The 51292-nt window shown below is 47.6% G+C and carries 38 protein-coding genes and 1 pseudogene; 18 read left to right on the top strand and 21 right to left on the bottom strand.

What is annotated here, in order from left to right; translation table 11 throughout:
* Positions 1–483 precede the first annotated feature (483 nt).
* On the top strand, positions 484–1791 hold the full coding sequence (gene paeA / locus HMPREF9439_RS06100; RefSeq protein WP_240141244.1) for a polyamine export protein PaeA: 1308 nt from the start codon (positions 484–486) through the stop codon (positions 1789–1791).
* A 44-nt stretch (positions 1792–1835) separates the two neighbouring features.
* Here the strand turns inward: paeA and HMPREF9439_RS06105 are convergent, their stop codons facing one another.
* Entirely contained in the window at positions 1836–2312 is a 477-nt protein-coding gene (locus tag HMPREF9439_RS06105) for a zinc ribbon domain-containing protein (RefSeq protein ID WP_008811418.1), read from the bottom strand.
* 218 nt (positions 2313–2530) lie between these two features.
* Between HMPREF9439_RS06105 and HMPREF9439_RS06110 the strand changes: the two genes are divergently transcribed.
* The 8 genes from HMPREF9439_RS06110 (at position 2531) to HMPREF9439_RS06145 (ending at position 12133) form a co-directional block, all read left to right on the top strand.
* Positions 2531–3298: a sulfite exporter TauE/SafE family protein gene (locus tag HMPREF9439_RS06110; RefSeq protein ID WP_008811417.1), complete on the top strand. Its 768-nt coding sequence runs from the start codon at positions 2531–2533 to the stop codon at positions 3296–3298.
* Between the two features lie 185 nt (positions 3299–3483).
* A complete protein-coding gene (locus tag HMPREF9439_RS06115) occupies positions 3484–4752 on the top strand; it encodes an MFS transporter (protein WP_008811416.1) in 1269 nt (422 codons plus the stop codon).
* A 144-nt stretch (positions 4753–4896) separates the two neighbouring features.
* A complete protein-coding gene (locus tag HMPREF9439_RS06120) occupies positions 4897–6660 on the top strand; it encodes a flavocytochrome c (RefSeq protein ID WP_008811415.1) in 1764 nt (587 codons plus the stop codon).
* Between the two features lie 99 nt (positions 6661–6759).
* On the top strand, positions 6760–8403 hold the full coding sequence (locus tag HMPREF9439_RS06125) for an HAL/PAL/TAL family ammonia-lyase (RefSeq protein WP_008864164.1): 1644 nt from the start codon (positions 6760–6762) through the stop codon (positions 8401–8403).
* Between the two features lie 242 nt (positions 8404–8645).
* Positions 8646–9275: a TetR/AcrR family transcriptional regulator gene (locus HMPREF9439_RS06130; RefSeq protein ID WP_021867700.1), complete on the top strand. Its 630-nt coding sequence runs from the start codon at positions 8646–8648 to the stop codon at positions 9273–9275.
* Positions 9276–9537: 262 nt separating this feature from the next.
* Positions 9538–10770 (top strand): sodium/glutamate symporter, encoded by a 1233-nt coding sequence (gene gltS / locus HMPREF9439_RS06135; protein WP_008811412.1) that lies wholly within the window; start codon positions 9538–9540, stop codon positions 10768–10770.
* A gap of 204 nt (positions 10771–10974) precedes the next feature.
* Positions 10975–11301, top strand: coding sequence for an FMN-binding protein (locus tag HMPREF9439_RS06140; protein WP_021867698.1), 327 nt, complete (start codon positions 10975–10977; stop codon positions 11299–11301).
* Positions 11302–11650: 349 nt separating this feature from the next.
* Positions 11651–12133: a response regulator gene (locus HMPREF9439_RS06145; protein ID WP_008864165.1), complete on the top strand. Its 483-nt coding sequence runs from the start codon at positions 11651–11653 to the stop codon at positions 12131–12133.
* Between the two features lie 47 nt (positions 12134–12180).
* Here HMPREF9439_RS06145 and HMPREF9439_RS06150 read toward each other — a convergent pair whose 3' ends face one another.
* The gene (locus HMPREF9439_RS06150; protein ID WP_008811409.1) at positions 12181–13185 is read right to left on the bottom strand and encodes a helix-turn-helix transcriptional regulator; all 1005 of its coding nucleotides are present in this window, start codon (positions 13183–13185) and stop codon (positions 12181–12183) included.
* A 124-nt stretch (positions 13186–13309) separates the two neighbouring features.
* Between HMPREF9439_RS06150 and HMPREF9439_RS06155 the strand changes: the two genes are divergently transcribed.
* The gene (locus HMPREF9439_RS06155; RefSeq protein ID WP_141555152.1) at positions 13310–15529 is read left to right on the top strand and encodes an AAA family ATPase; all 2220 of its coding nucleotides are present in this window, start codon (positions 13310–13312) and stop codon (positions 15527–15529) included.
* Positions 15530–15640: 111 nt separating this feature from the next.
* Here HMPREF9439_RS06155 and HMPREF9439_RS06160 read toward each other — a convergent pair whose 3' ends face one another.
* Together HMPREF9439_RS06160 and HMPREF9439_RS06165 are read right to left on the bottom strand one after the other, a co-directional pair.
* Positions 15641–15997 carry a cytochrome c3 family protein gene (locus HMPREF9439_RS06160; RefSeq protein WP_008811407.1) on the bottom strand — a complete coding sequence of 119 codons (357 nt, stop codon included), beginning with the start codon at positions 15995–15997 and terminating at the stop codon, positions 15641–15643.
* Positions 15998–16049: 52 nt separating this feature from the next.
* Positions 16050–17630: an FAD-dependent oxidoreductase gene (locus HMPREF9439_RS06165; RefSeq protein ID WP_008864167.1), complete on the bottom strand. Its 1581-nt coding sequence runs from the start codon at positions 17628–17630 to the stop codon at positions 16050–16052.
* 305 nt (positions 17631–17935) lie between these two features.
* On the opposite strand from HMPREF9439_RS06165, the gene HMPREF9439_RS06170 reads away from it, so the two are divergent.
* Positions 17936–18736, top strand: coding sequence for a LysR substrate-binding domain-containing protein (locus tag HMPREF9439_RS06170; RefSeq protein ID WP_240141247.1), 801 nt, complete (start codon positions 17936–17938; stop codon positions 18734–18736).
* Positions 18737–18778: 42 nt separating this feature from the next.
* On the opposite strand, the gene HMPREF9439_RS06175 is transcribed toward HMPREF9439_RS06170, so the two are convergent.
* The 5 genes from HMPREF9439_RS06175 to HMPREF9439_RS06195 form a co-directional block, all read right to left on the bottom strand.
* Positions 18779–19585, bottom strand: coding sequence for an enoyl-ACP reductase FabI (locus tag HMPREF9439_RS06175; RefSeq protein ID WP_008864168.1), 807 nt, complete (start codon positions 19583–19585; stop codon positions 18779–18781).
* A gap of 137 nt (positions 19586–19722) precedes the next feature.
* Positions 19723–20523, bottom strand: coding sequence for a peptidylprolyl isomerase (locus HMPREF9439_RS06180; protein WP_244862406.1), 801 nt, complete (start codon positions 20521–20523; stop codon positions 19723–19725).
* Positions 20524–20544: 21 nt separating this feature from the next.
* Complete coding sequence (locus HMPREF9439_RS06185; RefSeq protein ID WP_008811402.1) at positions 20545–20817, bottom strand: BolA family protein; 273 nt, start codon at positions 20815–20817, stop codon at positions 20545–20547.
* 2 nt (positions 20818–20819) lie between these two features.
* Positions 20820–21434 (bottom strand): septation protein A, encoded by a 615-nt coding sequence (locus HMPREF9439_RS06190; protein ID WP_008864170.1) that lies wholly within the window; start codon positions 21432–21434, stop codon positions 20820–20822.
* Positions 21435–21682: 248 nt separating this feature from the next.
* A complete protein-coding gene (locus HMPREF9439_RS06195) occupies positions 21683–22489 on the bottom strand; it encodes a peptidylprolyl isomerase (RefSeq protein ID WP_008864171.1) in 807 nt (268 codons plus the stop codon).
* A 487-nt stretch (positions 22490–22976) separates the two neighbouring features.
* On the opposite strand from HMPREF9439_RS06195, the gene HMPREF9439_RS06200 reads away from it, so the two are divergent.
* Together HMPREF9439_RS06200 and HMPREF9439_RS06205 are read left to right on the top strand one after the other, a co-directional pair.
* On the top strand, positions 22977–23471 hold the full coding sequence (locus HMPREF9439_RS06200) for a cupin domain-containing protein (protein ID WP_021867691.1): 495 nt from the start codon (positions 22977–22979) through the stop codon (positions 23469–23471).
* A 241-nt stretch (positions 23472–23712) separates the two neighbouring features.
* Positions 23713–26481, top strand: a complete 2769-nt coding sequence (locus HMPREF9439_RS06205; protein ID WP_008864173.1) for a M16 family metallopeptidase — start codon at positions 23713–23715, stop codon at positions 26479–26481.
* 245 nt (positions 26482–26726) lie between these two features.
* Here the strand turns inward: HMPREF9439_RS06205 and HMPREF9439_RS06210 are convergent, their stop codons facing one another.
* From HMPREF9439_RS06210 to HMPREF9439_RS06255, 12 genes and pseudogenes are all read right to left on the bottom strand, one after another.
* Positions 26727–28214 carry an FAD-dependent oxidoreductase gene (locus HMPREF9439_RS06210; protein WP_008864174.1) on the bottom strand — a complete coding sequence of 496 codons (1488 nt, stop codon included), beginning with the start codon at positions 28212–28214 and terminating at the stop codon, positions 26727–26729.
* A 161-nt stretch (positions 28215–28375) separates the two neighbouring features.
* Positions 28376–29746: an FAD-dependent oxidoreductase gene (locus HMPREF9439_RS06215; RefSeq protein WP_008864175.1), complete on the bottom strand. Its 1371-nt coding sequence runs from the start codon at positions 29744–29746 to the stop codon at positions 28376–28378.
* On the bottom strand, positions 29743–30363 hold the full coding sequence (locus HMPREF9439_RS06220) for a response regulator transcription factor (RefSeq protein ID WP_008811395.1): 621 nt from the start codon (positions 30361–30363) through the stop codon (positions 29743–29745). The genes HMPREF9439_RS06215 and HMPREF9439_RS06220 overlap by 4 nt, the downstream gene beginning before the upstream one ends.
* Positions 30364–30366: 3 nt before the next feature.
* Positions 30367–32112 carry a sensor histidine kinase gene (locus HMPREF9439_RS06225; protein WP_008864176.1) on the bottom strand — a complete coding sequence of 582 codons (1746 nt, stop codon included), beginning with the start codon at positions 32110–32112 and terminating at the stop codon, positions 30367–30369.
* A gap of 280 nt (positions 32113–32392) precedes the next feature.
* A complete protein-coding gene (locus tag HMPREF9439_RS13635; RefSeq protein WP_425311396.1) occupies positions 32393–32701 on the bottom strand; it encodes an autotransporter outer membrane beta-barrel domain-containing protein in 309 nt (102 codons plus the stop codon).
* 77 nt (positions 32702–32778) lie between these two features.
* A pseudogene (locus HMPREF9439_RS06230) lies at positions 32779–36108 on the bottom strand (autotransporter outer membrane beta-barrel domain-containing protein); the annotation flags it as partial.
* Between the two features lie 501 nt (positions 36109–36609).
* On the bottom strand, positions 36610–36933 hold the full coding sequence (locus HMPREF9439_RS06235; protein ID WP_040603478.1) for a hypothetical protein: 324 nt from the start codon (positions 36931–36933) through the stop codon (positions 36610–36612).
* 187 nt (positions 36934–37120) lie between these two features.
* Positions 37121–37825, bottom strand: a complete 705-nt coding sequence (locus HMPREF9439_RS13470; protein ID WP_244862409.1) for a reverse transcriptase domain-containing protein — start codon at positions 37823–37825, stop codon at positions 37121–37123.
* A gap of 202 nt (positions 37826–38027) precedes the next feature.
* Positions 38028–38183, bottom strand: a complete 156-nt coding sequence (locus HMPREF9439_RS13475) for a hypothetical protein (protein WP_244862407.1) — start codon at positions 38181–38183, stop codon at positions 38028–38030.
* Positions 38184–38803: 620 nt separating this feature from the next.
* On the bottom strand, positions 38804–39562 hold the full coding sequence (locus tag HMPREF9439_RS06245; RefSeq protein ID WP_008864181.1) for a cytochrome b/b6 domain-containing protein: 759 nt from the start codon (positions 39560–39562) through the stop codon (positions 38804–38806).
* A gap of 11 nt (positions 39563–39573) precedes the next feature.
* Entirely contained in the window at positions 39574–40494 is a 921-nt protein-coding gene (locus tag HMPREF9439_RS06250) for a 4Fe-4S dicluster domain-containing protein (protein WP_008811392.1), read from the bottom strand.
* A gap of 15 nt (positions 40495–40509) precedes the next feature.
* On the bottom strand, positions 40510–43641 hold the full coding sequence (locus HMPREF9439_RS06255) for a molybdopterin-dependent oxidoreductase (protein WP_008811391.1): 3132 nt from the start codon (positions 43639–43641) through the stop codon (positions 40510–40512).
* A gap of 937 nt (positions 43642–44578) precedes the next feature.
* On the opposite strand from HMPREF9439_RS06255, the gene HMPREF9439_RS06260 reads away from it, so the two are divergent.
* From HMPREF9439_RS06260 to HMPREF9439_RS06280, 5 genes are all read left to right on the top strand, one after another.
* Positions 44579–44842, top strand: coding sequence for a FeoA domain-containing protein (locus HMPREF9439_RS06260; RefSeq protein ID WP_008811390.1), 264 nt, complete (start codon positions 44579–44581; stop codon positions 44840–44842).
* On the top strand, positions 44843–45070 hold the full coding sequence (locus tag HMPREF9439_RS06265) for a FeoA family protein (protein WP_008811389.1): 228 nt from the start codon (positions 44843–44845) through the stop codon (positions 45068–45070).
* A gap of 11 nt (positions 45071–45081) precedes the next feature.
* Positions 45082–47409, top strand: coding sequence for a Fe(2+) transporter permease subunit FeoB (gene feoB, locus HMPREF9439_RS06270; protein ID WP_039896115.1), 2328 nt, complete (start codon positions 45082–45084; stop codon positions 47407–47409).
* Positions 47406–47657 (top strand): FeoC-like transcriptional regulator, encoded by a 252-nt coding sequence (locus tag HMPREF9439_RS06275; RefSeq protein ID WP_008811387.1) that lies wholly within the window; start codon positions 47406–47408, stop codon positions 47655–47657. The genes feoB and HMPREF9439_RS06275 overlap by 4 nt, the downstream gene beginning before the upstream one ends.
* Before the next feature lie 119 nt (positions 47658–47776).
* Positions 47777–51292 (top strand): DEAD/DEAH box helicase (locus HMPREF9439_RS06280; RefSeq protein WP_040603479.1); only part of this gene is annotated, 3516 nt, incomplete at its 3' end.

Below are 51292 nucleotides of genomic sequence, written 5' to 3' on the forward strand. Positions count from 1 at the left end.
TCGAGTTCCCCGCGTAAGCGGGGATGAACCGGCAAACATGGACGCACCTGAGATTGCACGTCTGAGTTCCCCGCGTAAGCGGGGATGAACCGCGTAATGTATATACGTTCAACTGTTTATTCAGGAGTTCCCCGCGCAAGCGGGGATGGTTCGGACTTACCCTGCATGAAGGTAATGCTGGAGAGTTCTCCGCTCGAGGAAAATGATTGTCAGAAGCTTAGAAATTACCTAGCTTTTCCTGTTCTGAAGAGAGGGTAAGGTCTTAGATTTTTTCCTTTTTAATTTGAAGCGATTCAATTGAACTTTTCAAAAGGTAAGGTTTCCTTGTGTACATTCAATTAGCAAACTAAGTAATTCTACTTTGGTTTTGGTTGGATCGCTTCGTTGTAAAATCTCAAAATAAATCAAATTCAACCCCTTGACAGCGTCCTTTGTATATATTGGAAAGATTGTATTGTTTCCTCGAGGGTTCGAGCCATGGAAATGGACCTAACAACTAGAATTATCGCCATTGTTGTTCTCATTCTTTTCAGCGGTTATTTCTCTATGGCAGAGATTTCGCTAGCCGCATCTCCTAAAGTTAAATTGCATCAAGCATTAGATGCGGGGGATAAACGAGCACAAAAAGTGCTGGATCTTCAAGTTAAACCAGGTCCGTTCTTCTCAGTGATTCAAATTGGCCTAAATGCCATTGCCATCTTGGGTGGTATTATCGGTGAGACGCTTTTTTCTCCGTTCTTTGAGGAGCTGTTCCTTTATTTCTGTTCTCCTGAACTGGCTTCTTCCTTAGGGTTCTTCTGCTCTTTCTTTACGATTACGATGGTTTTCGTGCTGTTTGCAGACTTGATTCCCAAACGTATCGGTTTAAATAAGCCTGTTTCTTTGGCCTTGATGCTCATCGGTTCGATGATGTTTTTAATTTGGCTCTTCAAACCGTTCGTTTGGCTGTTAACAGAGATGAGCAACGGCATCCTTAAACTCATGGGATTGCCGACAAAGAATGAAACCACGATTACCAGCGAGGATATTCTTGCTACTGTCGGTGCCGGAACAGAAGCCGGCCTTTTGGACAGCAGTGAGCAGGAAGCGATCGAAAACGTGATGTCTCTCGAAGATCGTTTAGTTACGAGCGCCATGACTCCTCGAGATTCGGTTACTTATTTCAAAATCAGCGATACCTTTGAGAAGATTCGCCCATTAATCGAAAGCAATCCGCATAGTAAATATCTGGTTTGCGATTCGACAATTGACCGAGTGTTAGGTTACGTTGACTCCAAGAACTTGCTTTGCAAAGCCCTGGAAAATGACAAATTTTCTTTGAAGGAAAAGGGTCTGGTTAAAACTATTCCGATGATTCCGGATTCTCTTTCTTTATCTGAAGCACTCGATACGTTTAAGAAGCAGGGCAGGGACTTTGCCGCGGTTGTCAATGAATATGCTTTAACGGTCGGCATCATTACGTTAGGCGACGTCATGAGTACAGTGATGGGTAGCCTCGTTCAAACAGAGGAGAACTCATACATTGTTCAGCGTGATGACGGTACGTGGCTGTTGGACGGTTCAACTCCGATTGAGGATGTGGAGCGGACCTTTGAAATAGAGAAGATGCCGGAAGAAGAGACCTATGAAACCATTGCCGGCTTCATGATGTATATGCTTCGCAAGATTCCGAAGTTAACGGATAAGGTGGAATACTCAGGCTATCGCTTCGAAGTGATCGACATGGAAATGAATCGAATCGACCAGATATTGGTGACCAAACTGCCGATCACCAAGGAGGATCCCGATTAGTTTTAGTTGAAAGCGGTTGAGTCGAAAGGTTCAGCCGCTTTGGTTTAGAAGTTAGGCTCAAAAATTCCGTAAACCACAATGCCGACAATCAGCGCGGCCAAAATGGCAATGAGCCATGTGAAGAACGTCGTCTTTGGCGGACGTTCAATCTTGTCCAGTTCGGCATTGCATTCGGGACAGTGCGTAGCGATGAGGCGGCCTTCTTTGAATTCAGCTTTAGGCAGGATTGGTTTTCCGCAGTGCGGACATTTCATGCGAAGATCAAGGCTGGCACTGCTGCTACTGGAATCGTGGAGGGCTTGGGAGCGATGAAACAGTCGAATAGCAAAAGGCTGATCCTCAATCAAATTAAACTCAACAACGTCTTTTAATACGGGTAGGTAGCCCGTTTTCAGCTGGTCGGATACAAAGGTGTAGATGTTGCCGTGTCCGCAGTTGATTTTCCCTGCGTTTCCGTTATCCAATACTTCCGTTACAACGCCCTTTAAAACAGGGGTTTTCGGATCAAGCTCATTTGTCATTTGTAATCTAAATCTCTTCGTTTATTTGAGCAAATTAAACTAAAAAGGAAGTCCAAAACGGACAAATCACTCAAACTGAGGAAAACTGAAGTCTATTACGCAACTTTGAATTACCCATGTTTTCTGCCTAGAAAGGCAAGTCGTAAAACGGATTAATCCGTCTTAACTCGGTTAAACTCATTCTCTCATCAATAAAAAATAACAATACGGCTGATCCCATGGAAATAACATTTGGCGTGTTGATATTTTGTATCGTTGCGTTCTTCGTTGCAGGATTTATTGACTCAATTGCAGGCGGCGCCGGATTTGTGACGGCTCCCTCGCTTCTGCTGATTGGGATGCCGCCGCACATGGCGCTCGGAACAGGAAAGCTAGCGACAAGTATCGGCTCCGTTGTGGCGCTTTGGACTTTTTGGCGAAGCAACCTAATTTTGAAGAAGATCGTTCCTGTCGGCGTGCTCTCCGCCATGGCGGGTGCTTCTTTCGGCGCGTTTTGTGCGCTTCAGATTGACGGCGCAACCATGGGCAAGGTCATTGTGATCATGCTGCCGCTCGGGATTCTGTTTACAGTTCTCACCGGCGGTTTCAAACTTACGGAAGGGGAACTGCCTAAAGATCACTTCTGGCTTCGCGTTGTTCTCATCGGTGTATTAATCGGTTTTTATGAAGGATTTTTTGGTCCGGGCGCCGGAACGTTCTTTTTGATTGCGCTGCATGTGTTTTTAAAGATCGGAATGGTTCAGTCGTCCGGCACTGCCAAGGCTTTTAATATCGCAGCCAACTTTGCTGCGTTTATGACTTTTGCTTCCGGTGCTGCCGTTTGTTATGAAATCGCCATCCCGTGCGCCATTGCCAGCATGCTGGGAAATCGAGTAGGGGCTTATTACGCGATTAAGATCGGCGGTAAATTCGTCCGAAACATTCTCTACATCGTTCTAATTATTTTGATGGTTTCGCTGGTCTACAAATTTTTTATTGCTTCCTAAATTCCAAGTATTAGGCAATAGGTAAAAATACTTCACGCTGCCGCGTCGCGTTTACGGAGCAACCACTAGTGACGAACTACTGATGGTGGGTTAAAGTGGAGAAATATAGTTGAATGACCAGTAAAGCAGGGCACAATCTCGTTGCGGCTCAACCCTTCCTGATAAATTTCCATCGTTAAGAAAAAATGCAGGTTATTGAGAATAAAGAGAATTTCAGCGGAAGTCGTCTTTGCGTTTCTGCGACAGGAGCCGCCTTCATGGACGGTTTTGTCCTGACGTCTCAAGGCTTCATTTTCCTTCTTGCCCAAAGCGTCTTTCAGTTTTCTGCACTTGAACTCGGACTTGTAGCAACAGCCTATGTATTGGGAAGCTTTATCGGCTCCATGGGATTTGGCAAAATCGCCGACGTTTACGGAAGGGCGGTTCTTTTCCGAACTGTTCCCTGGTTCGTTGCAGCTTTATCGATTGCCCAATTCGTTAATTTCAGTCCCTTAAGCTGGTTTATTTCAAGATTTTTGTTTGGTTTAGCGATTGGAGGGGATTCTCCGATCGCTCAAGCCATGCTGTCTGAGAACTCTCCCAAATCTCTTCGTGCGAAACGGTTGGTTCTCTTAATGACAGCTTGGTTTATCGGTGCGATAGCCGCGGCTGTTTGTGCCTATATGACGGTTAAAGCCGGTCTGCCCTGGGAGTTTTTTGCTGCGATTCCCTGCGTTATCGGACTGATCTTAGGAGTTGCTCGTTTTAATGCTCCGGAGTCCGTTCAGTGGTTAAAAAGCAAGGGCCGAATCAAGCAAGCGGAAGAGAGCCGTCTTCGTTTAGGTATTGAAGCTGAAGAAGCAAAACATGAAGTAAAGGCGGCTCATCAGGCAGCCTTGTTTAAGCCAATAAACCTAAAAAATCTTGCATACCTTTCTGTTTTTTGGATTTGCCAAGCGATTCCGGTAACGGTTCTTTTGATGTTTGGCCCGGTTCTTATCGGAGCATTAGGAACTTCGAACTTTGACACTGACGTCGGACAACTGGTCCTGACTGACTCATTCTTCCTTATCGGCAGCCTTGCCGCCATAAAAATTGTTCCGCATTTTGCACGCCGGCCCGTCATCTTGTGGACTTTCGGAATTATGGCTGTGTCCTTGGCTCTCTTGTCTCCGGGCCAAGTCCTAACAAATTTCGTTGTTTGTCTGTTGCTCTCGATCTACGCATTGAGCTATGGCGTCCAGAGCGTATTGGATTATGTTTATCCGGCTGAATTGTTTCCTACATCCATTCGGTCCACAGCACTCGGCATTCTCGGAAGTGTCTCCAGGGTCGGTGTTTTTGTTGTAACCCTCGGTTTCCCAATGGCTTTTGAGGGTTTGGGCGTCAGCAGTGTACTCTTGATCGGTGCGGCTATATCCATGTTCGGTTTCGTTATTTCATGGCTTTTTGCCCCGGAACCGTCCCATCATTAATGGGTTCGTTCTAAAAATATAAGGGAAAATACTTAGGATTGTTGCATTAATCAAACAGTCTAAACAGACTGTTTGATCCTATAATTCTCTCAACAGTCTAGTTAGACTGTTTTGATTAACGAACATTTCTCTTCGGTAAACACTATGTTCAAAACATCGATTCTTTTTACTGCATTACTTTCTGCGGCTGCTCTTACTTCTGTTTCTGCCGCTCCTGTTCAGACAGAGGGTACCGGCATCGGTAAACACGGCGATATTAAACTTGCCGTGACTTTTGACAACGGCAAAATCCAGGACATCAAAGTTCTGGAAGACCACGAAAACAAGGTCTTGGCCGCCAAGGTCTTCACAGATCTCAAAGATGCCGTTATCGCCAACAACTCCGTTAAGGTCGACGGTATTGCCGGCGCGACTTTCTCCTCTAAAGGTTTCTTAAACGCCGTCAGTGATGCAGCAAAGAAAGCCGGTGTCAAACTCTCCGACAAGGTCAAGAAAGATAAGAAAGCTGACGCAGCCATGCCTGCCGTTCAGAATTACGACGTAGTGGTTATCGGTGCAGGCGGTGCGGGTTTTGCTGCCGCAGTTGAAGCTAAGAGCAAAGGCGCTAACGTTGTTCTTATTGAAAAAATGCCGACCGTCGGCGGAAACTCTCTGATTTCCGGCGCTGAAATGAACGTTCCGAATTCTTGGGTTCAGAACAAACTCAATATTAAGGACGACACTCCTGCCAGAATGGCTGCCGATACGCTTAAGGGCGGCGACTTCCAGGGCGACCCTGAAATCGTCGGCGTTATGACAACGAACGCTCTTCCGACAGCTGAGTGGCTGAGAGACACGGTCGGTGTCAATTTTGAAAAAGACAACGTCTTCCAATTCGGCGGTCACTCCAGAAAAAGAGCCCTGATTCCGGAAGGCCATACCGGTACAGAAGTCATTACCAAGTTCTCCGCTCTTGCCGACAAGATGGGCATTCCGGTTATTACTAACATGAAGGCCGAAGAATTGGTCAAAGACAAAGACGGCCGCGTCGTTGCCGTGAAAGCTATTTCCGGCGGTAAGGAGTACACCTTCAACGCTAAAGGCGGTGTTGTTTTAGCTACCGGCGGTTTCGGCGCCAATGCTCAGATGGTTAAGAAGTACAACCCTGCTATTGACGAACGCTTTAAGACAACCGACGCCCCCGGAACCACCGGTGAAGCTCTGTACATGGCAGAGAAGGCCGGCGGTCAGCTCGTCAACATGGGCTACATCCAGACCTATCCGATCTGCGACCCGATCTCCGGCGTGATCGAACTGATTGCAGACGCACGTTTTGACGGCGCCATTTTGGTTAACCAGGAAGGCAAGCGTTTCGTTGAAGAACTCGAACGCCGCGACGTCATCTCCAACGCTATCCTGAAGCAGCCCGGTGCTTACTGCTATGTTCTGTGGAACGACAACATCGGTAAGATTTCGAACACCGTGAAGATTCACGACACGGAATATAAGACCTTCACGAAGCAGGGCATTATGCACACGTCCGACACACTGAAGGGTGCAGCAGACTACTTCCACATTCCTTACGCCAACCTCAAGGCCACGGTTGACCGCGTCAGCCAGATGGCTAAAGACGGCGGCAAAGACTTAGACTTCCATAACCGCGGCGGTCTGAAAGATCTGTCTACCGGCAAGTATTACATCATCAAAGCCGTTCCTTCTACACACCACACGATGGGCGGTTTGAAGATCAATACCAAGGCTGAAGTTTTGGATAAAAACGGCAAGCCGATTCCGGGCCTCTTTGCAGCCGGTGAAGTCACAGGTACGACCCACGGTACCAACCGTCTCGGCGGCAATGCTTATACAGACATCATGGTCTTCGGCCGTATCGCTGGCGACGGTGCCGCTGCTGAAGCAAAAGCCCGCTAATTCTCAGCTCTATTAAAAATCTCATATTTTGATCCTCCCGCCAAGCACGGGAGGACCGGGGGCTTTGCGCCCCCAATTTTCTACCCTTGGAAATTCAAAATGAAAACATTAAAGTTAAGTGCGTGTGTGATTGCTATCTTTGCAACTATGAACGCGAATGCCGTCGAACTCAACGGAAAAAATCTGACTCAGCAAGATGCTTGGGCCATCGCCGAGGGCGCTCCTGTCAGTATTGCCCCTGAAGCAATGAACCGCGTGCAGAAGTCTTACGACCTGGTTTTGGATGCCGCTAAAAACGGTCGAGAAATTTACGGTCTCACCGTCGGTGTCGGTCTCAACAAAGACCATAAAGTCCTTTCTGCCAACGGTGAATTAAGTGACGAAGTTAAAGCAGCCAGCCGCCGTTTCAACTACAGCACCTTGAGAAGTCACAGCGTTGCGGCCGGTCCGATTCTTGATCCGAAACTGGTTCGTTTGGCCATGGCCATTCGTTTGAACACACTGCTGAACGGCGGTTCCGGCGTCCAGCCGAGAGTTGCAGAACTTTATGCCGAATTCTTGAATAAAGGTGTCACACCGGTAATCCCGACAAAGGGCAGCTTAGGGGATGCTGACATTACTTTAGCTTCACACGTCGGTTCCGCCATGATCGGCGAATGGAAAGTTTTAGTGGACGGAAAAGAAGTTCCCGCTGCTGAAGCTTTGAAAGCTAAAAACATCAAACCTCTGATTCCGGAAGGCAAAGATGCTTTAGGCATTTTGTCCAACAGCTCCGTAGCTATGGCGCTTACGATGGATGCAGCTAAGGCCATGGGTCAGATTCTGAAAGTTTCTCCGATTGTCTACGGCATCAGCCTGGAAGGTTTGAACGGCAACGTTGCCCCGTTCCTTTCTCAGACAACAGCTTTCCATCCGTTCCCCGGACTGCAGGAAAAGGCTAAAGAATTGCGTGAAGTGCTCGCCGGTTCTTATCTCTGGAAGAAAGATCCGAGCAGAAGACTGCAGGATCCTCTGAGCTTCCGCACAACGGTTTACACATTGTCTGAAGCACAGAATGCACTTAATGACCTGAACAAAGTGATCGATGTTCAGATCAACTCTTCTGATGATAACCCCGGCGTGATGGTTAATGCCGACAAGGCTGATACTCAGTACGACCAGGTCGCTCAGTATTTCATTAAGACACCGAAAGCCGAAGGCGCCATTATCCCGACGGCTAACTTTGAAGTTCTGCCTGTCGCACTCGCCGTCCAGCGCGCAACCGTTGCTTTAGGTCATGTCGGACACAATGCCGTTCAGAGAACGATGCGTTTGGATGAACCGGCCTTTACCGACTTGTCTCGTTATCTGGCTGCTAAAGACAATTTAGGTCATGCCTTCGGTGCAACAGAAGACACTTTGGTTTCTATCTACGCTGAAAACATCGACTTAGCCAACCCGGTATCTCTGGACAGCTTCCCGGTTGAAGGCAACATCGAAGACTCTGCTTCGAATCTGCCGCGGGCCGCTCAGAGACTGAAACGCGCTACAGACAACACGTTCCTGGTTCTTTCCATGGAACTGCTTCACAACACTCAGGCAGCTGACTTGAGAAAGATGCAGAACAAGAACTTCAAGATGAGTCCTGCGACAGAAAAACTTTACAAGGCTTATCGAGTCAACAGCCCGTTCGTTGATCAGGACCGTATCTACACGATCGACCTCCAGAACGGAGACGAACTCCTGAAGAACTATCAGCCCTAATCATTAGAAGACAATTGAGCTGAGTTAATTTGAACGACCGGATCATTCGCCAAAGCGGCAGAATATCCGGTCGTTTTTTTTGATTGGCTGAATGCTTCGGAATACAAAAGAGAAAGTTGCGTAAGAGAGCTTGCGGACTCAGGTTTTACACTGATTGGCCGATGATACGGGAGGCTATTTCCTATTCGCGGAAGCTAAAATTAGGTCGAATAAAAGAAGGTGAGATTTATTCTCAAGAAAAAATGACGGAGACAACCTACAGACCCAGAGTAATGAGCGAGCGCGCGTTAAAGACACGCGCAAAAATTATGGATGCGACTCGTGCGTTTATTGTGCGGGAAGGGGTAGGACGTCTCTCAATCGATAAGATCGTTAAAGAATCCGGCACGAGCAAAGGTGCCTTTCTTTATCACTTTAAGAACCGTAAGGCGTTGTTTTGTGCATTGGTAGAAGAGTACGTCGACCATTTAAACGAGCGCATGAATTTTCACATGAGCAAGTACCAAGATGCCGAGGAACCTTTGATCCTCGGATATGCTTCTTGGTATGAAGACTTCGATAAAGATGATGGAGGTTTTGCGGTTCTGGGCGTTGCGCTGTTAGCGCTTCTTCTGCACGAGCCCGACGCGCTGAAACCTTTCCATGACTGGTACGCCAAGGTTTTTAAGATGGTTCAGGATTCTCCGATTAAGACGCCTCAGCTGCTCACTGCCATCATGGCCTTTGAAGGGTTCTTCTTTACGCACAAGATGGGATTTGACTCCTTAGATAAAGAGACGAAAGAAGCGACCTGGAAGTACATCATCGAGCAGGTTGCACCGCAGCCTAAAAGGAAAACGGTTGAGAGTTCTAAAGAAAAAATTTCCGCTTAATCGATCAATATCCGTAATTGGACAGAATCAGAGCCTTGGATTCATCCGCAGATGAGACAAGGCTCATTTCTTATGGACATTTCAGAGGAAGGGAAGCTCGGAAATCGCCTCTTTTTGCTGTCTGATAAGAGAGAAAAGAGGCTATATCCGGAAAATTTCTCCTCTTAGGTTCTCAAGACGGGAAACCTTATCCAAAGACAAGCAAAACACGGGCCATGAATGAAGATAATTGTTTCTAGTTGAAAATAAGGAAACATGAACAATGAACTCTTCAGACGGGATGTTGATTGTCAACGTGTCGGCAATCCAGGCAGTAGCGATTGCAGCGGTGACCTATTATTTCGGAGCTTGGCTGCGCAAAAAAGTTCCGTTTTTAGAAAAGTACTCCGTGCCGAGTCCGGTCGTGGGGGGTATGTTGGTTGCACTGGTACTTTCCTGCCTGGAATATTTCCATTTCATGAAAGTCAACTTTGACACCTCATTGCAGACGCTTTTAATGCTGGCTTTCTTTACGACAATCGGCCTGTCGGCCAGTCTGAAAATCGTTACGGAAGGCGGAAAGCTTTTAGTCTCGTTCTTATTTGTCATTACCATTCTTTGCGTTCTGCAGAACTTCTTGGGTATGGGCCTGGCAGAAATGATGGGATTGGATTTCCATTACGGTCTGCTGGCCGGTTCGGTTTCAATGATGGGCGGTCTAGGAACGTCTGCGGCTTTCGGTCCGTATTTTGAACAGACTTACGGCGTACAGGGCGGAACGGCAGTGGCCATTACGGCAGCCACTTTCGGCATGGTAGTGGCTTTGCTCATCGGTGCACCGTTTGCCGAGTGGCTCATTCGTAAGTACAAAGTCATTACTCCGAAAGAAGTTGATACGCCGGAGCCGGAACTGCATATTCCGGAAGATCTGGAAACGACAGTTGTTGAAGGAGAGAAAGATCCGACTTATACGCCGCAGCTGCTGAAGGCTGGAACGATCGTTGCCATCTGTATGGGTCTCGGTGCCGTTTTATCTCAGTACATGGGGCAGTACATCACGCTTCCGGCATATATTGGATCCATGATCGTGGCAGCAATCGTCAGAAACGTCGGAGATTTCTCCGGCAAATACACGGTCGAAGGCAAGGGAATGAACGCTATCGCCGAAATCAGCTTGGTGCTGTTCGTGACGATGGCCATTAATGGATTAAAGCTGCATGAACTTCTTAATCTTGCGCTTCCGCTCATGATCATTCTTGCCGGCCAAACCATCCTCATGGTGGTGTTTGCCTGGGCGATGTTCTTTATCTTCGGAAAAACCTACGACGCTGTGATGCTTTGCGCCGGCGGCATCGGTTTCTCCATGGGTTCGACGGCAAACGGCTTAGCCAATATGCAGGCTATTGCCGAGAAATACGGTTCGAGCCCGAGGGCGTGGCTCATCATTAGTTTGGTGGGAGCATTCCTCATCGACCTGATCAATGCGCTGTTAGTTACGTGGATGGGGGCTTGGTAAAAAGGCAGCTTTTTAGGCCCTGTTATCAAACGTAACAGGGCCGAATTTCAATTAATACGTAGTAACACTAATAATGCAAGTTAACGTCAAAATGAGCGTTGTTTTTCGTTTAGTGCCTTTCTTTTTCCATAGAATAAATACGTTCGTCAAGTTTTCTTGACGGTCTACTTAAAAATTATTTTATTTTTAATGGAGTTAAATCCGATGAAAAAACTCGTACTCTTGCTCGCCAGCTTCTGCTTGATGACCGCCGCTTCTGCTGCCTACAAAGACGGCACATACGAAGGTCAGGGCGATGGCAACCACGGTAAGATCGATGTTTCCGTCGTTATCAAAGGCGGCAAGATTGCCGATATTAAGGTCCTCAAACACACTGAAACCGACATGATCATTCAGGCTCCGATCGACAACATGATCCCTGAAATCATTAAGAAGAACGGCACTAAGGGTGTTGAAACTATCGCCGGAGCAACAAACTCCTCCAAGGGTATCCTTGCCGGTGTTAACGCTGCTCTTGCCAAAGCTCAGTAATTTCTGCTGAACAGTCTTTCTTCGAAAGAAGAATGAACTCAGGGGGTCTCTTGCGGGGCCTCCTTTATTTTTGCTCAAAATTTTCTCTTTTCTAAAGTCTGACGAATCTCAGTAAAAACAAGGCTTCATATTCGTTGGCATATAACACTAAGATGTTAATATCAACAACTGTGTTTGATTGCAGACGGTCAAGATTTGATTAGCTGTATAACTTGTCCGAAAATCCCTCTTCCTTGCGCAAAAAAGATGCGTAGGTCATAGATATTTTCGGTATGGATTCAAACAACGGTATTTGTCTTGGACGCATCCGGCCGAGCGCTGTTTTATCAGTCGGGAAAGAGAGAAAAAAATGGGTCAGGCTAAAAATACAATTTTGATTGTGGATGACGTCGAGCTGAATCGAGACGTCCTGTCTATCATGTTCTCTCAAAGACATGAGATCGAATTTGCCGAAAGCGGTCCTGAGGCGCTGGACATTCTCCGCAAGAAAAAAGAAGACATCTGTGCCATCCTTCTTGACTATGTCATGCCTGAGATGGACGGTTTAACCTTTTTGGAGGAGGCGATCAAAGAAGGATTAGTGGAGAGCATTCCTGTCTTTCTGATTACGGCATCCTTAGAGCATGACGTTGTGCATCGTGCTTATTCGCTGGGCGTGGCTGACTATATTCAGCGTCCGATTTCTCCGTACATCGCTCAGCGCCGTATAGAGAACATTATTGATTTATTTAAGACACGTGCAGCTTACAAGAAACTTCTTGAGATTAACAGAACGCTTTTAGAACGTCTGAGCGAAGTCGATGACTCCATTACCGACGTCCGAAATCCTTAATAACTATTGAAGAAACCAAGCGACCGGAGAAGATCCTCTGGTTATTGTTATTCATCGTAATCACCGGTTTCTCTTTCTAAATATTCCTTTTGACTGAGCGTGATCTGAGCATCGTTCTTCCACATGGTCACCCAGCCGTCCAGCATCCTGGAATCCTGGATGTCAACTTCCAGACGCCAGGTTCCGTCTTCTTTTTTAAGCAATTTCTGAGAAGTGTTGAAAGGCGTTTCCTCTAAGTTCTTTGCCGTGACATCGCTCTTGAACTCCAATATCCAGTGGACCCATTCTCCATTGCTGTAATTAAAGTGACGGTCGTGAATGTAAGACTGGAGATCAAACTCTTCCGGGCGGTGCGCATCAAAAGAGGTGACTTCAGCCTTTTTGAAACGATGAAGCGCCAGATGGACGACGTTGTCGAAATGATCGAACTGACAAATTAAGTAGAGTCGGACATCTTGCTGAACCAGGGCAAGAGGAGAGATAACGGCGCTCGTGGTTTTGCCGTTCATGTTGGTGTATTCGATTCTGAGTTTCTTTTCCGAATACAACGCTTCGGAGACCGCATCAAAGATTCTCGGAAGTACCTTGGAAGGCATTTGCGGAATTGAGGATGAAATGACGCAGACTTTGTTGAGCCATTGATTTTCTTTGGCGTTCGAACCTTTTTCCTTGAGCATTTCGGAAGCCGCATCAAATAAGAATCCCAACGATTTGAGGACGGTTCCCGGAATCTGATACTTCATGTGCTCCTGCGCAATTCTCAGAAGCAGACATTCATTCGGTTTTAAGTGAATATTGTCGGTGATGGAATCCGTGCGTTCTCTTCGGTAACCGTAGGCATTTCCTCGGTCGTCGCGCACCAAACCGTATTTACCGCAGTCATACATTTGCTTCAAGTAACGCTGCAGTGACCGCCTGCTGACATCAATGTTTGCGGATGCCAAAGAATTAAGAATGTCGTCCACCGAGACAAACCGTTTGCTCAGCGGTATTCGATTGAGAATCTCCAAAATGATCGATGCTTCTTCTTTTTTATCGTGTTTTCTTCCCATCCTTAGGCTCTCCAAGGTCAAATTTCTGTCGCAAGGCGCGTATTGATTTTTATTTTAATCGGTTTTACTGCGTCAATTTCTTTCGCTTCAAATGCAAAAATAACAACATAGAAGGAGAACAAAAATGCCTCGCAGAAGAACAAGTGTCTTTGAAAAAATGTTTAGTGATAACCGTCTTCGTTCTATTCCGGATTCAGAACAGCAGGGTACCTTGTGTGTTGAATATTGGACATCCAAGATTTTGATCGAACTCTCCGGCTATAAATCGTTGGAACTCGATGATGTGCAGGAGATGGCAAATATCCGAGTGGTCAAGGCGTGGCAGCAGGAAATCGAAAACGACGTTTCGGAACTTTACGAACTTAAAGGAAAAGAAGAAGGCGACACTGAATTACTTGACGATGCAGGAGACAGTGTTTTTAGTCGATACAAATCTGTGAAAACAGAGCTTAGAAAGCGCATCGACAATCCTCCAGTTTCCATGAAGAAGGTTTATCGCAACATTAAGAAAGAGATTGATTTGCACGGTTTCTACCCGAAAGGTTTTGCGGCTAATCTTGAACTCATCAAAGAAGCCTATGACCTTTCCGAAGATGAAGGTCTAGTCACCGCCTTCATCTTCTTCACTCTTGCCTATCGAAACTTGAGAAGAGCCCTGAACTCTTTCAGTTATTCCGACCGCGGCTTTTTCCTCGTGCTGGAGGTCATCGCAAAAACGTTGGGCCTGCCTTTGGAAAAGGTCCAAGAAATGCTCGGGCCGGATGGCAAACTTATCCGAATGGCAATCTTCGGCGTAGACAGAGAGTCTTCTAATATTGATTTCGAGGACTACTTTGAATCCAAATCCGGTATTTCCTTCTTTGATCTCTTCTTCGGGAAAATCGAAAAGAAGCAGCTTGTAAGTTCAATCCTCACTCCTTGCAACAAGTCTCGTCTCACGCTCGAAGACGTCAAGTATCTACCTGTGATTGACTCTTTAGTCGTTCCGTTTTTAAAGGGGATTAAAGATGAAGGCCCCAGAGGCGTCAATGTTCTTTTGTATGGTCCTCCTGGTTCTGGAAAGACGGAATTAGGAAAACTTTTGATTGAACAAGCCGGTAAAAAAGCTTACACATTAAAACTCGGAAGAGAGGAAAAGGTTTTGGCTTGCTGGGAACGAGCCTGCAAGTTAAGTCGGAACGACGCCGTCACGGCAATTCTGATTGATGAAGCGGATGACGTTTTCAACAGCGATCTGGTCCAAGGAACGACTGATCGTACAAACAAAGCGCGCATCAATACCGCACTCGAAAACACTAAAAAGCTGACCGTGTGGACAACGAACTCTCTGCGTTCTATGGATGCTGCCATTATCAGAAGATTTCATTTTGTCCTAAAGGTTGGTTATCCGCCTCGAGCTCAAATGGAGAAGCTCGCACAAGGAGCATTGGCCAAATCTTTGTCTGAAGAAAACATTAGTCGTCTGGTGAATACGGAAAATCTTTCTCCGGCACTTGTCGCTCAAGTCGGAGAGATCGTGGACAACCTCCAAGGTAATAAAGTTAAGTTTCCGGAAGACTCTTTGATGGCTCTTCTCGAAGATATTCTCAAAGCACAAGGTTTTGGAAAACTGGCTGCCGCGACGAAGAAAATCGGAAAGTTCGACCCTGCTTTAAGCAACTCCGATACAGATCTGGAAGCTTTATCGAAAGGCCTCAAAGAAGCGGGCGCCGGAAGGTTATGTCTTTACGGTCCCCCGGGCACGGGCAAGACAGAATTTTGTCATTGGCTCGCAAAGAAGCTTGAACGCCCTCTCATCATGAAAAAAGCGTCGGATCTTCTGAACTGCTATGTCGGCGGTACAGAACACAATATCGCCGCTGCCTTTGAAGAAGCAAAAAGAGAAAATGCCGTTCTACTCTTTGATGAAATTGATTCTTTCCTTCAAGATCGAAGAACCGCGAATCATTCCTGGGAAGTTACGCAAGTCAACGAATTTTTGACTCAGATGGAGTCTTATGAAGGCTACCTTGTGGCAACAACGAACCTTTTGGATCTGATGGATAACGCTTGTCTGAGAAGATTCGACTTGAAGGCCAAACTCGAATACATGACTGATGATCAGGCAGAAGAAATGTACAGAAGACTGGCTCAGAAGTGGAAATTCTCTGTCGGAAACGAAGTGAACAATCTGCGGAAGATCAGAAATCTTTCCCCGGGAGATTTTGCGGCTATCGACAGAAGACTTCGTTTTACCAAAGCTGTTTCCGGAGAAAAGATTGTCGACATGCTGAAAGTTGAAACTCAACTGAAGGAAGGCCAGATGTCTTCTTCCAGAAGAACCATCGGATTCCTGGATAACTAATGAAATTAAGCTATGGTCGCTTTGAAAAAATAAAGCGGCCATTAGCTTGGCCGCAAAAACTCCCGAGGAGAGGCGGGAGTTCAAAAATAGTTTGACAATTTTTAGGAATGATTAAGGTACAGCCATATCAAAGCGTTTGTCTTCTGCGTTCTTGTGGCACTGACGGCAGTAGAGAACGCTTTGTTCGTGTTCTTTATGGCAAAGTGTGCAGCGAAGCTGTCCGGCATGAGAATCATGCGGGTTTAAAGCTACTTTCTTTGCGGCAGAAGCAGCGGCTAAGTCCTGGTAGTTATGGCATTTCATACAAGCCTTGGACTTGGCAGCGGCAACCGGAGCGGAAGAGTTGTGACACTGTTCGCAAGTCACGCCTTTTTGCATGTGCTTTGCCATGGTGGGAGCAGCCTGAGCAGTACAGAAGGCGCCGGCTAACAGAATTGCTGCGGTGGTAATGAGGCGGTTAAATTTCATTTTTTTCTTCCGTTTTTAGACCCGGACCCTACGGTCCGGGCTTCTCTAGAAGTTACTTACCGGCTTTGACATCGGCAAGAGCGTTGTCAGCAGCTAAGCGGCCGCTGGTCATAGCGAACGAAGAGGCAGAGCCTTCGCAGCGGAGGTCGTAAGAAGAGTCATACAAACCGCCGATATCCTGACCGACGACATAGAGGTTGTCGATCACGTCGCCCTGCGGATTCAGAGCCTGGAACTTCGGATTGACAGTGACGCCGCCCAAAGTTAGGAAGAATGCGCGGATGCCTTTCAGAGCATAGTACGGACCTTTTTCCATATTGAAAGTTGCAAGGTGTTCAGGCAGACGGCCGAATTCCGGATCTTTACCAGCTTTAGCGTATTCGTTCACCTTGTTCATTGTTTCTTTCAGGTTGGAAGCAGGTACGCCGATCTGTGCAGCTAGGTCGTCGATTGTGTCAGCCTTGAAAGCCCAACCTCTCTGCTGACCGATTTCGAAAGTCTTCGGAAGAGCCTTCAGAGGAACGCCGGCAAGAACGATGGCGTTGAACGGAAGCAAAGCGCCCTTGTTAACCAACTGATCATATTTCTGCTGGTCGATGATGTTGTACATTACGCCGCCGGCACTTGTCATGGCATTGTAGACATCAACGAAAACAGCACCACGGGATTCGTTGAAGAAGCGTTTGCCGTGCTGATCAACCCAGAGCCAGGGCTGAGCCAAAGCGCAGCGGCCTTGCTTGAGTTCATCAGCGCCCATGAACTGGTTGATCGGGGGCAGGTCGGCGAGGTACGGAGCGTTACCTGCAATGGTATGCATACCTTTAACGCCTGCACCGACTAACTGAGCCATTTGGATGCCGTCACCCGTACGGCCGTCACCGTTCTTACCGTCGGTTACAGGACCGCGGTACCAAACCGGTTCAAACATACCTAGAGCAGAGGAGTCGTTCACGTACTTGGCGAGCATTTCTTTATTGGATTCGAAACCGCCGGTAGCGATAATGACTTTCTTGGCCTTGACGATGACTTTTTCGCCTTCGCCGTCGACAGCTTCAACACCTACCACTTTACCGTTTTCAACGATCAGTTTCTTGGCCGGGGTTTCGGTGAGGATTGTGCCGCCTTTGGCGCGAACTTCCTTAGCGAAGCGCTGGATGATGCCGGCAGCACCGCCTTTGAACAAGTGCCATGTCATCAGGGATTCATCTTTCGGATACATGGTGCGGATGCCGCAGCATTTGACGCCTTTGTCCATAACCCAGTCTATGGTCTTTCCGGATTCTTCAATCAGAACACGAAGGACGTGCGGGTCAGCGCGATAGTGATGGTACTGCAGAGCGGCAGTAAGAACCTGGTCAACGGTGGTGTTGATGTTGTGTTCCTTCTGATAACGGGTGCCGACGCCAAGACTTCCTTCAGGGAAGTTTCCGCCGCCGCCCAGGGCAGCTTCTTTTTCGAGGACGATCGGTTTAGCGCCTTGGTCAACTGCGCTCTGAGCTGCTGCCAAACCGGACAGGCCGCCCCCGATGATAACGAGGTCGGTCTCATAAACCTGCGTTGCGAATGCAGGAAGCGAGAAAGTGGTGAGTAAAGAGGCTGCGATAGCAGATGTAAGCAGACTTCTACGAAGCATCGTAATTCTCCTTGTTTTGTGGTTATTAAGTGGTGTACCGCTTGGTGTTTCTAGGAGTATCTTAAGCGTGCCTTATGGCGATATACTTTGCGCAAGTTGCACTCCTATCTTTGCATTGTTGACAAAGGGTTATCACTGTGGCGGACATTACCAAACTTTCTATTGACGATACGAGGTTTCTTGCGGAGCTAGAAAAGACGGGCGTTTTGCTTCGCGCGGGGTTGTTGTTAAATTTGTCTCCGTCTTCCTCAAGCAGGAACTTTTCTCGGATACGTTCGTACTTTCCGCAGGAAATTTTTAGACAAATGGAAGGAATCTGGGTGCCGACAAACTACTACCTGCAGATCAAGCCGCAGATTCATCAGATTTTGGAAGCTTCTGAAGCGATGATGGATATGCAGTTTGATCCGAGTCAATCCACAAGGACTTTTGTCTTGAGCTCAGTGATGACCGAAATCTCTGTCGTGATTTCCGGTGTACTGCCGAAAATGATTGAAAGAGCGCCGAAAGTACGATTAGACCTGAGCAAGCACGACAATGAGATCGCCGCTGTAAGTGAAGGCAAAGCGGATTTTGCGGTAATCACGGACGTTGATCTGGCGCCGGATCTCCACCGAATGAAGCTTTACCCGCTGGATCGTGTGTTGCTTGTCAGGAAGGGGCATCCACTTACGCAACTCAAAGGTCCTTTGTTAACTCGATACCTTCAAGTTTATGACCGTGTATCTATTCGGACAGGTCGGTCCGCATCCTGGGTCGGCCCTGAGCAAGGCTTATTCCAATACGAAAGGTTTATGGAACACACGAGGTTTTCTACGTCGCGTTTCTATTCTGCATGGGGCGCTATTGAGAAGACGAATTTGATTTCGGTTTGCGGCTGGCGTGCTGCAGAGCTGGCAATGAAGGCCTATAAGTTAACGGCGCTTCCCTTGCCAATTGATTTTGAAGAGACCGAAAAATGGAATGTTCTGATTTGGTCGGACAGCAAGCACCGAGATCCGGCGCATAAATGGATGAGAGGGCTCTTTAAAGAATGGGCGATTGAAGATGCCGAGCGAATGAAGAAACTCAAAGAAAAAGACCTCGGTGTTCCGAAATATAAATAAGCGGCCGTGAAGGCCGCCCATTGAGAACTAGAGCGCTAATGATTAGGCGTTTTCAGATGCTGTCTGATCGACGCAGCAGGCAAGAGCATTAAAGCCGCCGTCGATATAGATGGTTTCCGCAGTGATTCCAAGAGAATTGTCGGAAAGAAGGAAGGCTGCGGTGTTGCCGACTTCATCAATTGAAACCAAAGAACGACTCGGAGAAACGGCTTTGCACTGAGCCAACATTGAGCTAAAGCCTTTAATGCCGCTTGCGGCAAGAGTCTTAATCGGGCCGCAGGAGAGTGTGTTGGCGCGAATGCCTTGCGGGCCGACGTCAGCAGCAATATAGCGGGTAGCAGATTCAAGCGCTGCTTTGCAAAGTCCCATCGTGTTGTAATTGGGAACGACCTTTTCTCCGCCGAGGTAAGACAATGTCAGCAAAGAAGCTTTGTGGCCGGCCATTAACGGGACCATTCTCTTAGCCATCGCAATGTAGGAGTAAACGGAGACGTTCATTGCGGAGAGGAAGCCTTCGCGGGAAGCGCCTTCGAGGAAGCTGCCGCTGATGGATTCGCGGGGCGCCCAGCCGATCGAGTGGACAAAGCCGTCAAAACCGTCGGTCCAGCGATTGGCGAGTTCAAGGGCTGCTAAATCAATTGATTCATCGAAAGATGCATCTAACTTAATGACTTGTCCGGCGCCGAATTCATCGGCAAAGCCCTGCACGCGTTCTTTAAAGCGTTCGTTGTTATAGGAAAGAGCTAGTTCAGCGCCTTCTCTGGCACAAGCCTTTGCAATTCCATAAGCAATAGAGCGATTAGAAGAGATTCCAGTGATCAGGAATTTTTTACCGGTTAAGAAACCCATGACGTGTTCCAATGATTAAAAAACGCCATTTTATCAGCCTGAACGAAGTGGCTAGGTACGATTAGAGGTTGCGGAGGATCCAAAAGAAAGCGGATGTTACTTTTAGAAGATGATTAGAAGGAAAATTGCAGTGCAGTCTAGTCGACAGAGCTGTCCGAAACTTTGAGAATTTTTGCATCTTTCTGAAGGTCGTTCAAGAACTCTGTTGTCTGAAGTCTTTCAAGTTCTGAAAGCACTTTTGGCTTAACTTCTTCATAAGAAGGAAAGGGGACCTCACGTTTTTCTTCGAGAAGCACCACGTGATATCCGAGCTTGCTTTTGAAAGGAACCGGCAGAAGGTCGCCCGGCTGAAGAGCGAGGATGGCTTCGGCGAGGCCCGGAACCAAGACATTACGAATATTCGTAAAAGGAATCTGTCCGCCGTTTTGAGAGGTACTTTGGTCCAAAGATCTCTCTTTAGCGAGAGAACCAAAATCGGAACCTACCTTGAGAGATTGAATAATTTCTCTAGCTTCTTCCGGTGTCTTTACCAAGATATGTCGAAATTTGATTTCGTGTGGATCGTAGCTAGAGAGAAGTGAGTCGTAACGATTCCGAACCTGTTCTTCCGTGATCGGATGCTCAGAAGCATATCTGCGGCTCAGAATCGATCCGTAAAGCTGAGCCTGTTTTTCCGAAATCAAAACACGAACTCGAGGATCTTCTAGAAGACCTTCATTTCTGGCAGCTTGTTCGATGATTTTTTGTTCGAGAAGAATGCTTCGGGCTGCGTTTTTAAGCTGCTTTTCATTGGTTACGCCGTTGGCTCTCAGGAAGTCCATTAACTGCTTTTGTTCTTCTACGGAAACAAATTGTCCGTTAACCGTAAAGGCAGTTTGAGCAACGGCTGCAGGAAGGACGCCGGCAAGCGCAGCGGCGAGCACAAAGGACTTAAGCACCTGCAGCCTCAAATAAAAATATTAGTGGCGAGATTCGCTCGGCGCCAGCAATGTCATATTGATGTTGTGAATACCGTGACCGATAAAAGGTTTCAAGTATTCGTAAACGATTCGGTGTCGGTCAATTTTCGGCAGACCTTCAAAACGTCTGGAAATGACAAAGAGGTGGTAGAGGGAGCCTGCAGCAGGAGCTCTGCCGGCTTCAGGTCTTGTGTAATCAGTAAAGCGAAGCTCGATTGGGAAAATCGGCTCAAGCGCTTGGCTGATTCTTTCTAATGTGGGAGTGTGACTCATCTTTATTTTCCTTCCGAATCAGATTCAGGGATAAATCGGGAAATATAAAAGCCGACGCCTAGGGTAAAGAGGAGCGTCAGTCCCATCAGCCCGAACAGTTTGAAATTCACCCACACGTCGGTGGAGCATGTGTAGGCAACTATAAGATTAAGAACACCGGTAACGGCAAAAAAACCGATCCAACCGCGAAGGAGAATATTCCATGCAGGTTCCGGAAGAGAAACTTTATTACCGAGAAGCGACTTAAGGAAGTTCTTATGCATGAAAGAACCGCCCAAAAGGATTCCGCCAAAGATCCAGTAAAGGATCGTGGGTTTCCATTTGATGAACATTTCATCGTGAAGCCAGATTGTCAGAGAGCCGAAGACTAAGATGACGGCAACAGAAATCCACAGCATCGGATCAATCTTCTCACGGCGTACAAATTTCACGCCGATCTGAAGAAGCGACACGATTATCGCAGCAGCCGTGGCACAAATAACCGGGGCCTGGTCGGCTTGAAAGCCGCTTCCCAGCCATTGGTTGCAAAGCGCAGCCGCAGAGTCCGGATTTGTCTGAGCAACTTTAAATGTGCCGAAGAACAAAATCACCGGCAAAAGGTCGTAAAGGAACTTCACACTCTTTTTTCCAACAACAAAATCGTTTCAGGTAATGAAACTTTCAAATTCAATGAATTCTACTTAAAAATCCGTTTTTTGTTAAATAGAGGTATATCATTACGCGACTCTTAAGAACAGCTGGTTTCATCCCTAATTTACAGGGATAATCTTATTTACTCTCCCCGCTATTAGCCGACTTTAGAGATTTTCATTTTCAATTGGCAAAAAAGGCCGCCGAAGCGACCTTTCCTAAGTATCAATGGAAATTACTTAGAGGATTTTTTCTTAGCCGGAGCGGCTTCAGCGATCTTAGCGTTCTTCATCAGATCAGCCATGTACTGCTGAGCCTGACGCTGTGCAGCAAGATTCTGAATCTGAGGTTTCAGAGCATCGAAAGAGGGCAGAGGAACTTCACGCTTGTCCTGAAGCTGGATAACGTGGTAGCCGAGTGCGCTGTGGAAAGGAACGGGAAGAAGAGCACCTTTGTTCAGAGCCATTGCAGTTTCTGCAAATCCGGGGATAGCGATTCTGCGGATGTTGGTGAACGGGATTTCTCCGCCCTGAGCTGCTGTACCCTGATCCAAAGATTTTTCTTTGGCGATCGTTGCAAAGTCACCGCCGGCGTTCAAAGACTTGATGATGTCTTTGGCTTCTTGTTCTGTTTTAACAAGGATGTGACGAACTTTGATTTCGTTCGGATCGTACTGTTTTTTAACTTCTTCGTAAGTTTTCTTGAGGTCCGCATCGGTCAGCGGGTGGGCAGCAGCATTTTTGCGAACTAATTCAGCGGAGTAAATTTCTGTCTGACGTTCTGCAATCAGCGCTTTGACGGCAGGATCCTGGGCGATATTGGCTTTTTTAGCCGCTTCTTCAATGAGTTTTTCCTGAGCGAGGATGCTGCGGGCAGCTTCGAGCTGCTGTTTCTGGTCTTTGACTCCGCGGTCAGCAAGAACTTTCATGAGTTCTTGCTGATCTGCCACGGAAACTGTCTGACCGTTAACGGTGAAGGCAGTCTGAGCGAAGACGGGAGCGGCAAGGGCTGCCAGGGCTGTTGCGAGAAGAAGTTTTTTCATAATTAAATTTAATTTATCCAAAAAATGCGAGGAAGACTGCTTAGATAACTGCTCTTAACCGTTTTCTTCGCCTGAGTTAACCGCCTCATTCTACTCAATTTTGCGAGTGCGGGTAATTCAAAATCACACTCGGGAAAGCTCTAACAACCTCTTGAATTTTTTGAAATTAGAAAGAAAAGAATCGCAAATGTGGGGGAGGAACCTTTGACGGAAGAAAGTGTCGATGGAGGATCTTTCAATCCGAAAATGCAAACTTAGCCGGAGCGAGAATTTTCGATTTCTACAAACCAACTTTTCTTGTGGATTCTGATGTTCTTACAATCAGACTAGACTTTGGGCTTGAAGTCGAGTGTATATATGCATAAATTTAATAAAAAGTTATATTAAATTTATATTAGACATGAATAATCCTGTTTTCTACTATTGAGCTATCAAAGCAAGTTTTCTCAGAAGCTTCCTATCAATAGATTGAATATAGGTGACCATCGTGTTGAAACTCATTTCTGCTCTTCTTTCCTCTCTGTTGGTTATGGAATCTGCTGTTGCAGTAGACGAACAAAATCCTGCCGGTGATCAGCTGGTAAAACGGGGCGATGCCATCCAGAGCATTAAAGGAAGCGACAAGATATTTACCGGTGAAGTCAAGATCGTCCCTCTGTCTGAATCTGTTCCCGGGATGCCGGTATCCAGTGCATATGTAATTTTTGAACCAGGCGCCAGATCTTTCTGGCACACACACCCGATCGGACAGGTTCTGATCATTGTTGAAGGAGAAGGCCGTTCGGGCGTCTATGGAAAACCAGTGAGCGTCCTGAAAAAAGGCGATGTGGTTGTATGTCCGAAAGGCATCAAACATTTCCATGGCGCAGCTCCCGACAAGAGAATGGTTCAAATGACGGTTACCGGGTACGATCCTCAAGGCAAGAACGTGACATGGATGGAACCGGTCACGGACCAGCAGTACAAGAACAGCGAGAAGTAACAACGTTTCCTTTCCTTAAATGATTAGGCCGAAGATCCGTAGGGGTTTTCGGCCTAAATTACTTTCTAAGACTCCCCGACTGTTTCTTTTGTACTGATAAGAAGAATATTTCTCATTTTCGTTCAAAAACTCTTACAAATTAGGCATCGTTTTGTCGCTATCCGGGGGCCGATTGAACGTTGTCTTAAGACAAGCGGATTATCCTTAGCAAACAATTCGTTAAAACAGAATATTCGTATCTATGAAAATTGCGAAAAAACTTGCTGTCGCGGCTTGCGTCGCTTCAGCCTTTACTATGATGAATACACAAGCAGAAGAAACAAAAGCACCGGTCAGCGTCTCTCAAGCCGGTACTGCACTTCCGGCCGGTGTGACCCAAGGGCCGAGTATTGAAGGCGTGACAGAATATCGTCTTACCAACGGATTACGCGTAGTTCTTTTCCCGGATGCCTCTAAAGATACGGCGACCGTTAACATGACTTATCAGGTCGGTTCTCGTCAGGAAAACTACGGCGAAACCGGCATGGCTCATTTGCTCGAGCATCTGATTTTTAAAGGAAGCAAAAACTTCCCGAATCCGACCAAAGAATTCACGAACCGCGGTTTCCGCATGAACGGTTCCACTTGGCTCGACCGTACTAATTACTTTGTCTCCTTTACTGCTACAGAAGACAACCTCAAGTTCGCTTTAGCTTGGAGTGCTGACGCTATGCGCAACTCCTTTATCGCTAAAAAAGACTTAGACAGCGAAATGAGCGTTGTGCGCAACGAATACGAGATGGGCGAGAATCGTCCTTCCAGCGTGTTGATGAAGCGTATGCAGTCCATGATGTACGACTGGCACAACTACGGCAAGAGCACCATCGGCAACAGAAGCGATATCGAACATGTTCGTATCGAAAACCTTCAGGCTTTTTATCACCGGTATTACCGCCCGGACAACGCTGTCTTAACAGTCAGCGGTAAGTTCGATGTCCAGAAAACGCTGGAATGGATCGTTAAAGATTTCTCTTTAATCCAGAACCCGAAAGAAGCGCTTCCAGCTGAATGGACAGTGGAACCGACAGCGGACGGTGAACGCGTGTTTGAGATCCGCCGCAAAGGCGAAACTCAGATGGTTGCTGTCGGCTACCGCATCCCGAGCGCTTTACATCCGGATGCTTTAGGCGTGGAAGTTGCAACTGAAGTGTTGGCCGATTCTCCTAACGGCCGTCTGTACGAAGCCTTAGTAAAAACCGGACTAGCAGCAAATGTTTTCGGTTACGCCGTCGGCGCTAAGGAGCCCGGCTTTGTGATCTTCGGTGCCTCCGTTAAGAAAGGCGAATCGCTTGAGAAAGTTAAAGATAAGCTTATCGAAACGATTGAAGGCTCTTTAAAGCAGAAGCCGATGACTTCTAAAGAGTTAAACAGAACCAAGGCTCAGATGGAAACCATGTACGAACGCGCCTTTGCCGATCCGGAAGGATTTGGTGTCGGCTTATCAGAGTACATTGCGCTGGGCGACTGGAGACTTTTCTTCTACGGCCGCGATAAGACTAAAGACGTCACTGCTCAGCAGGCTGACAGTGCAGCAGACAAATATTTCGTGCGTGACAACCGAGTTGTCGGACTCTTCATTCCCGATGACAATCCTCAGCGCGCAGAGATCACAAAAGCTCCGAGCGCGGATGAACTGCTGGCTAATTACAAGCCGCAGGGAACTGCTCAAAAGATTGAGGCTTTCGACTCTTCGTTCGATAACCTCGACAAGAGGACACAGCGTATTGATATCGGCGATTTGAATATTGCTTTGCTGCCCAAACAGACACGCGGTGAAACCGTGACCGTTTGCATGAAGTTCAAGTCCGGCGACGAGAAGAATCTTTTTGGTAAGGCTAATCTTCAGCCTGTTGCTGCTGCGATGCTGACTCGCGGAACAAAGACGATGACTCGCTCTGAAATTGAAGATCGTATGACCGAGCTGAAGATGGCCGGTTCCATTACGAACTTCACGACTACGAGAAAGAATCTTCCGGCCGCTCTTGAGCTTGTGTTTGATGCCATGCACAACTCGATCATGCCGCAGGATGAATTTGATCAGTTTAAGAAGCAGATGCAGGTCATGATCGAAAGCATGCGTGATAAACCTGATGCGCTCGCTCAGAACGCTATTACGCAGCACTTCAATACTTATCCGAAGGGCGATCCTCGCTACGAATACTCTTTAGATGAGTCGCTGGAACAGCTGAATAAGCTTACAGTTGACCAAGTCAGAGCTTTCTATAAAGAATTCGGTGGTACGTCTCGCGGTGAGATTTCGATTGTCGGCGATTTCGATCCGAAGACAGTGGAAAAGATCATTCGTGATGATTACGCCAAGTACGTTTCTAAGGCTCATTACGCTCCGGTCGTAACGGAATATCGTCCCGTTAAAGCCACTCGCGTCGTTATTGATACTCCTGACAAGGAAAACGCAATTATCGTTGCTCGTTCTGTGTTCCCGATCAACGACACAGCTCCGGATGCTCCGGCACTTACCGTTGCCAACTGGATTCTGGGCGGCGGCACAGGTCTTTCCAACCGTTTGATTGAAAGACTTCGCCAGAAAGAAGGCCTTTCATACGGCGCCGGTTCTCACGTTCGTATTCCTGCGAAGGGCGATAACGGTAGCTTTGTTTTCCGTGCGATTGTGGCTCCTCAGAACATGCTTCAGGCAGAAGCCAGTGCCCGCGACGTGATTGCTAAAGCGATTAAAGACGGCTTTACAGATCAAGAGGTAGAGGAAGCCAAGAAAGGTCTGCTGCAGGCAATGCAGGTCGCTCGTTCTCAGGACGATGTGGTTGCCCGCTCCTGGAACGACAAGATGGAAAATCAACGTACATGGGTATTCAGTAAGAAACAGGCGGAAGCCATCTCCAAGCTGACGACGGCTGATGTCAATGCTGCACTGCGTAAATACATCAAACCTGATGAAATTACTTTTGTGTTGGCCGGAGACCAGAAGAAAGCGGCACAGAAAAAACAAGACTAATTTCAGAGGTCGTCAGGGAAATTTGACTGCCGTTTATTGAGATTTTGAGAGCTGAGCCTAAAAACTCGGCTCTTTTCTTCTTTTCCTCAAGCATTGAGAATTTAACTTTTAAGTAACTTATTGATTTTGGATGGTTGAGGTACTGCCTTTCTCTTTGATGGAAAATGAAACCGTCTTCTGAGAGATTAGAAGACGGTTTACAGTGGTTTGAGGTGCCGACCTAAAAGGTCGGCTTAAAAATCGTGTTACTTCGCCAATGTCTTGACGTAGTCGGCGATCTGACGGCCGATAACGGAAGCAGATGTCAGCTGAGCGCCGCCGACGTAGTTGTCATAGAACAAACCGCCTGCTGCGTTGCCGACTGCGAAGAGACCCGGAACCGGACGTCCTTCCGTGTCAAGAACCTGACCGTTCGTATTGATGAGCGGACCGCCGAAGGTAGCTGTCATACCGCCCTGGAACGGAACGGCATAGAAGGGAGCCTTAAGGATCGGACGCGGATTCTTGTGAGTGTTGGGAGGTGTCAGTTCGCCGAGCTTGCCGGCTTTCAGAGCGGCATTGTATTCGTCGACAACTTTCTTCAGCTCAACAGGATTCAGTCCGGCTTCCTTAGCTAAACCTTCGATCGTATCGGCCTTATAGACAGGCGCCTTATGAGAAGAATAAGAGAACCAGTCATTCTTCAGCATCGGAAGATTGTGCGTATCTTCGTCAACAATCATGTAGCCCCAGTTGTCACGAGTCAATGCGGCTGTGTCACGAGACATCTGGACATAGGTCTTGCCTTCATCGGTGTAGCGCTTTGTTTCCTTAGAAACGGCAATACCGGTGTTAACGATGTTCAGCGGGTTAGCGCCTGTAGGTCCGTGGATCGGTCCGCAGTGGTATTGGTCAACGTTAACAACTTTCGGGAAATATGGGCCGGTTAAAAGAATGCTTTCGCCGGTAACAGAGTGGGAACCGCGAACCGGCATGTTGGCGGCAGGAACGCCTGCCATCATTGTCAGCATCATCTTGTTGGCGGAGAAACCGCCGGTAGCCATGACGACGCCGTATTTGCCGAAGTATTCTTCGAACCCCTCTTTGCTCTTAACTTTAACTCCGATAACTTTACCGTTTTGAGGGTTGTCGAGCAGTTCGACCGCTTTGGCGTTGTAGACGATAGGAACATTAAGTTCTTTGGCTTTGGCCAGTAAATAGAGCATCAGCTGTGTACCGCCGGGCTTCTTTTCTCCGATGGTGAGGTGAGCACGCTGGAGCATCGGCCAAACAAGCTTCATGCCGACGGCATATTTAACGCCGACGTAGTCATGCAGCCAGTTCAGTGTCTCGTCTGCTTTTTCAGCAACAAGGCGTGTGAGTTTGGGATCCCCTCGGCCTTGAGAAACCTTCATCATGTCTTCGTAGAATTTATCTACGGTGTCGCCGGTTTCAAGCTTCTTTTCCTGCTGCATCTTGGTGTTGACGCCAAGCATGAAGCCTGCAGAGTAAATGGTGTTACCCGAAGCAGAACTCATCTTTTCGAGAATAACCGGTTTCAAGCCGTCCTGAGCTGCGCGGATGGCGGTGACGATACCACCGATACCTAAACCGCAGATGACTAGGTCATATTCCTTCTTCGGAAGGGCAGCCTGTTTTTCTGCAGCAGAAGCGCCCATAGCAGTAGCACCCATTGTGCCGGCTAAGGAGGCGAGGATGCTGCCTTTGAGGATAGAACGACGAGATGTTTGCATAAAATTATTTCTCCTTGGAAATGAAGCGAAGATTCGTTTCAGTGCCAAGGTTAAATATCCGATAAACAGAAAGCGTCGGCTAATTGTCTCTTGACAATTTCTAAATTTCGGAAGCCTTGTTGCTGAGAGAAGGGAGGTTTGGGAGAAAAAGCGATTTCTTCTCAGTTCTCCTTAATCCATCTTGCTGCGTTTTTGCCGGCGATGCGTCCAAATGTAAACGCATCAGTAAGGCCGTTTCCGCCAAGTCTGTTTTCACCATGAACACTGCCGGTAATTTGTCCTGCGGCATATAGGCCGGGGATAGGAATTCCGAATTTATTTAGACATTCTGCCTGCTCGTTGATAGAGATTCCACCTAAGGTGTAATGAATCCACGGATACATGCGAACCGCCCAAAAAGGTGCAACGCTCGGGCGATGTCTCGGATCGACTTGTTCAAAAGAAACCTTGACCTTCTCGAAAGGAACGTTAATGTCTTTGCATAACGCTTCTAACGTATCGTTCTTCCAAACCTGACCGGCGAAGTAAGCTCGATAGAGATTTTTCTGCTGGCTTTTGTCCAGTCTTTTAACGCTCCGGATATCAACGATTGTCCAACAGCGTTTTGCACCTTGCTTGATCAAAGCTTCGGAGATGGTTTTGCGTGTTGCGGCTTCATCGACAAAGCGTTCACCATCCTCATTAATAAAGACAGTTCCGGGTGCCATTGCATACAGTCTGGCCGAGTATTTACTGAGAATGGAGCCCTCAGGAATACATTCAACTGCATCCATGTTTTCTACCTGAACGCCGGCTTCAATTGCCCTCTGGAGAACTTCTCCTGTTCCGCGTGAATCGGAATACTTGAAATTTAGATTCGGAACATATCGACGAATAAGCTCAGGATTGTTTGCAAAACCTCCGGCACATAGGATTAAAGCTCGTGAGGTAATCACTGAACTTACTCCCTTTGAAGAGATGGTGACGCGAAATCCCCTTTGATTTGGGAGGACTTCAAAAGATTCCAGTCGAGTGGAAGTTCGAATGGAGACTCCGTTTTTAAGACAAGCTGCTGCTAAATTCTGAACATAGGAAGAACCGAGCGCAGTGACAGGCTTATGACTACGGCGGTAACCGGAGCCGTAAATTTGATAAATTTCATCTCCGAAAGTGACGCCGTTTTTTCTCAGCCAATTTAAAGTGTTAGCAGCTTCCTTTGCCAACTTCGTCTGGACTTTTGGATTGCCTCGGCCGTTAGCGGACCGTGTAATTTGCTGCAGATAAAATTCTTCGCTGTCTTTGATGCCTTTACGATTTTGGAACTCCGTGTTGGGGGCGTTGAAAAATCCGCCTGAGTAAAGTGTATCTCCGCCTATAAAAGATTCTTTTTCGATTAAGACAACGGAATCCGAATAGGCTGAAGCCTCTAACGCCGCCGCCAATCCGGCACCGCCTGCGCCGACGACCAGAATTCCGCAGTGAAAATTCTGAGCAATGGCTCTCGGGACTACTCCCAGCAAAGGAAGGGCAAGGATTTCACGTCTTCTGATCATGCTTCTTCCATCTCGTGCAAGAAATCATTAAGTTCTACTGGATTCTCTATATCGAGCTTGCCGTAGACCCTGGCTCTGTGGGTTTGAACGGTACGTTCCGAAATTCCTAAGAGTTTGGCGATTTGAGGATTGCTTAAGCCTTTAGCCAGCTGATAAGAGATGTTCTTTTCAGCAGTGGTCAAGGTGTCAAAGAGTCTCTTGAGGTTTAAGGCATGAGCTTTTTGACGGCGCTCCATGCGGTTCTTTTCAACTGCCTTAGTGACGAGAGACTGGAGTTTTTCCGGTTCAGGCGGTTTAACCAAAAAATTAAAAGCGCCGGCTTCAACGCAGCTCATCGCCATTTCGATATCACCATGGGCTGATAAAAAGATAATCGGAAGATCAGAGCCGCGTCGATTTAATTCCTGCTGAAGTTCTATACCCGTCATTCCGCCCATGCGAACGTCAAGAATGATACAGCCGGGGGCCTCTGCATCATCATCCCTTAAAAAGTCTTCGGCGCTTGAGAAAGATCGAGTTCTAAATCCTGCCAACTGAAGAAAAAACGATTGGGATTCACAAACTGAGGCGTCATCATCAACGATTCGAACGACAGGACTGAGCATTTGATTAGACATTTCTTATTCTTCCTTTTTCTTTACGAACAAGTCCACAGCGATTCCGTTTGGTTCGATCCGTCGGAACGTCAGATGACCGCCGTTATTTTCGATAATACTTAGTACGATGGAAAGGCCGACACCGAGGCCGTCTTTTTTACTTGTTGAAGTCGGCCGTCCCAATGCGGAAAAAATTTCTTCCGAAATCTTGGGACCATTATCCGTTATCGTTATTTTCCACATGTGCTTTTGAGCAGTCACAGAAACAGAGGTTTGAGGATTCAGGCTGTTTTTTGCAGCTTTTAGTGCATTTTTTAGAACATTCAGAACAGCAAGTTCGATTTCAAAAGAGTCGCCGACGGCAATTGCTTCTTGCGGTAAGTTTGCCGTGGTTTGGACGCCTTCTATTTCCTCTTTGTTAATACTGTTGATCGCGCGTCGAATGACTTCCACTAAATTAAAAACTTCCGATCGATTGGCCTTGTGTTTAGCATATGAACGAACGTGTTCCACAATGTCACTCGTTCTTTTAGCCTGGCTGTTCATCTGTTTTAAGGCGTATTCCACTCTGTCGTCTTTTACCCCAAGCTGCTGCAGAAGCAGGGAAAGCGCGCTGGCGTAGTAAATCAGGTTTGTGATCGGTTGTTTGACTTCGTGGGCAAAAATCGAGCTCATTTGGGAGATCACGCGGCTTTTTTCGAGAAGGTCTAGTTTTTGGCGGTTTTCCCGAGCCTTTCGTTCTGTCGCTCGCTGGACGGCTAAAGCAAACTTTAACTCTTCCGTACGGCGATTTACGAGCCAATTGACTCGAACTACATGGACCAATATCGCGCAAAGAAGCAATGCAGCTAAGAGAAGTTCTTTCTGATGAGAAAGGATGAAGTCCTTAACAGTTGTTTCTCGCAAATGCTCATAAGGGCCGAGTTTTAGCGATTTCATTAGGTCGTAGACCTTCAAGAAGCCACTGGCCGGAACCCATTCGAAGTCAAATTCACCCTTCGGCATCGAAAGCAGAGAAAGGGATACCGCTTTTACCTCATCGATGGGAGCTGTATCAAGAGCATAAAAAACCGTATCAGGATAGCGTTCCGTGGAACGAATACATGCTTCCGTATTATTCTTAGCCTCTAAAACTCTAAACTCACCGGGCTGGATTTGTCCGGTTGTAAGAAGCTTTTCGTATTGACAGGTTCCCAGAATTCCTACATCGGCAGCTCCGACCTTGACATATGTCGCCACGTCTGGATATTGATAATGAGAGAAGAGCGTTTTAGAGAAAAAAGTATCCGGGTCAAAGCCTCTTGCCGCGATCTCTCCCATTCCAACAAGCATGCCGTCAAAGTCATGAGGCTCGGTAGCTGAAAGCACTCGGCCCTTCAAGTCAGTAATTTTTTGAAGATCTTTTCGGTCATTTCGAACGATAAAGACCGAGGAGACAGCCTCTTTAGGGCTATAAGCGTGGTTACGGCTGACTGTCGCGATCTGCTGAGCTCCTAGTTTAGAGATCAGTGTGACAAAGTTGCCGGCAGAAGAGACAAGGAAGTCCGGCCTTTCCTTAACAACGTTAGCAAGGAGGTTGTGCTGCTGCAGCTCGATAACAGTGATCTTGTAGTCCTTGAGCGTTTTTTGAATGTGCTCAATCGTCGGGACAAAAGTCTCGAGATAAAAGTCCTGATCGAATGTGTCAATTAATCCGATACGAATTTCTCGTTCTGCAGCTAAACTGAGGAACGGGAGGAAGAGTAAGCATAGAAAGACCCATTTGCGCATAAGGAGAAGTTTGGCACAAATGTGATAAATCCTCGTGAGGACTTTTACTAATAATTCTGATAAATAGCCAGGAAAATCTGGCACTGAGCTTGAAAAAAAATAATTTGCAATCGGTTTCTTCAAATACTATGAAGAAACTCGGCTCAGAGGAGGGGGAGGAGTCGTAGTTGGAACTACGGCTCCAGAAGAGTATTACCCCAAACTGATTTTGAAGAATGTCAAGAACTTCACGCTGGGAGGAGCCTCGGTAAATTTAGGGGCTCCTCTATATCACCAGTGATTAGAAGCTATATCTATATCTAGCCTGAAGAGCTTGATCGACACGGCCCTTGTTACCTGCGCCTAGCCCATAATTAAGGCTAAAGCTATGGTTCTTATAGGCACTCTCAACACCAACTTTTCCTTGGAAAAGTGCATTGTTGGCGATACGAGTTTCAAGTTTGTCGGTTGCGGTGCCGTCAGCCAAGCCGAAAGAGTTTTTGACTTTTCTGTGGCCAAGAGCAGGAACAACTGAAACATCAACAAACGGTTTGACAGTTGCCCCGCACGGCGCCTTAACTTCGGCGTTAAATGCGACGCCGACAGGCAACTGAACAAGGTTAACCTTCCTGTTGGTGTATTTGAAGCCATTTGACTTGAAACTGTCGATATGGAATAAGTGTATCTCAGACCTACATGCGGTGTGATCGTAAATTGGTTTGCGACAGCCAGAGGTTTTTCAGCTTTTAAAGCAGCTACGAAAGAATTTCCATTGGGTTTGGCAGAACCACCGAAGGTAGAGGAGATCTTATTCTTGGTATGAAGATAACCAACTGTTCCAATTAAATTGGCGTATTGGTTGGACTGGACACCATAGAAATTAATTCCATAATATTCAATCTTGTTTTTAACACCAGCTCCGGAGTTCTGGCCTCTAATCGATCCTTTACCGAAGCTAAATGCCATACCTGCAGCAAGCCCATTTCCGAAGCTGTAATCGGCACCAACCGCTACGCCGCCCATATCGCTCTTGTAGCCGAACCTGGAAGAAGCGACTTCATACTTGGAGGCTTTGCTGAAGGAGCTGTTTAAGTCGATCCAAAGATCCAATCCCTTCTTATCGTGAGAGTAGGCCGCCAAGGAAGAACCGTGTTCGTCAATCGTATCGAAAATCATGTTCGAGGCGTTCAACGCTGCGATTTGTGTTCCGGAGGCCGCCCCCACCATGGCGATACGGTTCATTTCTTCAGCAGCTCCGGCGAGATTTCCGGAATTAAGGAGCTGACGAACGGATTCCATGTAGGGGTTGTTGGCAAGGAGGCCTTCGCGCGTAGTATTAGGAGCGATCAGACCTAACTGAGTCATGGCCCCAGTCGGATCGTAATCGGCTGTGACGATTCCGTCTTTCAGCATGTAGTTGTACCAAAGGCCGCTGCTGCCGTAGATATGGTCGTCAAGCAAAGTGCCGGTGACGGTGTTGGCAAGCTTAACCTGAAGGTCTTCGGTCGTTGTCAGATTTTCAAGTCCGGTCAACAGCAAGTAACTGCCGTCGGCGAAATTTACTGTTCCGTCGTTAATCGCAACAGCTTTGCCGGTCGCAGTTTCATCCGTCACCTCTACAGCTAAAAGTGCATTCTTGGCGACAACTAAGGAGCCAGGTGCAGCGTTAGTGGCGGCCTGAGTCAAAGAGCCGTCTACGATGATGGAACCGGATCCCAACGAAATGGGTTTAGCAAGATAAAGAGCAGCCTCGATTTTTCCCTGGGCTAACGACATGCCGGTGTGGTTGATTGCAGTCTTGGCTAAGTCCGGATCGTCAGATCCTAAAATCAATGTTGAATTCTGACCTACGGTGATTTGTCCGCCCTGAGTGATATCGGCATTTTCGTAAGCGCCCTGTGCTGGTGAGCCGTTGGTCCAGGAGGGGTCTAGTACAAGCTTACCCAAGAGGTTCAGGTTCTTCGCAACGAAAATTCCAACGCCTTGAGCGACGTTAGTTCCGACTCTGACAGTAGCGTCTTTTGCAACTTTCACTATGTCGGAAATTAGTTTTGCACCGTCAGTGATAACGAGTTCAGATGCATCATTGACAGATACCTGGGAGCCGACGGCAAATTCAGCAGCCACGCCTGCATTCCCTTTGACTTGCACCTGAGAAGTTTGATTAATTTCTAAAGTACCGTTGAGCGTGCCGCCTTCAGTGCCATCTCCTCCGATTGTCAAAGAACCTGAGGTCGTACTATTTCCCACTATGAGGGCGACAGGACCTTTTCCTGAGACGAGCTCTCCGTTTCCGCCGACAATTGAGAAGTTTTTATCGGTGCCGGCGGCGATTGTGAGCTGATTTCCCTCTCCAAGGTTAACGGAACCGACACCGGCTTCAGTTTTGGTCAGGACACTTCCGGTTAACGTAGTATTTCCTTCGAGCTTTAATTCGGCTTTAGACAAAATGGTTCCGGCGATCGTCGGCAAATCATCGATGGTCAAATCGGAATTCCCCGCGATTTTGCCGGTCATTTGAACAATCGGAGCTTCTTTCAGAGAATCCTGAATATTTTTTAAGTAGGCCAAAGTATATTCGGCGTCTGTAAGGATCAGTTTCGATTTGTCTTGGAAATCAAGTTTGTCCTTATAGAGAATTTCCCCGAATGTGGTTGCTGTGCCACTCGCCGCGTTAGTGAAAACACTGCCTGACGTAGTTGTAACTGAACCTTTAATCGTCAGAACGTTTCCGTTAATGATGTCTAGAGAACTGAGATTAAGATTTCCGTTAACAACTATTTTTCCGGATCCAACACTGTTGATAGAGCCGGAAGAGATGGTGGTATCGCCGTTAAGATTTAATGTGCCTGCTTCGATTTGCAAAGCATTGGCGTTCCCTGAATCAGCTTTTGCTGAGATGTCGACTGAACCTCCGGAGGAGCCTAAATCCACTTGACCCCCATTCATGTAAACGCCATAGGCAGTCCCTTCTCCTTCGGCAATAGCCGAAATAAGCACAGACTTACCTAAAATCTCGACATTTCCGTTTTCAATGCAAAGAGAATTCGCTTCGTCCTTTTCTTTAGAAGACAGAATAGATGCAGAGAGTTTTACCGTTTTGTCAGCGCCGCCCAGGATTATCTTGTCTTCTAGGACTTTTGACGGATCTTTGTTCACTTTAGAGTCAAGGAGGACGTTATAAGCCAAAGCCTCATTTTCGTCGGAACTGCTGATTGTTTTAGCCGTTAAGTCGATATTGCCGGAGATGGTAATAGAGCTGGGAACGAACTGTGCTTGCTCGGGGTCAAAGATGCCTATGTTTCCTGCTCCGTTATCAGCACCTTCAGTGTTTACGGCTTTTAAGTTGGATACGGATGTTAAGTCTCCCGTCCATTCAACGGAAGCTCCATCGCGAATTTCAATGCCGGTTGCGCTCCTTCCACCAGAAGTTGTAATAGTCAGGCTTCCTTTGCCGACCAGCTTTGCCTGATTGATAGCGTTTATCCCGGTGACGTCTCCACGAACGGCGTCAGCAGTAATTGAAGTAGAGGAAGAGTCAATGTTAAATGCTGAACCCGGGTCCCCCATCCTAATACCAACTGCTGTGCGGCCTTTGGTTTCAATATTACTATTCTCCGTATAACTGCCTTCTTTTCCTGTGGTTGAGACATTAATGCCTAATGTGCCATCTGAAATGGAAAGGTTGGAAGTTTGACCGTTTGGGTTTGTCAGATCAATGCCGGTTACATATTGATGTTTGTCTTGGCCGGAAAAGTCGGCAGAATCGACCATCTTGATGTCAACATTTCCCTTAATGATGGCACTGGAAGCCCATACCCCTAGAGCGCATGTGCCTTCGTAGGCTTTGCTCGATATGGAAGAAAGGGAGACATCTCCATTCCACTCTAAATTTGCGCCCTCGTCAACGCCAAGCAAAATTAGATCATAAGTATCGGCAGAGGGTGGTTCTGGATTTGATAAGTTAACGGTTAAGGTGTTTTGACCGGTCAGTTTTCCGTTCGTCCCTGTTACCATAATACTGGTGAGGTAACTATCCGTGGCGTTGTTATATTTTCCCGCAGTCGTGCTTGTGATCAGTACGGGTTCGGTATAAGAAGCCTCGGTTGTAATGATTGCCGGCTGAGTTTCCGCAGATATGGCGTTAACAGAAGTCAACGCGCATAAAACAGCAAGTGCTAGAGAGCCGAATTTCGGGTATGAGTTACGAGGCTCAAAAGCAGAGGAATTGGGGGGGGGGTAATATTTCTAAAATTTAAAATCTTCTTGGGTTTCATGATAGGTTTAAACATATGTAAAAAGTTTACGGGAAGTAGTCTAATTTATTAAGTTCTATCAATCAAGGTGCGAAGATTTTTTATTACTAAGATAATTAGGCAATACACTTTAGAAGAGACTTCGTTCTAAGCTACACGTCATCATGGCAACTTCCAAGGTATCAGGGCAAATTTCCTGTTAAATGTTCAGCCAGGGGTTCTACTAAATTTTTCCTCGGGGAGGAAAACTTAAGAAATTCTCCTATTCGTTCTCTTCAAACCATATGGCCGCTATTTCTGCTTCCCCATATCGTTGTTCCCATGCAGCCTTTTGACTGCTTTTTCTGAGAAAATCTTCCCGGACTTCTTTCATCGCGATTGGGTGGCTCACGAACGACCAAACAGCTAACTTTCGTGCTGCAAGAGGCTCATGAGATAAAGGCGCCGCGTACTCTTCTTTTGAGAATTGAAGATTTTGGATTTTTTCAATCGGATAGGGGAGGCATATTTCAACCTGCCCCTCCCACACCACCCACCATGCGGATCCGCAGTGGGCGGTTATCAATACTCTACTACGAGGATGCATAGACATCCTCGAGACAAGTCCATCCAAAGGATTTGAGTCGGGCGTTTGTCAGTGAGGTTGTGAGTATCCAGCTTTCTGCCGTGTGCCAATACGACTTACGTGTATTTGCCTACTCCCATGCAATTATCGATTTGATACCAAGTTTGACCAATGCCGCATGCTTCGTACTGACTTTTTTCCATTGTTTTCAATAGGTTTGCCGTATTCGCCTCCTAAGCCACCCGTCAGTGTTTCTGACGAATTTCTTCATAGATGCCTTTTTGAAGTAATTAACCCAACCGCAAATAAACTCTCTAAGCTTCTTACGGAAGTCATTGAGACTTTGTCCCCTACTTCTGGGGGTCAGCTCTTTAAGCTTCAATTTGCACTTGGCCATTGACTTCTGGTGTGGTCTGGATCTGAAGCCTTCTTTGGAACGCCAGAATCCGAACCCTAAGAACTTAAGTTCGAAGTCAGCGATGTGGCTGACCTTTGTCTTCTGTTCATTTATTTTCAGAAATAGTTTTCCTTCAATGTAAGGTCTGAGATTTTCAAGCGTTCGCTCTGCGGCTCTTTTGCTTTTACAGAAGATCATCATAGCGTCGGCGTAGCGGACGAATCGATGACCTCTTTTCTCGAGTTCGTGATCTAGCTCGTTAAGCAAAATGTTCGCAAGAGTCGAGCTCACCGGGGCGCCTTGCGACGTCTCGATCTCGGAAGGTTTTACAGTGCCGTTTTCAGCAATTGGAGATCTCAGGATTTTATGGAGGAGTGAGATCACTCTTCCGTCCTCTATTCTGTCAGAGAGTAACCGCAGTAGTTTTGAGTACTTTACTGTATCAAAAAATTTCGATAAGTCAAGATCAACTACCCATTCATAGCCCTCATTGGCATTTTTAAGTGCCTCATCGATGGCTGTCTGACAGCTTCTATTTGGTCTGAATCCATGGCTATGTTCGCTAAAATAGGTTCATATTCTTCGCTCAGCTTTTGGGCGATTGCCTGTTGAACAAATCGATCTACTGCTGTCGGGATACCCAACGGTCTGAATTTGCCTTTTTCCTCCTTTGGAATCATGACACGACGTACGGGTTGAGGTTTGTACTTCCCTTCCTTTATGATTCGCACCATTTCAGAAGCGTTCTTTGCAGATAAACGGGAAGCTCTTCAACGGTCATTCCGTCTACTCCTGCACTTCCTCCGTTTCTCCTGACTTGTCGCCAGGCTTTGTTGAGATTGCTTCTCTCAAGAATGGTTTCTAGAGTGATCATTCGTTGTCGTTTGCGTGTGGTGACAATTTATTCCTTCTCGTCCTTAGATCCACTGTTTCCGTCAGTTTCCCTTTTGGGTTTCGCCCTCAGTTCTCCTTCGGCATTTCTTTGTCGAAAATTTCTACAGTTCTTCTGATCCTTGGCTACGTTGGATGTCTCCTGTTATTGATTTCAGCCCTTCCTAGGCACCATCTTGCCTAGTACTATGGCTTCTGCTGACTCCTCACGACAAGCTTTACTCCGCTTTCATCTCTGGCTGCGTCTGTGAGGCCTCCTCGGGTAAGGGCGTGATCTTTCCTCTCATGCAGCTGCCGCATTTACTCCCATGGTTCCATGCAGTTATCGGACTTCGTCTTGTTCAGCAGACTTATCCACCATGCTGAGCCTGATGCGATTTCTATTCGTCAGCTCAAGAGTTTGCCTCCGACTTCTTTCAGCCCACGCCTCACGGCGTGCACCTTGTCTTTAGCTATGGGGTTGCCACTGCCGGCCCCCCTCGGGACTTTCACTCGTTAGATCACACTCATGCCGAGCACACTGGAAAAAATCCTCGGCCATTTCTGACCGAGGATCCAAGCTCTGTATTCAGCGCCCGAAACCGGGCGCTAATTTGTAGTTGATTATTTCTCCCAACCTTCGGAGGCGGTATCACCGCGTTTCTTTTCGCCGTCTTTAACTTCTACGACATTCTTACCGATGGCCAGTTCATTGTTAGCCCAGTAGCCCCAGTGATAGGCGGCATCAGCTTCTTTGATCTTGCCGTTGCCGAACATCAGGTTCAGCGTGCCATGGTACGGTTCGAAGATACCGGCACCGAGGTAGATGTGGCCGAGACCGAAGACGATGATCACGATGAAGGAGATGTCGTGGACGATCTTAGCTGTGAGAAGTGTGGACTGAGAGAAGTGGTAAGCCCATTCTCCGCCCGGCAGAAGGCCGGTATTAAGCCACAGGATCATACCCGAGATCGCTGCGAAGACGCCTGCGAAGAGCAGGGTGCCGTCGGCAACACGCTGCAGGGACTTAACTTCACGCTGCGGAGGCATGTGAACCTTGCCGGGAGCGAAAAGATAAGGAATAAAGCGCATGGCGAAAGTACGGTCGTCTGCATCCCATTTGCCGAAGATGTTGTTTTTAAAGAGGTGAACAAAGCCCTTCGGAGAAATGATGATCGCCAAAAGCGGAATCAGAATAAACGGAATGGCGAGCAGTCTGTGCGTCCAGCGCATAGCGATGGTGAACTCGCTGCCAACTCCATTGTTCCAGGCGGTGATCATAACGAACAGTCCTGTGATCGCAAGCAGGATGCAGGAAATCGCTACAACACCGTGCGTGATTCGTGCCAAAACAGAATGGCGCTGGATGTATTTAGTAATCATGGTGGTCCTCTTTACTCTGCATTTTCTCTGCGTTCTTGCTCAGCAGCTTCTTTCTTGGCTTCGCGGAGATATTCTTCACCGCGTTTACGCTGAGCAGGAGTCCAATGTTCCTTGGCCTCTTCAATCGTCATCTTACGACGACGGTAGCCCAAAGCGGCAACGAAGGACACGGCCAGGCCGGCAACGGTAGCGGCGGCAGCCAAACCGGCACCCGGCTGAGCCAGTTTGCTCAGTGTGGCGAGCGGGCTAGGCTGTGCACCCTTGACGAGGCCTTGAGCTTCGGCACCGAACTTGCAGACCTGGAGAATATGCAGGCCGCCGCATTCGTTTTCGCCATAAAGCTCGGCTTTATCGTAGCCGCGGGACTTCAGGAATTCGACGCGTTCTTTGCCGAGTTTGATCATCTCGTCACGTGGACCGAAGTGCAAAGCCCCCGGCTGGCAAGTCTTGACGCAGGCTGGAAGCATGCCGTTTTCCAAACGATCCCAGCACATTGTGCACTTGTCGATCTTCGGCTCATCGCCGTAGTAACGGGGAACGTCGAACGGGCAGGCCATTTCGCAGTAGCGGCAGCCGATGCACTTTTCGGGAGAAACGGAGACAACACCGTTTTCTTCGTACTTCAGACAACCCGTCGGGCAGACCGTAACGCAGCCGGCGTTGGTGCAGTGGAAGCAGGAACGGCGTCCGAAAGCCCATTCGACGGGACGCAGCTGATTGTCTGACTTCTTCTCTTTGAAGGTCATGACCAAACGGTTGCTGCCGTTAAGATCTTGCGGGTTCTGATAGCTTCCGGAGAACGGGAAAGCGTTCATTCCGAGATCGGAATACAGAACGTTCCATTGTTTGCAGGCGACTTGGCATCCTTTGCAACCTGTGCACTTGGAGGCATCGTAAAGCATCGCCATTTCTTTTCTTGTGTAGATAGACATTACAGATCCTCCGAATTATTTGGCTTTTTCAACGTTGACCAGGAAGGCCTTGTATTCAGGAATGTAGGAGTTCGGATCACCTACGTTCGGAGAAAGGTCATTCATGGTGTCGCCGGTAGCATAGGCAGAAGCCCAGCTCCAGTGGTGAATCAAACCGATGGTATGTGTCTTCTTGCCGTTAATTTCAAGCGGCTGGTAGCGGACGGTAACCATCGCAAAGGCCTTAATGGAGCCGCGATTGTTCCAGACGCGGATTTCATCGCCGTTCTTAATGCCTTTTTCTTTAGCCAGTTCTTCGGAAATTTCAACGAAAGGTCTCGGCATGATTTCGACGAGCCACGGAATGTTGCGGGTCTGTGTACCGGACTGCCAGTGTTCGCAGACGGAGTAAGACGTTGCAACGATCGGGAACTCTTCGCTGTTGCCGCGCTTGACGGATTCTTTCCACTTCGTGAACTGAACCATCGGGCTGTCCTGACGACCGTTCATTACATTCTTCGTCGGGGATTCGTACGGTTCATAGTGTTCGGGCAGAGGACCGTCTTTCATCGGGTAGCTGAACAAACGAGCGTCCTGTTCCCAAGTCATGAAGAAGGCCTTGTTGTTCGGAGGAACCGGAACAACCTTACCGTCTTCGACGCGGGTTTCAACAAAGTCGCCGACGTCATTGTTGATCCAGCGGGAACCGTCCCATTCAACAAGCATCTTCTTGGGATTCCAAGGTTTGCCGTTCATGTCAGCAGAAGCGCGGTTGTAAAGAATTCGACGGTTGGCAGGCCAAGAGAACGAGAACTCGCTGTAGAGGCCAAGGCCTGATGGGTCGGCTAGAGAACGGCGAGTGCATGGCTGAGCCATGGCATCCCATTTCTCGTTTTCATTATTGAAGTAGCCGCCGTAAATCCACATACCACAGGCGGTGTCGCCGTCGGCTGTGAGTTCACCATAGCCTTTCAGCAGTTTTCCGGTCTTAGTGCTGTAGCCATTAATAGCGTGGGCAACAGCCTTGATATCCAGCTGACCTTGCGGGTTACGGTAATCCCAGTTAACTTTGGTAATCTGATCGGGATTGACGCCGCCTTCCTGACGATAAAGCTGCGCGATACGGTGGAAGAGGCGAGACATGATCTCGAAGTCGCTCTTAGCCTGTCCTGCAGGTTCCACGGCTTTCTGACGCCATTGGAGCCAGCGGCCGGAGTTGGCAATAGAGCCTTCTTTTTCGTAAATCAAAGCAGCCGGCAGCATGTAAACCGTTGTTTGAATTTCTTCAGGCTTCATGCCGGGGGCTTTCCAGAAGGTAGCGGTTTCAGTTGCGAACCAGTCGGCAACGATCATCCAATCAAGTTTGCCTAGGACTTCGCGGCAATACTTAGTATTCGGTTCGGAATGAGCCGGGTTCATACCCCAAACCAAGTAACCCTTGATCTGATTTTCGGCCATATAGTGGAAGGTCGGAATCGTGGAGTCATTGTGCTTGAGGGAACGTTTAGGCAGAAGATCATAGCAGTAATTATTTTCTGCTGTGGCGTTGTCACCATACCATTCTTTCAGCATAGAAACCATGAACTTCGGCTTGTTCATGTAGTAGCCGTCGGCATAGGTTTCTTTAGAAAGGTATGCATCCAGTGTCGGATGGTTCTGCTGGATCGGCCAAGCCAGATAACCCGGAGCATAGTCCATAGTGGCACCAACGTCGGTAGAGCCTTGAACGTTCGGCTCGCCGCGCAGGGCGTTAATACCGCCGCCGGCAACACCAACGTTGCCTAACAGAAGCTGAATGATGCACATGGCGCGGCAGTTTTGGCTGCCGTAAGAGTGCTGTGTCTGGCCGAGGGCGTAGAGAATTGTGCCGCTCTTTTCGGGGGCGCCGGAAGCCGCATAGGTCTTATAGACTTCTTCAAGCAGTTCAGGCTTAATACCGGTTACCTCACTGACTTTCTGCAGTGTGTACCGGTCATAATGCTTGGCAAGAAGATTCAGAACACAGTTCGGATCCTGAAGTGAGGCATCCTTCTTAGGAACCTTGAGGGCAGGATGGTTGAACTTAGGTACTCCGGGATTGTCAGCCCAAGCGCCGGGTGCACCGGGTTCTGTGCTCCAAGGAATAACCTTTTCAGTCTGATACATCCAAGTCTTATTGCTGTAAGCCTTTTCTTTTTCATCCCAACCGGAGAAGAGACCGTCTGCAACATCAAATTTATAGGAAGGATCAATCAGGAAGGTAGCGTTCGTGTAGTTCATCACGTACTCTTTCTGATAGAGCTTCTTCTCAAGAATGTAGTGAATCATGCCGCCGAAGAAAGCGATATCGGTACCTGGACGAATCGGGGCGTACATATCGGCCTGAGAGGCGGTACGAGTAAAGCGCGGGTCAACAACGATCCACTTGGCGCCGCGGTCAACGGCGCGGTGGCACCAGCGGGAAGACAGCGGATGGTTTTCAACGTTGTTGGAACCGATGGTCATGATGACATCGGCGTTTTGGAAATCGCACCAGTGGCTGGTCATGGAGCCGCGTCCGAAGGACGGGGCTAAACCGGAAACGGTAGAAGAGTGGCAGACACGAGTCTGGTTGTCGATCTGAACGACGCCAAGAGAACGGGCAAACTTCTGAACAAGCCAAGCTTCTTCGCAGTTCAGCTGAGCAGCGCCGTAGCTTGCAATACCCTCGCAACGGTTGACGGTAACACCGTTTTCTTCTTTGGTGTAGCTTTCATCACGAGTCTTCTTAATTTTGCGCGCCATCTCGTCAATGGCCTGAGACCAGGAGATGGGCTCCCATTCGCTGGATCCCGGGCGACGAACCAAAGGCTGTGTGAGACGATGCGGATGCATCACTAAGCGGCGGTCTTTATCAACGATCTTTCTCAGACCTGTCAGGCCGGCGCCTTTCGGGCAAAGGCCGCCCAGGTTCACGGGGTTGTCAGGGTCGCCTTCAATATTAATGAGTTGGCCGTTGCGGACGGAGCAGATGGTTCCGCAGCCGCCGGAGCAGTAGCAGCAGATGTTTAAGTATTCTTTGGTATCTGCCAGTTTCCATTTACCGACTTGACCGGGAAGGAAGCGGGAAGCCGCAGATGCATGGAATGCGGTAGCCGCGCCGGTCAAACCGACAGCAGATTTTAAAAATATACGACGAGATGTGCGCATAAATTGTGTCCTTTAGCATACGAGTGCAAATCTTGCACAAGTCCTGGGGTGGATTCGGCAATCGAGCCGATGGCGCTAACTCTAGGCCTCCAGCTCAGGAGGTGTCAATCAGATTTCGAGATTAATGAGCACGCTTAAAATTTTTGCAAGCTACGGAAAAATAATGTAAATATTACTATTTGTTACAGTGTTATAAGATTTATTAAAGAAAGGGGAGATTGTATTTATAAAAATATTTCAGGAATTGTTCCAGGGAGATAATAAAAAAGGAAAACCCGATAATTCGGTCAATTCATAGGGTTTTGTCTAAGTTCGGACTTCTCTTCCGAAAAATTATCCTGAGCGTGCTAAGTGTGAATTTAATTAAAAAAGGCTTTTGAAAGGCAAAAAAAATACAGAAATATCGTATTAATACGGATGGTTATTTACATTTATAGAAATATTTATTTACATCACAATTTCTTGTTCTGATTAATTTGAGTCGAAAAATGGTAAGAAAAATCACAGTTTTACGGTATTAAGGCATAAGTCAAAACTCCATTGTTTATTCAAAACCGTTTCTTTTCCTGATAGTGTCAGACTCTCTTGCCGCTTGAGAAAAATGACGAAAATCCCGGGACTTGTCAGAAAAATGTTTTTTTAGTCACACAGCAGAATAAATTTCTGATTTTGGTTATTGTGGTTGATTTTTTTGATGTATTGCCCTTCCCCTGAATTATCGGAACAAACATTTCGTTAGGCTCTTTCTTACCTACAGCTGTGTGATTTCAGATGAGTAGCCTGTTGACGAATTAAAAAAGTAGATATTGCCGAGGGAATACACCTAGGGAAATGCCTTTTATGGGCTATTTTTATAAAAAAAATCACATAAATCTCAAATAATGAGAATCGTTACTATTATTATTTAACCTTATTCAAAAAAACGACAGGAGCATTCATGGAAAAAAATAAAGACCTCGAGATCAGTCTGCTTGACGCACCGGTCGGTGCAGTCGTTGATCTTGTGAGCTGGGGCAGTTTGAGTCAGGAAGATATTCGCAAACTGACGGATGTCGGTATTTATTTAGACCTTCCGCTGACTGTTTCCAGCGTCACTATTTCCGGCCCTGTAGTCGTTGCGATCAGCAACGTGCACGTCGCCATAGGACGTCCCGTTGCAAAGGAGCTCAAAGTTCTTTGGAACAAAGAGGTAGATGAATAAATGCTGCTTAGAGATATGAAGCCCGGAGAAAAGGGCGTAATCAAAGCCTTTAGACACGGTTTGATTGAATACCGTAAAAGGCTGCTGGCGCTCGGCGCGCTTCCCGGAACGCCTTTTGTGGTTGAACGTGTTGCTCCCCTTGGCGACCCCGTGGAAATCAAGTTAAGAGGATCTTCGATCAGCGTACGAAAGGGCGAGATTGAGATTCTCGACGTTGAACCGATCTAGTGAATCAAGCTATGAGAAAAAATATCATTGCAGTTGTTGGTAATCCGAACTGCGGCAAAACGACTCTTTTTAACGGCCTGACCGGCTCCCATCAAACGGTCGGTAACTGGCCCGGTGTGACCGTCGAGCGCATTGTCGGCGAGTTCACTTATAAAGACAGAGAAATTACAATCGTTGACCTTCCGGGTATTTACTCCCTGCAGCCGAGTTCAGCTTCCAGTGAGGACGAACGCGTTGCCCGCGACTATATCCTCCAGGATGAAGCCGAACTGATTGTCAATATTGTTGATGCCAGCAATCTCGAGCGTAATCTTTACTTGACGACTCAGCTGCTGGAAATGCAGGTTCCGATGATTGTGGTGCTCAACATGCTGGATATGGCGGCTGCTCACCAGATAGAAATTGACCCGCATAAGCTGAGCGAAGCATTAGGCTGCCCGGTGATCGGCATTGTCGCTTCTAAAGAACAGGGCCTAAAGGAGCTGTGCGCGGCGATCGATGCCCAGCTTGATGACCTCCGTATTCCGAAGAACCCGATCGTTTTTGCGGACGATGTGGAAGAGGCAAGAGCAAAAATTGCTAAGCTTCTTTCGGCCCAAAAAGTTGAACGCGCTGAGTGGACGGCCGAGCAACTCCTAGAAGGCGACGCCGGAATGGGTGAGTACCTGAAGGGTGTGGACCTGAGCGAAGTCGACAAGATCATTGCCGAGATCAATCAGAAGTACAACGGCGACCTCGATATCGCGATGGCAGATGTTCGCTACAGCTTTGTTTCTCAGGCGACGGCCGCCTCTATGATCCGCAAAGGCGAGATCGACCAGAGCACCACAGACAAGATCGACAAGATCGTTCTGAACCGCTGGCTCGGTATTCCGATCTTCCTCTTCATTATGTATTTGATGTTCATCTTCTCGATCAACATCGGATCGGCCTTTATCGATTTCTTCGATATTCTTTTCGGGGCCATCTTCGTCCAGGGCTTTGGCAACCTGCTGACTAGCATTGGGAGTCCTGAATGGCTCAAAACTATTCTAGCCGACGGTATCGGGGGCGGTATCCAGACGGTCTCGACCTTTATCCCTGTCATTGCCTGCTTATTCCTGTCGCTGTCCTTCCTTGAGGACTCGGGCTACATGGCGCGTGCCGCTTTTGTGATGGACCGCATGATGCGTTTTCTCGGTCTCCCCGGGAAATCTTTCGTTCCGCTGATTGTCGGGTTCGGATGCGGTGTTCCGGCAATTATGGCTGCCCGTACGATGGAGAAGAAATCTGATCGTATTACGACCGTGATGATGGCTCCGTTCATGAGCTGCGGTGCAAGACTTCCGGTTTACGTACTGTTTGCTACCACCTTCTGGCCGCTTGGCGGACAGAACCTCGTGTTCTCGCTTTATTTGATCGGTATTTTGGTGGCGATTCTTACGGGTTTCATTCTGAAAAGAACCGCGCTTAAAGATGAAGCCGGAGCTTTTGTGATGGAGATTCCTCCGTACCATCTGCCCACTCTTAAGAATTTGGGGCTGCGTACTTGGGATCGCCTAAAGAGCTTTATCATCAAGGCCGGTCAGCTGATCGTCATCATCGTTGCCGTCTTGGCTTTCCTGAACTCTTTGGGTACAGACGGCAGCTTCGGCAACGAAGACACCGATAAGTCCGTTCTGTCTCAGATCGGCAAGACCATTGTTCCGGCCTTCCAGCCGATGGGTATTAGCAATGAGAACTGGCCTGCTGCCGTTGGCGTCTTCACCGGTATTCTTGCTAAGGAAGCCGTAGTAGGAACTCTGGACAGCCTTTATTCCGGTATGGGCGATCGCATGAGCGCCGCGGATCAGGAAAAGAGCGGGGAGGCTAAACCTGAAGAAGAGGAAGAACCTTTCAGTCTGTCTGCCGAAGCTCTCAAGGCTGTGAAATCCGTCGGAGAAAACCTCTCCGAGCTCGGAGACTTCTTTGTGGATCCTCTCGGCGTCAGTGTTGAGAAAGATCTCACTGACGTTGACGAGCAGGCGGCTGAGCAGGAAGTCGGTACCGGTACATTCCGTGCGATGAAGCACCTCTTTGACGGAGACTTGGGGGCATTCTCTTATCTTCTGATGGTCTTGCTGTACATTCCTTGCTGCGCTTCGATCGGTGCCATGTACCGCGAAGTCGGTGCCGGTTGGACAACGTTTGCGGCCCTATGGACGATTGCTATGGGGTACGGAACCGCGACGATCGTTTATCAGATCGGACGCTTCAGCCAGCATCCGGTTTATTCTTCGATCTGCATCGGCGTGTGCCTGGCGGTGATTCTTTCGATCATTATCGGCCTTCGTATTAAAGGCAAGGAAGCAGCTCAGTGACATTAACTGAATTAAAAGAATACGTTCAGGCGCGGCGCATTGTCTCCGAACTGGAAATCGCAATGCATTTCCGGGTCGAGCCCTCGGTCATCGAGCCGATGGCGCGCCGCTGGATTGACAAAGGGCTGATGGCCAAAGTCGATATGGACGGAACCAAATGCGGAGGCTGCACTGCCTGCGCGGACGGTATCAAACGTCACTACGAATGGCTCGGTCCTCAATCGGTGACTTTCGTAAAGAAGTTGTAAGACGCTAAGGCTTTTGGAGCTCCTCGTGCTTAACGGTTCGAGGAGTTTTTTATGGCTGAAAAGCCAAGGTCGGCTGCATCTGCCGTATAGTTGAAAAACCTTTCTTATCTGAGATCAAAATGTTAGTTCAAGACCCGCTCAGCAAGTATCCTCGACTCGGTAAGTACGCTCTGATTTTTTCCATTATTCCGGGATATTTTCATGAATACGATGCTGAAGAAGTGATTCAGCAGGCGGTTAACAGCCAGTCCGTTCATGGGTTTCTTAAGCTTTTGCAGGATAAAAATGTTGCAATTGCTTTTCCTAGTTACTACAAAGGCAAATACGCAATCAAACCCGAAGTGATTCTTGACTACGCTCAGGTCTATACGCCTTCATTCATCAAAGAAGCTAAGAGGACGCTTGGAAGGGTGTTCAAAAGAGGAGATGAGGTTCAAGACCTTTACATTGATTTTCTTTTGCAGCTTTCTTCTTTTAAGCTTAGAGGCAACGCTGATTTGAACGAGGTTCTCAACCGTTGTAAAGGGGATGCTCACCATCCGAGTTCCTTGTTCACAAATACCGTGAAAGGCCTGATCCTAGCCATGTCCTGCAGGAAAGAGTGGCATCCGCTGTTCACAAGACTATCCAAAGAAAACAAAGTGTTAGCTTGGAACCTTTTCATGGATGCGGCCGCCGATAAGTCCGAAGACTTTAATTTAGATGGCACTAAAGAACTCTTTCTCTCTCTCGGAGACACTATTCGCGAAGACGTGATTACGTGGTTTGCAAGTGAATATGATTTATACAGGACGGGATTCTGTGCTTTTAATTTTGCCCAATTGTCTGATGAATACTGGACTAAAGATTTATTAAAAGGAATTTTTCAGGTTTCCCAGGGAGGTTTCAAAGAGGGTCAAAAGGGCATACTATCTGCTTTAAAAGAAGATGTTAAGTATCACCGGGACTATTTTGTTTACTACAAGAATCCTCTTTTCTTCAAACCTATTCGAAATGTCTTTCTGACAGCGATTTTATTTTTGGACAGAGGCTCGGCATCAACAACTAGAAAAATATCCTCCCTTTTAAAGAAAACTGAGGAGTTTTCAAAAGATATTGCCTCAGATATGGCCGCGCTTGTGTTTACCTTTGTCGATAATCCCGAAAAGATAACACCCTTCGATCACGAAGCAATGGCTTCTAGATTAAAAGAGAATGATTCGAGCCTTGCGATTTTTGTGTTGGCTGTGCTATGCAAGATATTCTCTTATGCGGACTACAGATCTATTCTCGAGTCTCATTTGGCAAAGCGCAAAAAGGAGAACAATCCGCCTTTGAAGTACATACTTCAGCAAGCTCTTGATGCGCTCAACCCAAACGATCCCGAAGTCACGAAATTGACGGCAGAACTCAAATGTCCTCCGCTGCTGTCGCATTACGCCACGCTTTCGGAATGGCAGTTCGGATTGGACAAGCTTTTAAATTACAGCAAGATCCTTAAAAAACCGACGTCCAAAATTAGTCGTGCTCGCATTGTTTATTTGGTTGATATTGATACGTTCGATATTCAGCCATACAGACAGAAGTCCAAAGACGGTATTACCTGGTCGAAAGGTACCGCGGTCTCCATGTCTTCTTTTGCTGAGATGCTTCCGGAAATGGATGAAGCCGACCAAATCGCTGCCGCTAAGGTTGTCCGAGTCAACTCTCGAGTCGCTCGACTCAGAGGTGTCGAGGTTCTTTATGAACTTGCCGACACAGGCAGGACTTTTCTGATGCTTGAACCGGAAGTTCCTTTTGAAATTCATCGAGATCGTCTTCGTATCGAAGTCAAAAAGGACAGTGGCGGAAGTTATGAAACAACGACGAATATTGACTTCGCAACAAATTTACGAACGGATCCGCACTACGCTTTTGAATTAGACGGAAGTATCCTGACTATCTACAAGATAACCGACAAAGAACACAAAGTTCTAGAACTGCTGAACAATATCCGAAAACTCCCAGGTGAGGCTAAGGGCAAGCTCGCAGAGATTCTGGAGAACATAAGCGGCGAAATTCCGGTTTCTTCAGAACTGCTGAAATCCTCTTCCGCTCTCGAGGCGCTCAAAGCTTCAAGCAAAATTACTTTTCAGATTATTCCGGATTCCTCGGCGACCGAATTTAACGTCAGAGCTTTTGTGCGTCCGGCGGAAGGCTGTGAATTGACCGTAGCCCCGGGCGAAGGACTGGACACCTTGGCAGCTTTAGTTAAACGCAAACCGATGAGAATTTTGCGTGACCTCAAGGCAGAAAAAGCCAACTGGGAGCTCATGAACGAGAAACTAGAAGACTTCTCGGCTTGGCAGGGCGGAGGTCGTTTCTGGACCCTGAACACGCTGAAGTGCCTGGAATTCATGGAAATACTTCGCGAAGCCTCCAAGATTGCAGATATCGAGTGGCCGGAAGGCGCCAAGCTGACGCTTAGGCGCGCTCCGATCAGCTTTCCGGATCTGAGGCTCAAGGTGAACAGTGTTGACTGCTGGTTCTCTTTGGACGGCACCGTTTCCATTGACGGCAAAACCCAGCTCAAGATCAACCAAATCCTAGATAAGCTCAAAGATCGTGTCGGTAACTTTATTCATTTGGAAGGCTCGGAATACGTTCTGATCACAAATAAGCTGCTGAAACAGTTAGAGATTCTCGAAGATGTTTCTTCTAAGAAGAAGGATGAACTGCTGATTTCCAAATTCAGCGGTACCGCGTTGGAAACTCTCAAAGAAAACGGTTCCGAAGTCACGGGCGACAAGAGCTACGAGAACCTGCAGGAACGAATCCTGAAAGCCCAGGAGATTGAGTTCTTTATTCCTTCAGGTCTTGAGGCGCAGCTTCGTCAATACCAAAGAGAAGGCTTTGAGTGGCTTATGCGGCTTTGTACTTGGGGCGCCGGGGGCATATTGGCCGATGATATGGGCTTAGGCAAAACAGTGCAGGCGATTGCCGTTCTGCTTGGAAGGAAAATTTTAGGGCCGTCCTTACTCGTGGTCCCGACCGCCGTGCTCTACAACTGGAAGTCGGAGATGGTGCGGTTTGCGCCGGGTCTGAGATTTGCCGACTTTAACAGCGGCAACCGAGAAGAGATCCTCAAAAACCTTAAAGACTACGATGTCATTTTGTGCACGTACGGTGTGCTCAATACCGAGATCGAAGCGCTGAGTAGGGTTGAATGGAATCTGGCGGTTTTAGACGAAGCGCATGCAATCAAGAATAAAGCCACACAGACTTCTCATTCGGTGATGAAGATCAACGCTCAAGGCCGAATCCTCTTGTCCGGTACGCCGATTCAAAACGATCTCTCGGAAATTTGGAATTTGTTTGAGTTCGCCAACCCCGGCTACTTAGGCTCATACCAGCAGTTCGGTGACCGCTTTATCCTTCCGATAGAAAAGAAGAAGGATAAGGGAAAGCAGCATTTGCTCAAACAGCTGATCGGCCCGTTTATCCTTCGCCGTACGAAGGCAGAGGTGCTCGATGAGCTGCCGGAAAAAACCGAGCTGATCGTTCCGGTCGAGCTTTCCGAAGAAGAGCTGGCGATCTATGAAAACATTCGCACGAGAACCCTCTCAGGGCTCCAGTCTGAAAAGATCAATCCGATTGAAGCCTTAATGGCGCTGACA

Source organism: Parasutterella excrementihominis YIT 11859, from assembly GCF_000205025.1.
Lineage (GTDB): Bacteria > Pseudomonadota > Gammaproteobacteria > Burkholderiales > Burkholderiaceae_F > Parasutterella > Parasutterella excrementihominis.

Excerpts from the sequence above, each read along its gene's own strand:
- HMPREF9439_RS06235 (WP_040603478.1), bottom strand. The coding sequence starts at position 36,933 with ATGCATCCTCGTAGTAGAGTATTGATAACCGCCCACTGCGGATCCGCA.
- HMPREF9439_RS06225 (WP_008864176.1), bottom strand. The coding sequence starts at position 32,112 with ATGCGCAAATGGGTCTTTCTATGCTTACTCTTCCTCCCGTTCCTCAGT.
- gltS (WP_008811412.1), top strand. The coding sequence starts at position 9,538 with ATGAACTCTTCAGACGGGATGTTGATTGTCAACGTGTCGGCAATCCAG.
- paeA (WP_240141244.1), top strand. The coding sequence starts at position 484 with ATGGACCTAACAACTAGAATTATCGCCATTGTTGTTCTCATTCTTTTC.
- HMPREF9439_RS06110 (WP_008811417.1), top strand. The coding sequence starts at position 2,531 with ATGGAAATAACATTTGGCGTGTTGATATTTTGTATCGTTGCGTTCTTC.
- HMPREF9439_RS06155 (WP_141555152.1), top strand. The coding sequence starts at position 13,310 with ATGCCTCGCAGAAGAACAAGTGTCTTTGAAAAAATGTTTAGTGATAAC.
- HMPREF9439_RS06150 (WP_008811409.1), bottom strand. The coding sequence starts at position 13,185 with ATGGGAAGAAAACACGATAAAAAAGAAGAAGCATCGATCATTTTGGAG.
- HMPREF9439_RS06245 (WP_008864181.1), bottom strand. The coding sequence starts at position 39,562 with ATGATTACTAAATACATCCAGCGCCATTCTGTTTTGGCACGAATCACG.
- HMPREF9439_RS06185 (WP_008811402.1), bottom strand. The coding sequence starts at position 20,817 with ATGAGTCACACTCCCACATTAGAAAGAATCAGCCAAGCGCTTGAGCCG.
- HMPREF9439_RS06210 (WP_008864174.1), bottom strand. The coding sequence starts at position 28,214 with ATGCAAACATCTCGTCGTTCTATCCTCAAAGGCAGCATCCTCGCCTCC.
- HMPREF9439_RS06205 (WP_008864173.1), top strand. The coding sequence starts at position 23,713 with ATGAAAATTGCGAAAAAACTTGCTGTCGCGGCTTGCGTCGCTTCAGCC.
- HMPREF9439_RS06160 (WP_008811407.1), bottom strand. The coding sequence starts at position 15,997 with ATGAAATTTAACCGCCTCATTACCACCGCAGCAATTCTGTTAGCCGGC.
- HMPREF9439_RS06250 (WP_008811392.1), bottom strand. The coding sequence starts at position 40,494 with ATGTCTATCTACACAAGAAAAGAAATGGCGATGCTTTACGATGCCTCC.
- HMPREF9439_RS13475 (WP_244862407.1), bottom strand. The coding sequence starts at position 38,183 with ATGATCACTCTAGAAACCATTCTTGAGAGAAGCAATCTCAACAAAGCC.
- HMPREF9439_RS06120 (WP_008811415.1), top strand. The coding sequence starts at position 4,897 with ATGTTCAAAACATCGATTCTTTTTACTGCATTACTTTCTGCGGCTGCT.
- HMPREF9439_RS06265 (WP_008811389.1), top strand. The coding sequence starts at position 44,843 with ATGCTGCTTAGAGATATGAAGCCCGGAGAAAAGGGCGTAATCAAAGCC.
- HMPREF9439_RS06165 (WP_008864167.1), bottom strand. The coding sequence starts at position 17,630 with ATGCTTCGTAGAAGTCTGCTTACATCTGCTATCGCAGCCTCTTTACTC.
- HMPREF9439_RS06170 (WP_240141247.1), top strand. The coding sequence starts at position 17,936 with ATGGAAGGAATCTGGGTGCCGACAAACTACTACCTGCAGATCAAGCCG.
- HMPREF9439_RS06220 (WP_008811395.1), bottom strand. The coding sequence starts at position 30,363 with ATGTCTAATCAAATGCTCAGTCCTGTCGTTCGAATCGTTGATGATGAC.
- HMPREF9439_RS06175 (WP_008864168.1), bottom strand. The coding sequence starts at position 19,585 with ATGGGTTTCTTAACCGGTAAAAAATTCCTGATCACTGGAATCTCTTCT.
- HMPREF9439_RS06105 (WP_008811418.1), bottom strand. The coding sequence starts at position 2,312 with ATGACAAATGAGCTTGATCCGAAAACCCCTGTTTTAAAGGGCGTTGTA.
- HMPREF9439_RS06255 (WP_008811391.1), bottom strand. The coding sequence starts at position 43,641 with ATGCGCACATCTCGTCGTATATTTTTAAAATCTGCTGTCGGTTTGACC.
- HMPREF9439_RS06195 (WP_008864171.1), bottom strand. The coding sequence starts at position 22,489 with ATGAAAAAACTTCTTCTCGCAACAGCCCTGGCAGCCCTTGCCGCTCCC.
- HMPREF9439_RS06140 (WP_021867698.1), top strand. The coding sequence starts at position 10,975 with ATGAAAAAACTCGTACTCTTGCTCGCCAGCTTCTGCTTGATGACCGCC.
- HMPREF9439_RS06130 (WP_021867700.1), top strand. The coding sequence starts at position 8,646 with ATGACGGAGACAACCTACAGACCCAGAGTAATGAGCGAGCGCGCGTTA.
- HMPREF9439_RS06145 (WP_008864165.1), top strand. The coding sequence starts at position 11,651 with ATGGGTCAGGCTAAAAATACAATTTTGATTGTGGATGACGTCGAGCTG.
- HMPREF9439_RS06125 (WP_008864164.1), top strand. The coding sequence starts at position 6,760 with ATGAAAACATTAAAGTTAAGTGCGTGTGTGATTGCTATCTTTGCAACT.
- HMPREF9439_RS06260 (WP_008811390.1), top strand. The coding sequence starts at position 44,579 with ATGGAAAAAAATAAAGACCTCGAGATCAGTCTGCTTGACGCACCGGTC.
- HMPREF9439_RS06215 (WP_008864175.1), bottom strand. The coding sequence starts at position 29,746 with ATGATCAGAAGACGTGAAATCCTTGCCCTTCCTTTGCTGGGAGTAGTC.
- HMPREF9439_RS06115 (WP_008811416.1), top strand. The coding sequence starts at position 3,484 with ATGCAGGTTATTGAGAATAAAGAGAATTTCAGCGGAAGTCGTCTTTGC.
- feoB (WP_039896115.1), top strand. The coding sequence starts at position 45,082 with ATGAGAAAAAATATCATTGCAGTTGTTGGTAATCCGAACTGCGGCAAA.